Annotated in this window: 62 protein-coding genes (1 of these 62 cut by a window edge); 36 read left to right on the top strand and 26 right to left on the bottom strand. The window is 62.5% G+C overall.

Going from position 1 to position 54,439, the window contains the following annotated elements:
• Positions 1-5 carry the 3' portion of an addiction module antidote protein gene (locus tag YA0848_RS20010; RefSeq protein WP_034098477.1) on the top strand. Its footprint begins 385 nt before the window's first position, so the window shows 5 of its 390 coding nt (coding positions 386-390); its start codon lies off the left edge, out of view; its stop codon occupies positions 3-5.
• Positions 6-111: 106 nt separating this feature from the next.
• Here the strand turns inward: YA0848_RS20010 and YA0848_RS20005 are convergent, their stop codons facing one another.
• Genes YA0848_RS20005 through YA0848_RS19995 form a run of 3 tightly spaced genes read right to left on the bottom strand, consistent with a single transcriptional unit; the run spans position 112 to position 1,668 of the window.
• Positions 112-339 (bottom strand): cytochrome C oxidase subunit IV family protein, encoded by a 228-nt coding sequence (locus tag YA0848_RS20005; RefSeq protein WP_034098479.1) that lies wholly within the window; start codon positions 337-339, stop codon positions 112-114.
• A complete protein-coding gene (locus YA0848_RS20000; RefSeq protein ID WP_034098480.1) occupies positions 336-908 on the bottom strand; it encodes a cytochrome c oxidase subunit 3 in 573 nt (190 codons plus the stop codon). The genes YA0848_RS20005 and YA0848_RS20000 overlap by 4 nt, the downstream gene beginning before the upstream one ends.
• Positions 892-1,668: a CbbQ/NirQ/NorQ/GpvN family protein gene (locus YA0848_RS19995; RefSeq protein ID WP_034098482.1), complete on the bottom strand. Its 777-nt coding sequence runs from the start codon at positions 1,666-1,668 to the stop codon at positions 892-894. The genes YA0848_RS20000 and YA0848_RS19995 overlap by 17 nt, the downstream gene beginning before the upstream one ends.
• A 327-nt stretch (positions 1,669-1,995) precedes the next feature.
• On the opposite strand from YA0848_RS19995, the gene nirS reads away from it, so the two are divergent.
• Genes nirS through YA0848_RS19940 form a run of 11 tightly spaced genes read left to right on the top strand, consistent with a single transcriptional unit; the run spans position 1,996 to position 10,767 of the window.
• Positions 1,996-3,537: a nitrite reductase gene (nirS, locus tag YA0848_RS19990; RefSeq protein WP_232925149.1), complete on the top strand. Its 1,542-nt coding sequence runs from the start codon at positions 1,996-1,998 to the stop codon at positions 3,535-3,537.
• Between the two features lie 24 nt (positions 3,538-3,561).
• Positions 3,562-3,876: a c-type cytochrome gene (locus tag YA0848_RS19985; protein ID WP_034098486.1), complete on the top strand. Its 315-nt coding sequence runs from the start codon at positions 3,562-3,564 to the stop codon at positions 3,874-3,876.
• A 16-nt stretch (positions 3,877-3,892) separates the two neighbouring features.
• On the top strand, positions 3,893-4,210 hold the full coding sequence (locus YA0848_RS19980; RefSeq protein WP_034114060.1) for a c-type cytochrome: 318 nt from the start codon (positions 3,893-3,895) through the stop codon (positions 4,208-4,210).
• Positions 4,207-5,376 (top strand): cytochrome D1 domain-containing protein, encoded by a 1,170-nt coding sequence (locus YA0848_RS19975; protein ID WP_169903152.1) that lies wholly within the window; start codon positions 4,207-4,209, stop codon positions 5,374-5,376. The genes YA0848_RS19980 and YA0848_RS19975 overlap by 4 nt, the downstream gene beginning before the upstream one ends.
• 1 nt (position 5,377) lies before the next feature.
• Positions 5,378-5,836, top strand: coding sequence for an Lrp/AsnC family transcriptional regulator (locus YA0848_RS19970; protein ID WP_034098492.1), 459 nt, complete (start codon positions 5,378-5,380; stop codon positions 5,834-5,836).
• Positions 5,837-5,859: 23 nt separating this feature from the next.
• Entirely contained in the window at positions 5,860-6,348 is a 489-nt protein-coding gene (gene ahbB, locus YA0848_RS19965; RefSeq protein ID WP_034099829.1) for a siroheme decarboxylase subunit beta, read from the top strand.
• The gene (locus YA0848_RS19960; protein WP_034098493.1) at positions 6,341-6,784 is read left to right on the top strand and encodes an Lrp/AsnC family transcriptional regulator; all 444 of its coding nucleotides are present in this window, start codon (positions 6,341-6,343) and stop codon (positions 6,782-6,784) included. The genes ahbB (YA0848_RS19965) and YA0848_RS19960 overlap by 8 nt, the downstream gene beginning before the upstream one ends.
• Entirely contained in the window at positions 6,759-7,259 is a 501-nt protein-coding gene (ahbB, locus tag YA0848_RS19955; RefSeq protein WP_034098495.1) for a siroheme decarboxylase subunit beta, read from the top strand. Before YA0848_RS19960 ends, ahbB (YA0848_RS19955) begins: the two co-directional genes overlap by 26 nt.
• Before the next feature lie 13 nt (positions 7,260-7,272).
• Entirely contained in the window at positions 7,273-8,451 is a 1,179-nt protein-coding gene (gene nirJ / locus YA0848_RS19950) for a heme d1 biosynthesis radical SAM protein NirJ (RefSeq protein ID WP_169903153.1), read from the top strand.
• Positions 8,452-8,494: 43 nt separating this feature from the next.
• On the top strand, positions 8,495-9,316 hold the full coding sequence (gene cobA, locus YA0848_RS19945; protein ID WP_169903154.1) for a uroporphyrinogen-III C-methyltransferase: 822 nt from the start codon (positions 8,495-8,497) through the stop codon (positions 9,314-9,316).
• Positions 9,313-10,767, top strand: a complete 1,455-nt coding sequence (locus tag YA0848_RS19940; RefSeq protein ID WP_169903155.1) for a nitrite reductase — start codon at positions 9,313-9,315, stop codon at positions 10,765-10,767. Before cobA ends, YA0848_RS19940 begins: the two co-directional genes overlap by 4 nt.
• Here YA0848_RS19940 and YA0848_RS19935 read toward each other — a convergent pair.
• The 4 genes from YA0848_RS19935 to YA0848_RS19920 form a co-directional block, all read right to left on the bottom strand.
• On the bottom strand, positions 10,764-12,020 hold the full coding sequence (locus tag YA0848_RS19935) for a coproporphyrinogen III oxidase (protein WP_169903156.1): 1,257 nt from the start codon (positions 12,018-12,020) through the stop codon (positions 10,764-10,766). The genes YA0848_RS19940 and YA0848_RS19935 overlap by 4 nt on opposite strands.
• A gap of 77 nt (positions 12,021-12,097) precedes the next feature.
• Positions 12,098-12,541 (bottom strand): membrane protein, encoded by a 444-nt coding sequence (locus YA0848_RS19930; protein WP_034098503.1) that lies wholly within the window; start codon positions 12,539-12,541, stop codon positions 12,098-12,100.
• Positions 12,542-12,608: 67 nt separating this feature from the next.
• Positions 12,609-13,130, bottom strand: coding sequence for a putative natural product biosynthesis protein (locus YA0848_RS19925; RefSeq protein ID WP_034098505.1), 522 nt, complete (start codon positions 13,128-13,130; stop codon positions 12,609-12,611).
• Between the two features lie 61 nt (positions 13,131-13,191).
• Positions 13,192-13,575 carry a DUF2946 domain-containing protein gene (locus YA0848_RS19920; protein ID WP_169903157.1) on the bottom strand — a complete coding sequence of 128 codons (384 nt, stop codon included), beginning with the start codon at positions 13,573-13,575 and terminating at the stop codon, positions 13,192-13,194.
• A 195-nt stretch (positions 13,576-13,770) separates the two neighbouring features.
• Here YA0848_RS19920 and YA0848_RS19915 point away from each other — a divergent pair, with 195 nt between their 5' ends.
• Entirely contained in the window at positions 13,771-14,376 is a 606-nt protein-coding gene (locus YA0848_RS19915; protein WP_034098508.1) for an SCO family protein, read from the top strand.
• Entirely contained in the window at positions 14,376-14,843 is a 468-nt protein-coding gene (locus YA0848_RS19910) for a copper chaperone PCu(A)C (RefSeq protein ID WP_034098510.1), read from the top strand. The genes YA0848_RS19915 and YA0848_RS19910 overlap by 1 nt, the downstream gene beginning before the upstream one ends.
• Before the next feature lie 42 nt (positions 14,844-14,885).
• Here the strand turns inward: YA0848_RS19910 and YA0848_RS19905 are convergent, their stop codons facing one another.
• Positions 14,886-15,215, bottom strand: coding sequence for a DHCW motif cupin fold protein (locus YA0848_RS19905; protein ID WP_034098512.1), 330 nt, complete (start codon positions 15,213-15,215; stop codon positions 14,886-14,888).
• Positions 15,216-15,442: 227 nt separating this feature from the next.
• Complete coding sequence (locus tag YA0848_RS19900; RefSeq protein WP_169903158.1) at positions 15,443-15,877, bottom strand: GNAT family N-acetyltransferase; 435 nt, start codon at positions 15,875-15,877, stop codon at positions 15,443-15,445.
• A 143-nt stretch (positions 15,878-16,020) separates the two neighbouring features.
• Here YA0848_RS19900 and YA0848_RS19895 point away from each other — a divergent pair, with 143 nt between their 5' ends.
• Both YA0848_RS19895 and YA0848_RS19890 read left to right on the top strand, forming a co-directional pair.
• Positions 16,021-16,512 carry a GNAT family N-acetyltransferase gene (locus tag YA0848_RS19895; RefSeq protein ID WP_034098519.1) on the top strand — a complete coding sequence of 164 codons (492 nt, stop codon included), beginning with the start codon at positions 16,021-16,023 and terminating at the stop codon, positions 16,510-16,512.
• 17 nt (positions 16,513-16,529) lie between these two features.
• Complete coding sequence (locus tag YA0848_RS19890; protein WP_169868714.1) at positions 16,530-16,955, top strand: GNAT family N-acetyltransferase; 426 nt, start codon at positions 16,530-16,532, stop codon at positions 16,953-16,955.
• 14 nt (positions 16,956-16,969) lie between these two features.
• Here YA0848_RS19890 and YA0848_RS19885 read toward each other — a convergent pair whose 3' ends face one another.
• Positions 16,970-18,175 (bottom strand): TPM domain-containing protein, encoded by a 1,206-nt coding sequence (locus YA0848_RS19885; protein WP_169903159.1) that lies wholly within the window; start codon positions 18,173-18,175, stop codon positions 16,970-16,972.
• A 127-nt stretch (positions 18,176-18,302) separates the two neighbouring features.
• Here YA0848_RS19885 and YA0848_RS19880 point away from each other — a divergent pair, with 127 nt between their 5' ends.
• Together YA0848_RS19880 and YA0848_RS19875 are read left to right on the top strand one after the other, a co-directional pair.
• Positions 18,303-19,118, top strand: a complete 816-nt coding sequence (locus YA0848_RS19880) for an alpha/beta fold hydrolase (RefSeq protein ID WP_047881837.1) — start codon at positions 18,303-18,305, stop codon at positions 19,116-19,118.
• Positions 19,108-20,250 carry a PAS domain-containing sensor histidine kinase gene (locus YA0848_RS19875; RefSeq protein ID WP_169903160.1) on the top strand — a complete coding sequence of 381 codons (1,143 nt, stop codon included), beginning with the start codon at positions 19,108-19,110 and terminating at the stop codon, positions 20,248-20,250. The genes YA0848_RS19880 and YA0848_RS19875 overlap by 11 nt, the downstream gene beginning before the upstream one ends.
• On the opposite strand, the gene dapF is transcribed toward YA0848_RS19875, so the two are convergent.
• Positions 20,238-21,041: a diaminopimelate epimerase gene (dapF, locus tag YA0848_RS19870; protein ID WP_169903161.1), complete on the bottom strand. Its 804-nt coding sequence runs from the start codon at positions 21,039-21,041 to the stop codon at positions 20,238-20,240. The genes YA0848_RS19875 and dapF overlap by 13 nt on opposite strands.
• Before the next feature lie 78 nt (positions 21,042-21,119).
• Between dapF and YA0848_RS19865 the strand changes: the two genes are divergently transcribed.
• Complete coding sequence (locus YA0848_RS19865) at positions 21,120-21,620, top strand: AAA family ATPase (protein WP_034098528.1); 501 nt, start codon at positions 21,120-21,122, stop codon at positions 21,618-21,620.
• Between the two features lie 166 nt (positions 21,621-21,786).
• On the opposite strand, the gene YA0848_RS19860 is transcribed toward YA0848_RS19865, so the two are convergent.
• Positions 21,787-23,388: a L,D-transpeptidase family protein gene (locus YA0848_RS19860; protein WP_034098530.1), complete on the bottom strand. Its 1,602-nt coding sequence runs from the start codon at positions 23,386-23,388 to the stop codon at positions 21,787-21,789.
• A 38-nt stretch (positions 23,389-23,426) separates the two neighbouring features.
• Here YA0848_RS19860 and YA0848_RS19855 point away from each other — a divergent pair, with 38 nt between their 5' ends.
• The gene (locus YA0848_RS19855; protein ID WP_034098532.1) at positions 23,427-24,140 is read left to right on the top strand and encodes a murein L,D-transpeptidase catalytic domain family protein; all 714 of its coding nucleotides are present in this window, start codon (positions 23,427-23,429) and stop codon (positions 24,138-24,140) included.
• A 30-nt stretch (positions 24,141-24,170) separates the two neighbouring features.
• Entirely contained in the window at positions 24,171-24,917 is a 747-nt protein-coding gene (locus tag YA0848_RS19850; protein ID WP_034098534.1) for a creatininase family protein, read from the top strand.
• A 48-nt stretch (positions 24,918-24,965) separates the two neighbouring features.
• On the opposite strand, the gene YA0848_RS19845 is transcribed toward YA0848_RS19850, so the two are convergent.
• On the bottom strand, positions 24,966-25,307 hold the full coding sequence (locus tag YA0848_RS19845) for a hypothetical protein (protein WP_034098536.1): 342 nt from the start codon (positions 25,305-25,307) through the stop codon (positions 24,966-24,968).
• Positions 25,308-25,341: 34 nt separating this feature from the next.
• A complete protein-coding gene (locus YA0848_RS19840; protein WP_040268640.1) occupies positions 25,342-25,986 on the bottom strand; it encodes a hypothetical protein in 645 nt (214 codons plus the stop codon).
• A gap of 130 nt (positions 25,987-26,116) precedes the next feature.
• Between YA0848_RS19840 and YA0848_RS19835 the strand changes: the two genes are divergently transcribed.
• Entirely contained in the window at positions 26,117-26,389 is a 273-nt protein-coding gene (locus tag YA0848_RS19835; protein WP_034098540.1) for a hypothetical protein, read from the top strand.
• On the opposite strand, the gene yfcF is transcribed toward YA0848_RS19835, so the two are convergent.
• Positions 26,364-26,996: a glutathione transferase gene (gene yfcF, locus YA0848_RS19830; RefSeq protein ID WP_034114094.1), complete on the bottom strand. Its 633-nt coding sequence runs from the start codon at positions 26,994-26,996 to the stop codon at positions 26,364-26,366. The two genes, YA0848_RS19835 and yfcF, sit on opposite strands and share 26 nt — an antisense overlap.
• Positions 26,997-27,091: 95 nt before the next feature.
• Positions 27,092-27,652 carry a DUF924 family protein gene (locus tag YA0848_RS19825; RefSeq protein ID WP_052202222.1) on the bottom strand — a complete coding sequence of 187 codons (561 nt, stop codon included), beginning with the start codon at positions 27,650-27,652 and terminating at the stop codon, positions 27,092-27,094.
• Between the two features lie 118 nt (positions 27,653-27,770).
• On the opposite strand from YA0848_RS19825, the gene YA0848_RS19820 reads away from it, so the two are divergent.
• Entirely contained in the window at positions 27,771-28,925 is a 1,155-nt protein-coding gene (locus tag YA0848_RS19820; RefSeq protein ID WP_169903162.1) for a DUF1624 domain-containing protein, read from the top strand.
• 55 nt (positions 28,926-28,980) lie between these two features.
• Here YA0848_RS19820 and metE read toward each other — a convergent pair whose 3' ends face one another.
• Together metE and YA0848_RS19810 are read right to left on the bottom strand one after the other, a co-directional pair.
• On the bottom strand, positions 28,981-31,269 hold the full coding sequence (gene metE / locus YA0848_RS19815; protein ID WP_034114098.1) for a 5-methyltetrahydropteroyltriglutamate--homocysteine S-methyltransferase: 2,289 nt from the start codon (positions 31,267-31,269) through the stop codon (positions 28,981-28,983).
• A 117-nt stretch (positions 31,270-31,386) separates the two neighbouring features.
• Positions 31,387-32,052, bottom strand: a complete 666-nt coding sequence (locus YA0848_RS19810) for a DUF2268 domain-containing putative Zn-dependent protease (RefSeq protein WP_034114100.1) — start codon at positions 32,050-32,052, stop codon at positions 31,387-31,389.
• Positions 32,053-32,236: 184 nt separating this feature from the next.
• On the opposite strand from YA0848_RS19810, the gene YA0848_RS19805 reads away from it, so the two are divergent.
• The gene (locus YA0848_RS19805) at positions 32,237-33,334 is read left to right on the top strand and encodes a carboxynorspermidine decarboxylase (RefSeq protein ID WP_034098549.1); all 1,098 of its coding nucleotides are present in this window, start codon (positions 32,237-32,239) and stop codon (positions 33,332-33,334) included.
• A 28-nt stretch (positions 33,335-33,362) separates the two neighbouring features.
• A complete protein-coding gene (locus YA0848_RS19800; protein WP_034098551.1) occupies positions 33,363-34,607 on the top strand; it encodes a saccharopine dehydrogenase family protein in 1,245 nt (414 codons plus the stop codon).
• 231 nt (positions 34,608-34,838) lie between these two features.
• Here YA0848_RS19800 and YA0848_RS19795 read toward each other — a convergent pair whose 3' ends face one another.
• Entirely contained in the window at positions 34,839-35,618 is a 780-nt protein-coding gene (locus tag YA0848_RS19795; protein ID WP_034098552.1) for an IclR family transcriptional regulator, read from the bottom strand.
• Positions 35,619-35,832: 214 nt separating this feature from the next.
• Between YA0848_RS19795 and YA0848_RS19790 the strand changes: the two genes are divergently transcribed.
• The 5 genes from YA0848_RS19790 (at position 35,833) to mddA (ending at position 40,195) form a co-directional block, all read left to right on the top strand.
• Positions 35,833-36,615 carry an ABC transporter substrate-binding protein gene (locus YA0848_RS19790; protein WP_167417446.1) on the top strand — a complete coding sequence of 261 codons (783 nt, stop codon included), beginning with the start codon at positions 35,833-35,835 and terminating at the stop codon, positions 36,613-36,615.
• On the top strand, positions 36,612-37,280 hold the full coding sequence (locus tag YA0848_RS19785) for an amino acid ABC transporter permease (protein WP_169903163.1): 669 nt from the start codon (positions 36,612-36,614) through the stop codon (positions 37,278-37,280). The genes YA0848_RS19790 and YA0848_RS19785 overlap by 4 nt, the downstream gene beginning before the upstream one ends.
• Positions 37,277-38,029 (top strand): amino acid ABC transporter ATP-binding protein, encoded by a 753-nt coding sequence (locus tag YA0848_RS19780; protein WP_040268652.1) that lies wholly within the window; start codon positions 37,277-37,279, stop codon positions 38,027-38,029. Before YA0848_RS19785 ends, YA0848_RS19780 begins: the two co-directional genes overlap by 4 nt.
• Positions 38,026-39,294 (top strand): NAD(P)/FAD-dependent oxidoreductase, encoded by a 1,269-nt coding sequence (locus tag YA0848_RS19775; protein ID WP_169903164.1) that lies wholly within the window; start codon positions 38,026-38,028, stop codon positions 39,292-39,294. The genes YA0848_RS19780 and YA0848_RS19775 overlap by 4 nt, the downstream gene beginning before the upstream one ends.
• A gap of 133 nt (positions 39,295-39,427) precedes the next feature.
• On the top strand, positions 39,428-40,195 hold the full coding sequence (mddA, locus tag YA0848_RS19770) for a methanethiol S-methyltransferase (RefSeq protein WP_169903165.1): 768 nt from the start codon (positions 39,428-39,430) through the stop codon (positions 40,193-40,195).
• Position 40,196: 1 nt separating this feature from the next.
• Here mddA and glsB read toward each other — a convergent pair whose 3' ends face one another.
• Both glsB and YA0848_RS19760 read right to left on the bottom strand, forming a co-directional pair.
• A complete protein-coding gene (gene glsB, locus YA0848_RS19765; RefSeq protein ID WP_034098563.1) occupies positions 40,197-41,105 on the bottom strand; it encodes a glutaminase B in 909 nt (302 codons plus the stop codon).
• 55 nt (positions 41,106-41,160) lie between these two features.
• Positions 41,161-41,505 (bottom strand): hypothetical protein, encoded by a 345-nt coding sequence (locus YA0848_RS19760; RefSeq protein ID WP_034098564.1) that lies wholly within the window; start codon positions 41,503-41,505, stop codon positions 41,161-41,163.
• A gap of 229 nt (positions 41,506-41,734) precedes the next feature.
• Between YA0848_RS19760 and YA0848_RS19755 the strand changes: the two genes are divergently transcribed.
• Both YA0848_RS19755 and YA0848_RS19750 read left to right on the top strand, forming a co-directional pair.
• Positions 41,735-42,145: a hypothetical protein gene (locus tag YA0848_RS19755; RefSeq protein WP_080758750.1), complete on the top strand. Its 411-nt coding sequence runs from the start codon at positions 41,735-41,737 to the stop codon at positions 42,143-42,145.
• Positions 42,146-42,255: 110 nt separating this feature from the next.
• Positions 42,256-42,804, top strand: a complete 549-nt coding sequence (locus YA0848_RS19750; protein WP_034114110.1) for a hypothetical protein — start codon at positions 42,256-42,258, stop codon at positions 42,802-42,804.
• A gap of 27 nt (positions 42,805-42,831) precedes the next feature.
• On the opposite strand, the gene YA0848_RS19745 is transcribed toward YA0848_RS19750, so the two are convergent.
• Positions 42,832-44,019, bottom strand: coding sequence for a sugar transporter (locus tag YA0848_RS19745; protein WP_034098566.1), 1,188 nt, complete (start codon positions 44,017-44,019; stop codon positions 42,832-42,834).
• Positions 44,020-44,198: 179 nt separating this feature from the next.
• Entirely contained in the window at positions 44,199-45,197 is a 999-nt protein-coding gene (locus tag YA0848_RS19740; protein WP_034114125.1) for a bile acid:sodium symporter family protein, read from the bottom strand.
• 85 nt (positions 45,198-45,282) lie between these two features.
• Between YA0848_RS19740 and YA0848_RS19735 the strand changes: the two genes are divergently transcribed.
• Positions 45,283-46,071, top strand: coding sequence for an AraC family transcriptional regulator (locus YA0848_RS19735; protein ID WP_169903166.1), 789 nt, complete (start codon positions 45,283-45,285; stop codon positions 46,069-46,071).
• 8 nt (positions 46,072-46,079) lie between these two features.
• Here YA0848_RS19735 and YA0848_RS19730 read toward each other — a convergent pair whose 3' ends face one another.
• Positions 46,080-46,280 carry a hypothetical protein gene (locus tag YA0848_RS19730; RefSeq protein ID WP_169903167.1) on the bottom strand — a complete coding sequence of 67 codons (201 nt, stop codon included), beginning with the start codon at positions 46,278-46,280 and terminating at the stop codon, positions 46,080-46,082.
• A 117-nt stretch (positions 46,281-46,397) separates the two neighbouring features.
• Between YA0848_RS19730 and YA0848_RS19725 the strand changes: the two genes are divergently transcribed.
• The 3 genes from YA0848_RS19725 (at position 46,398) to potE (ending at position 51,500) form a co-directional block, all read left to right on the top strand.
• Positions 46,398-46,826, top strand: coding sequence for a hypothetical protein (locus YA0848_RS19725; RefSeq protein WP_034098569.1), 429 nt, complete (start codon positions 46,398-46,400; stop codon positions 46,824-46,826).
• Between the two features lie 61 nt (positions 46,827-46,887).
• Entirely contained in the window at positions 46,888-50,121 is a 3,234-nt protein-coding gene (locus tag YA0848_RS19720) for an AAA domain-containing protein (RefSeq protein WP_169903168.1), read from the top strand.
• A 53-nt stretch (positions 50,122-50,174) separates the two neighbouring features.
• Positions 50,175-51,500 carry a putrescine-ornithine antiporter gene (gene potE / locus YA0848_RS19715; RefSeq protein ID WP_034098572.1) on the top strand — a complete coding sequence of 442 codons (1,326 nt, stop codon included), beginning with the start codon at positions 50,175-50,177 and terminating at the stop codon, positions 51,498-51,500.
• A gap of 8 nt (positions 51,501-51,508) precedes the next feature.
• Here potE and YA0848_RS19710 read toward each other — a convergent pair whose 3' ends face one another.
• Entirely contained in the window at positions 51,509-52,453 is a 945-nt protein-coding gene (locus YA0848_RS19710; RefSeq protein WP_034114131.1) for a methyltransferase, read from the bottom strand.
• An 11-nt stretch (positions 52,454-52,464) separates the two neighbouring features.
• The gene (locus tag YA0848_RS19705) at positions 52,465-53,844 is read right to left on the bottom strand and encodes an iron-containing redox enzyme family protein (protein ID WP_034114133.1); all 1,380 of its coding nucleotides are present in this window, start codon (positions 53,842-53,844) and stop codon (positions 52,465-52,467) included.
• Positions 53,845-54,439: the final 595 nt, after the last annotated feature.

Raw genomic sequence — 54,439 nt, 5'->3', positions numbered from 1 at the left:
TCTGAGCGAACGACCGTCCTCAGTGGGAGGCTCGCCTCCCAGCGCCCCAGGCCACGAGGCGCGCGGTTCAGGCATTGGTGTCCTGCCAGGTCCTTAAGGGTGATCGAATTCTCAAGCACTCAACCCCACAATCCCCGCCAACACCACCAGCCCCCACCCCAGCATCGCCACCCTCCACTTCCAGGGCCCGTGCCGCAACTCCATAAACCCATCCACAATCACCCAGCCCTTGACCATCGCCAGCAACACCACTACCCCCGCCGCGCCACTCCACACGGTGCCGAGGCTCAGTACCATCAGGCCCGCCCAACACAGCCACAACCTCACTGAGCTGTTCATCGGATCACATATACCAGGGCAAACAACACCACCCACACCAGGTCGACCATGTGCCAATACAACACGCCGGACTCCAGTCCACTCAAGCGCGGTGCCAGGTACTGCCGTTGCCAGCAGCGCCACCCGAGCCAAGCGAGAATCACCAGGCCCAGCAGCACATGCAAAAAGTGAAAGCCGGTGACGATCCAGTACAAGGTGAAGAATGTGCTGCGCTCAAGCCCCAGCCCTGCGTCGATCAGATGGCGGTATTCGGTGAGTTTGATCCACACATACACCAGCGCCACCAGCCATGCGCCGAGCAGCAAGACACTACCGCGCCGCGCGCGACCCAGGCGCACCTGCTGCACGGCCAATGCGGCCAACGCACCCGCGCTCAACAGGCTGTAGGTCATTGCCAGGCCGGTCGAGGTATCCAGTTGCGCGCGCCCTAGGGCGAACACCTCGGGCTGGAGCCGCTGGGTCACGGCAAACGCCAGGATCAATATCGCGAACACGGTCAGTTCAGCGAGGATGAACAACCACATCGCCACGTCCCCCGGCAGGCGCCGGGGCTCAGGCAAAGTGCACATCCACCACGTCCATCAGCGCCGCGATGGTTTGCGGGTCGTCGCTCAGGGCCTGGGCCAGGCAGGCCATGCACGCTTCGCGCGGCGGCATGCCGGCGGCGATCAGGCGCGCGGTAAAAATCAGCAGGCGGGTGGAGGCCACTTCCTCCAGGTCGTGCTGATCGAGGCGCCGCAAGGCTTGGCCAAGGCGCACCACCTGGCTGGCCAGGGCGTTATCCACCTGCGCTTCGCGCGCGACGATACGCGCTTCGTCCGCCGCCGCCGGGTAGTCGAAACGCAGCGCCACGAAACGCTGGCGAGTGCTGGGTTTCATGCCCTTGAGCAGGTTCTGGTAACCGGGGTTATATGACACCACCAGCATGAATGACGGCGGCGCCTTGACCACTTCGCCGGTGCGTTCCAGGTACAGCTCGCGACGGTCGTCGGCCACCGGGTGCAGGACCACGGCGGTGTCCTGGCGCGCTTCGACCACTTCATCGAGGTAGCAGATGCCGCCCTCGCGCACAGCGCGGGTCAGCGGGCCGTCCTGCCACCAGGTGCCTTGGCTGCCGATCAGATGGCGACCGACCAGGTCGGCGGCGCTCAGATCGTCGTGGCAGGCCACGGTGTACAGGGGCAGGTTCAGGCGATGCGCCATGTGCTGCACGAAGCGGGTCTTGCCGCAGCCGGTGGGGCCCTTGATCAGCACCGGCATGCGGTGCTGCCAGGCGTGTTCGAACAGACGCTGTTCGTTGTCGAGAGGCTGATAGAAAGGCGCGTTCATCGTGTATATCCGAGGCGGGTTCGAGGGCCACGCTAAGGGCGCCTGCGACAACCTGGCAAGCGCTAACCCAGGCAAACTTGATCGCCGTCAAGCGAGCTTTGCGAGGCCACGCCATAGTCTGGCCCGGCACTAAGAACCTGCGCCCCGCACCGTGTTGCGAGGCACCGCAAAGGTCTCGCCTGAGGAGTAAATGGAATGCTGACTCGCCGCACGAACCCCTTCACCTTAAGCCTCGCCAGCCTCGGCTGCGCACTGGCCCTGACCCTGCCCCTGAGCGCCCACGGCAACGCCCAGCCCGCCGTGGTCAAGACCGCCGGCGCGCCGGACATGAGCCAGGCTGATTTCGACGCGTCCAAACAGATCTATTTCGAACGCTGCGCCGGCTGCCACGGCGTGCTGCGCAAGGGAGCCACCGGCAAGCCCCTGACGCCGGATATCACCCAGGCTCGCGGCCAGGCCTACCTGGAAGCGCTCATCACCTACGGCTCGCCCGCCGGCATGCCGAACTGGGGTACCTCCAATGCGCTGACCAAAGCGCAGATCAGCAGCATGGCCACCTTTATCCAGCACACCGCGCCGACGCCGCCGGAATGGGGCATGGCCGAGACGCTCAAGACCTGGAAAGTGCTGGTCAAGCCCGAAGACCGCCCGAAAAAACAGCTCAATCACCTCAACCTGCAAAACCTGTTTTCGGTGACCTTGCGCGACGACGGCAAGATCGCCCTGGTGGACGGCGACACCAAGCAGATCGTCAAGCTGATCGACACCGGTTATGCCGTGCATATTTCGCGGATCTCCGCCTCGGGTCGCTACCTGCTGGTGATCGGCCGTGACGCCAAGATCGACATGATCGACCTGTGGCCCGCCGAGCCCACCAAAGTCGCCGAAATCAAGGTGGGCATCGAAGCGCGGTCGGTGGAGACCTCGAAGTTCAAGGGCTACGAAGACAAGTACACGATTGCCGGGGCCTACTGGCCGCCGCAGTTCACCCTGATGGACGGCGAGACCCTGGAACCCAAGCAGATCGTCTCCACTCGCGGCATGACCGTCGACAAGCAGGAGTACCACCCAGAACCCCGTGTGGCGGCGATCATCGCGTCCCACGAGTGGCCGGAGTTCATCGTCAACGTCAAGGAAACCGGCAAGGTCATGCTGGTCAACTACCAGGACATCAAGAACCTCACCATCACCACCATCGACGCCGCGCCGTTCCTGCACGACGGCGGCTGGGACAGCACCCACCGCTACTTCCTCACAGCGGCCAACAACTCGAACAAGGTGGCGGTGATCGACTCCAAGGCGCGCACCCTGGCCGCGCTGGTGGACGTGGGCAAGACCCCGCACCCCGGGCGTGGCGCCAACTTTATCCACCCCACCTACGGGCCGGTGTGGGCCACCAGCCACTTGGGCGACGGCGGAATTTCGGTGATCGGCACCGACCCGATCAAGCACCCGCAATACGCCTGGAAACAGGTGGAAACCCTCAAGGGCCAGGGCGGCGGTTCGCTGTTTATCAAGACCCACCCCAACTCCCATCACCTGTACGTGGACACCACCCTCAACCCCGACGCCAAGCTCAGCCAGTCGGTGGCGGTGTTCGATATCAACCAGCTCGACAAGGGCTACACCGTGCTGCCGATCGCCGAATACTCGGGGATCAAGCAAGGCGCTATGCGCGTGGTGCAACCGGAATACAACAAGGCCGGCGACGAGGTGTGGTTCTCGGTGTGGAACGGCCAGACCGAAGAATCGGCGCTGGTGGTGATCGATGACAAAACCCTGAAGCTCAAGCAGGTGATCAAGGACAAACGCCTGATCACCCCGACCGGCAAATTCAACGTTTACAACACCCAACACGACATTTATTGAGCCCCATCAACACGAGGTCCGCCCATGAAAAATATGCTCCTCGCACTGCTGGCTTGCAGCGCTGCGTTCAGCCTGCAACCGGCCCTGGCTCAAGACGGCCAAGCCCTGTTCAACAGTAAACCCTGTGTCGGCTGCCACACCCTGGACAGCAAGTTGGTAGGCCCGGCCATGAAGGAAGTCGCCGCCAAGAACACCGGCGTGAAAGACGCCGCCGCGACCCTGGCCAGTCATATCAAGAACGGCACCCAGGGTAACTGGGGGCCGATCCCTATGCCGCCGAACCAGGTCACCGATGAAGAAGCCAAGGTGTTGGCCGATTGGGTCCTGAGCTTGAAATAACCACAAGGAGCACGCCATGAAAGCATCGATGTTCGGTTCGGCCATGGCGCTGCTCATGCTGGTCCCCGCGTGGGCGACGGCGACACCCGACGCCGCCCGCCTCGAACACCTGCTGACCCAGGACTGCGGCGCCTGCCATGGCCTGCACCTGACCGGCGGCCTCGGCCCGCCCCTCACGCCCCAGGCCCTGGCCGGCCAACCCCGCGCCAGCCTGATCGCCACCATCACTTACGGTCGCCCAGCCCGCGCCATGCCCGGCTGGGGCCCACTGCTCAGCGCCGGCGATATTGCCTGGCTGGCCGACCGCCTGCTGCAAGGACGCCCCACCCCATGATGCGACCCGCCGTGTTCTCCCTGTGCCTGCTGCTCGGCGCCTGTGCCCAACCGACGCTGCGCGGCAGCGGTGATCTGGGGTTGGTGATCGAACGGGCCAGCGGCAGTGTGCAGATCGTCGAGAGCAGCGGCATGACCGAGCTGGCGCGCATCGAAGGGCTGGGCGATCTGTCCCACGCCTCGGCGGTGTTTTCCCGCGACCAACGCTATGCCTATGTGTTTGCCCGCGACGGCGGCTTGACCAAGGTCGACTTGCTGACCCAGCGCATCGCTAAACGCATCATCCAGGGCGGCAACAGTATTGGCGGCGCGATCAGCCAGGATGGCCGCCTGATTGCCGTGTCCAACTACCAGCCGGGCGGGGTCAAGGTGTTCGATGCCGTCAACTTGGAACTGGTCGCCGACATTCCCGCCACGCCCCTGGCCAACGGCAAACGCTCGCGGGTGGTGGGCCTAGTGGACGCGCCGGGGCAGCGTTTCGTGTTCAGCCTGTTCGACACCGGCGAGATCTGGAGCGCGGACTTCAGCCACGGCAACACCCCAACCCTCACCCGTTTCACCGACATCGGCGAGCAGCCCTATGACGCACTGATCACCGCCGACGGTCGCTACTACATGGCCGGTCTGTTCGGCGAGGACGGCATGGCCCAGCTCGACCTGTGGCACCCGGAGCGCGGTGTGCAACGGGTACTCAAGGACTACGGACGCGGCCAGGCCAAGTTGCCGGTGTACAAAATGCCGCACCTGGAAGGCTGGGCCGTAGCCGACAACCAAGCGTTCGTGCCCGCCGTGGGCCGACACCAGGTGTTGGTGATGGACGCGCGCAGTTGGCAGCAGAGCGCCGCGATCGCCGTGGCCGGCCAACCGATCTTCGTCACCGCACGGCCGGATGGGCGCCAGCTGTGGGTCAATTTCGCCTACCCGGACAACGACCGCGTGCAGGTGATCGACAGCGAAACCCACCAAGTGGTCGCCGACCTGCGCCCCGGCCCCGGTGTGCTGCACATGGAGTTCACCGGGCGCGGCGAACAGCTGTGGCTGTCGGTGCGCGACGGCGAGCAGGTGCAGGTCTGGGACCCGTATCGAATGACCTTGCTCAAGACCTTGCCGGCCTTGAGCCCCAGCGGAATTTTCTTCAGCACTCGTGCACAAAAAATGGGGTATTGAGATGGACCTTGATCGACTCAGCCAGCACTTGATCGAACGCTACCAGCACGGCATGCCGCTGTGCGCCGAACCGTACCGGGAAATGGCCCAGGTCTTGAAGTGCAGCGAGGCCGAACTGATGACCTGCCTGCAACGCCTGGAGCTGGCCGGCGCCCTCTCGCGCGTCGGCCCGGTGTTCGAACATACCCGCGCCGGTGCCAGCACCCTGGCCGCCTTGGCAGTCCCGGCCGAACGCCTGGAACAGGTGGCGGCGCGGGTCAGCCAATACCCGGAAGTCAATCACAACTACGCCCGCGAGCATCACTACAACCTGTGGTTTGTGGTGACCGGCCCGCACCGTCAACATCTACAGCAGATCCTCGATGAGCTGGAACAAGACACCGGCCTGACACCGCTGGATCTGCCGATGCTCAGCGCCTACCGCATCGACCTCGGGTTCTCCCTGGGAGGGCATCCGTGATCGCGCCGCTGACCCAGGAGCAGATGCTCGACCTGCGCCAGTGCCTGGAGCGCGGTTTGCCACGGGTCTCGCGGCCTTACGACGCGCTGGCGGAGCAGATCGGTGCCCATCACGACCAGGTGTTGCAGCAAATGCAGCACTGGCATGAACAAGGCTTGTTCCGGCGCGTCGGACTGGTACTCAACCATCGCGCCCTGGGTTTTGTGGCCAACGCCATGCTGGTGCTGGATGTGCCGGATGCCTTGGTGGATAACGTCGGCCAGCGCCTGGGCCGCGCGCCGGGGGTGAACCTGTGTTACCAGCGTCCGCGACGCCTGCCGCAGTGGCGCTACAACCTGTTTTGCATGGTCCACGGCCGCGAGCGCGCGGTGGTCGAGGCGCACATCGAGACGCTATTGGCCGAGCACCTGCTCAACGACCTTCCCCACCAGGTGCTGTTCAGTACCCACGCGTTCAAACAATGCGGCGGACGTTTTGCGCCGCCACCGTCGCAGGTGTGGGCCCATGGATGAACGGGATCGCCAATTGATCAATCGCCTGCAACACGGCCTGCCCCTGGTACGTCAGCCCTGGCAGTCAGTGGCGCAGGAACTCGGCTGCGCCCCCGGTGAGGTACTCGACCGCCTGCACGCGTTGCTTGAAGACGGCGTGCTCACCCGGTTCGGCCCGATGTTTGATATCGAGCGCGTCGGCGGGGCATTCACCTTGGCCGCGCTGGCAGTGCCCGAGGCGCGCTTCGATGCCGTCGCCGAGCAGCTCAACGCCCTGCCCCAGGTGGCCCACAACTACCGCCGCGAACATGCCTGGAACATGTGGTTCGTGCTGGCCTGCGCCAGCCCTGAGGAACTCGACGCCACCCTGTCGCGCATCGAAACCCTGACCGGGTTGACGGTGCTCAACCTGCCCAAGGAGCACACCTACCATGTCGGTCTGCATTTCCCGGTCTGACAGCCCCCTGGCCCTGCGCCTGATCGCCCTCACCCAAGACGGCCTGCCGCTGCTGGAAGACCCGTGGGCGTGGCTGGCCGAGCAGTTGGGAATCAGCGTCGAGTCGACCCTCGACCTGCTCAAGCGCCTGCAAACCGAGGGCGTGATTCGGCGTATCGCGGCGGTGCCCAACCATTACCGCCTGGGCTATCGGCATAACGGCATGACTGTGTGGGACGTGGCCGACGAGCAACTGCCGCGCCTGGGCGAACTGATAGGCGCGCAGCCGTTCGTGAGCCACTGCTACCGCCGCCCCCGGCGCGTGGGCTGGCCCTACAACTTGTTCGCCATGGTGCATGGGCGCAGTCGTGAAGAAATCGACAGCTACCGCGAGCACCTGCGTTTTTTGCTTGCCGATGCCTGCCGCGCCGACGAGATGCTGGTGAGCAGTCGCATCCTGAAAAAAACCGGCCTGCGCTTGCCGCCGGCGCACTGAAAAGGAATAGCCCATGCTGCGAATCAGTCAGTACTTGCGCACCCTGGCCGGCCAATGCCCGGCGCCGCGCGTCTCGGCCCCCGGCAGCAAGCGGCCGCCAGTGGTGATCTGGAACCTGCTGCGCCGGTGCAACCTGACCTGCAAGCATTGCTATGCCACCAGCGCCGACAGTGTGTTCCGCGATGAGCTGGACACCGCCACCGCGCTGCGGGTGATCGATGACCTGCACGAAGCCGGCGTGCGCGTACTGATCCTTTCCGGCGGCGAGCCGCTGCTGCGCGCAGATATATTCCAGCTGAGCGCCTACGCTCGCGACAAAGGCTTTTTCGTGGCGTTGTCCACCAACGGCACGCTGATTGATGAGCGCAATATCCAGCAGATTGCCGACGCGCATTTCGACTACGTGGGCATCAGTATCGATGGCCTGGAGGCGACCCACGATGCCTTTCGCCAGTCACACGGCAGCTTCCAGCGCTCGTTGCATGGCATACGTCTGTGCCGCGAAGCAGGCATCCGCGTGGGCCTGCGGACCACCCTGACCCAGGACAACCACGCGCAGCTGCCGCAATTGCTCGCGCTGATGCGCGCTTACGACGTGCAGAAGTTCTACCTGTCGCACCTCAACTACAGCGGGCGCGGCAAGCGCAGCCGCCAACTGGACGCGCACCGGCAGATCAGCCGCGACGCCATGGCGCTGATTTTCCAGCAAGCCTGGGAGGACATCGAAAACGGCGTGGCCAGCGATTTTGTCAGCGGCAACAACGACGCCGACGCGGTGCTATTGCTGCAATGGGTACATCGCCATCTGCCCGAGCATTACCCGCAGCTGGAGCACCTGTTGCACGGTTGGGGCGGCAATGCGTCGGGCAGCGGCATCGCCAATATCGACAACACCGGCGAGGTGCATCCGGACACCTACTGGTGGCAGCACTCGGTGGGCAATGTGCGCAACACCACATTCCGCCAGCTCTGGCTCGACCAACCCGACCCCTTGCTGCAGCGCCTGCGCGAATACCCGCGCCGCATCGGCGGGCGCTGCGCCGAGTGTCGCTGGCTGCCGATCTGCAACGGCAACACCCGTACCCGCGCCTGGGCCGATGGCGACCTGTGGGGCCCGGACCCGGGTTGCTACCTGAGCGACGATGAAATTGCCACGCGCTCGCCCAACCTGATTCCGTGCTCCACCCGGTGACACAACCGGGGCAGCGCTCCTGATGATCGACCAAGGATGTCCCATGCACACCACTGCCCTCCCCCCCAGCCTGCACAGCCCGTTGCATCCCGGTGAAGTCGCGCTGGTGGGCGCCGGACCCGGCGACCCACGCCTGCTTACCTTGCGCGCCTGGAGCCTGCTGATGCAGGCCGATGCCGTGGTGTTCGACCGGCTGATCAGCGCCGAACTGCTCACGCTGATCCCGCTCACCTGCGCCCGCCATTACGTGGGCAAGGCCAGCGGCCATCACAGCCTGCCCCAGGATCAACTCAACGAACTGCTGGCGGAACTGGCCGGCGAAGGCCAGCGCGTGGTGCGCCTCAAGGGCGGCGACCCGTTTATTTTCGGGCGCGGCGCCGAGGAGCTCGAATACCTGCTGGCGCGGGATATTCCGTGCCAAGTGGTGCCAGGGATCACCGCCGCGTCCGGGTGCAGCGCCTACGCCGGAATCCCGTTGACCCATCGCGATCTGGTCAACTCGTGCCGTTTCGTCACCGGGCACCTGCAGCGCGACGGTGCGCTGAAATTACCCTGGGCCAGCCTCGCCGAGCCGAGCCAGACCCTGGTGTTCTATATGGGCCTGTCGAACCTGGCGCTGATCGCCGAACACCTGGTGGCTGCCGGTTTGTCGGCGGATACCCCGGCGGCGCTGATCAGCAACGGTGCGCGCGCCGATCAACAGGTGGCCCGTGGCACCTTGCGCCAGTTGCCGACCCTGGCCGCCGACTGCGAACCCGGCGTGCCAACCCTGACGGTGATCGGCCAGGTCGTGGACCTGTTCGCCGGCGCCGCCCTGCACTTCCCGGCCAGCCTGGCAGCGCCGCGCGCAGCGGTGGCGGTATGAAACGCCTGCTGCTAGTGCCGCTGTTGTGGGCCAACGTCGCCCACGGTACGCCGGCCGAGGATTACCGCCAGTACTGTGAGCAGTGCCACGGCCTCAACCGCATCGGCGCCACCGGCCCGGCGTTGTTGCCCGAAAGCCTGGGGCGGATCAAGCCTGACGAGGCGCGCCAGGTGATCCGCGACGGCCGCCCCGCCAGCCAAATGGCCGGATTCGCCGCGCAATTGGACAGCGCGCGCATCGACGGCCTGGTGGATTTTCTGCAACAGCCGCCGGCATCGCCACCGACCTGGGATGCCCAGGCGATCCGCGCCAGCCACACCGTACTGGCGAACCTGAACCAACTGCCGACCACCCCGCAGCACCACGCCGACCCGCTCAACCTGTTTGTGGTGGTGGAATCGGGGGATCACCACATGGACATTCTCGACGGTGACACTTTCAACGTGCTGGACCGCTTCCCCACCCACTTCGCGGTACACGGCGGGCCGAAGTTTTCCCCGGATGGGCGCTTTGTGTACTTCGCCTCCCGGGACGGCTGGATCAGCCAATACGACCTGCATAACCTCAGGCTGATCGCCGAAACCCGCGTTGGCCTCAACACTCGCAACCTGGCGGTGAGCAAAGACGGGCGCTGGGTGCTGGCGGGCAACTACCTGCCGGGCAATCTGGTGTTGCTGGATGCGCGCGATCTGTCGCTGGTCAAGATTCTGGACACTGGTTCGCGGGTCAGCGCCGTGTACACCGCACCGCCGCGCAACAGCTTTATCGTCGCGCTCAAGGATCTGAACGAGGTGTGGGAACTGGCGTATGCCGACGCGCAACCGCGCTTCGAGCCCCGGCGCATCCAGGCCCAGGACGTGCTCGATGACTTTTCGTTTTCTCCCGATTACCGACAGTTGGTCGCCACCTCGCGCAAGGCCGGGGGCGGCCAGGTAATCGACCTGGACAGCGGCGCGGTGGTCACCGATATCCCGCTGGCGGGCATGCCGCACCTGGGCTCGGGCACCTATTGGCAACGCGATGGGCACTGGGTGTTCGCCACACCGAATATCAGCAAAGGGCAAATCTCGGTGATCGACCTGAACACCTGGGCGCTGATCAAACAGATTCCCACCCTGGGGCCAGGCTTCTTTATGCGCAGCCATGTGAACTCACGCTATGTATGGAGCGACGTGTTCTTCGGCCCGGACAACGACGCCATCCACCTGATCGACAAACAGACCCTGGAAATCGCCCACACCTTGCGCCCGGTGCCGGGCAAGACCGCCGCCCATGTGGAATTCACCCGCGACGGGCGCTACGTGTTACTGAGCATCTGGGCCACGGACGGCGCGTTGATCGTCTACGACAGCCAAACCCTCAAGGAGGTCAAGCGCCTGCCCATGAACAAGCCGTCGGGCAAATACAACGTGGGCAATAAAATCGAGTTCGCCGAAGGCACCTCCCACTAGGCCTGTTCGAACAACCCACACAGCTCATCCACCTGCCGGCGCCCGTCCGGCAGCACACACAGAAACTGCGCCGACAATTCGATCAGGCCGTCCCGCGCCCATTGCTCCAATAGCGGCCAGAGCGTGGCGAAATACTGGGAAAACACCAACCCGTAACGCCGCTCAATCGCCTGGATATCCAGTTCCAGGTCGCAGGCCAAGCGCTCCACCACGTATTCGCGCAACCCGTCGCCGACCTGGCGTTGCCAGCCCTGGCAGGTGGGGAGCTGGCCATTGTGCAGGGCTCGGGCGTAGGCCGGTTCGGTGCTGCCGTTTTGCGCGCACAAGCCGTCGATCTGGCTGATGGCGCCCAGGCCCAGGCCGATATGGTCGCAATAGCCGTGCAGAGTGAAGCCTTCGCTGGTGCGGCTCAGGCGGCCGCGCTCCTGGGCCTGGATCAGGTCGTCGTCGCCACGGGCAAACAGGCCCAGGCCGATGTAGTGGTAACCCGCCGCGCCGAGGCGCTCGAAGCACAACTGGCGCATTTCGGCTTTATCCGCCGCGCTGCATTGCGCCTGGGCAGGCTGGGCCAGATAACGGCTGGGCGGCCGGGCGTAGTCAAACACCTGCAGGCGGTCCGGCTCCAGGGCGATCAGGCTGGCCAGCTTGGTATCGAAGCTGGCGAGGGTCTGCCAGGCGCTGCCGTAGCCGAGATCGACGCTGACCGAACGGAAATCGAAAGTGCGCGCCGCATCGATCAAGGACTGGATCGGCGCAGGGTCGCGGTACCAGGCCAGGGCGTGCACCCCTTCGGCACGCGCGTCGGGCACGCCGATACAGACGTGGTTGAAGCCCAGGTCGCGCAGCAGACCCATGCCGGCCCAATCGGTGTGGTACGGGTCGAGGTCGATGCCGTAGTCACCACGGCCAGGGGCAAGAAAATGAAAGCGCTCGCGCATGTTCGCCATCAGCGTTTGTACCGCGCCGATGCTCGCAGCGCCGCGCCACTGGAAGTACTCCAGCGGCTGGCGAGCGCCCAAGTGGCAGCCGACCAGCTGGATCTCTTGGGCCAGGCTGCGTGGGTACTCGTCACTCGGTGGGTTGGCCGGCCAATGCAAGGTCACGGCCAGCGGGCGTTGCCGTTGGCGGCTGGTGCGCAGGGCGCGCAACATATCCAGAGAGCCTATGCCGGGGTGGAAACGGCGGATATCGGCCTGGCCATTCAGGTCCAGCACGCCTGGACCGTGACGAGCGAGGGGGATGACAGTGTGCATGGCAGGCTCCGGATCAAGGGGCGGTGAGCCATTGTCCGGCGGCGGGCCTCGACGCACCTTGATGTGCATCAAGGGCCCTACCAGCTGAGGTAGAACATGCTCTTGGCCAACAGCACGATGGCGACCATATGCGCAAACAGACTCAGGTGTACCCCGCGCAGGTAGCGCTCGCTGGCGCGGCCACGGCGCATAAGCAGTAAGGTCGTCACAAAATGCAGCAGCACACTGGCGGCCAGTAGCAGTTTGAGCGAAAGCAACATGCCAAAGGACGACGCCGTAGGCGCGGCCAGCACCGGCAGGTAGCGCAGCCAGACCATCCCGAGACCGGCACCGAACAGCACCAACAGCACCCACGGCATCAGCGCCCGGGCGCGGCGGCCGATGCCTTGTTCCACCAACACCCGCGCCCGGGCGGGCAATTGCGCCTGTACCTTGGCCAGGATCAGCACTTCGAAAAACACCGTGCCGATAAAGATCAGCGCCGCGAACAGGTGGGCCAACAGAAACAGCAGATAGAGCATGATGGCCTCACAGGTCGCGCCGGGATTGCAGTGTGGCGCGCGCGGCGGCGGGCCACCTTGATGCCGATCAAGTCAGCACCTGCCAGCCGCAGCACTCACCGCGCCGGCTCAGCGGGCTCCAGGCGAAATCCCAGCCGGACGCTGGCAATGGCGGTTGCTCAACGGTGGCGGGCGGCGTGACTTTCCAATCGAATACCCGCAGCGCGCGCCACGCCAGCACGATGCCCTCGGCCTGGCTGTGGTCGGTATTGATCCAACTCGCCGCAGCGGCGGCCATGAACGCTTCGATGGGTTCCTCATTGATGCGCGTGCGGTAGGCCGAGCCGAGCAACCAACGGCACACGTTCAGGTGGTAGGTCCAATCCGCGGCCGGCTGGTTGCGGTAGGCCCAGGTCATAAAGCTGCGAAACAGGTTCAGGCCTTCGGGCGGGTCGAGCTTGAGCAGCGCCGGGCAGATGTCGAACAGGCTGTGCCAATAAGGCAACAGACGCGCGTCCAGGTGGACGAAACAGCGGGCATTACTGGGGTATTGCGCAGGCGCCGGTGCTGCACGCAGGCGCAGGGCGCCGGCTGGCGATGGATGATTCATGAACGCACTCACACTCGTGACGATAGAACGCCCCCTGGTCACAAGGGGCCCAAGGCACACGTCAGCAGGCGGGAGAAGCGCGGGGGTTGGCCGAGGGCCAGGCGTAGCGCGGCGGCGCTTTGTTGCGCTGGGCATGGGCTGTGCGCGGAGTTTGACCCAGGCCGAGCAGCCAGGCCAAGCCGATCAAGAACACCAGGGCGACGGTCAAGGCGGCGCACACCGGGCAGGCAAAGTAGTTCGAAATGTTGCTGGAAGCCGCGTCGCCCGACCCTTTATCGGAAAGTGGCGCCGGTTTGCCGTCCACCGAACAGAACGCCCCGCCGATTCCATTGAGCTGCTGGCCGAGCATCTGGCCATGGCTCAAACCGCACACGAACAGGTTCATCAGCACGCAGCAGTACAGGATCCAGGCGATCAGCGAACGGTCGGGCAGGCTCAATTTCATGGCCGCGACTCTACCATCCCAGCCGCCAACGGATGAAGCGCGACGCGCCCCTGTGGCAGAACGTCGCAGATTACGCAGGCCGGCGTGGGTTGGTAGACTTGCCGCCCTCCTCGTTTCTTACTTCAAATGCCTGCTTTTTCACGGCTTGATGGGTAGATCCAGCGCAATGCAGGCGTTTCACAGGATGCACAGTTGATGAGTACGTTATTTACCCGCCGCAAGGTCCTGACCGGTATGGGCTTGTTGGGCCTGGGCCTGCTGGCCGGTTGTGACAATAGCCCCAAACTGAACTTCAAGTACGGCAAGGACTTGAGCGACAAGATCATGGGTCGCACGTTCAAGCTCAAGAACACCGAGGGCGAGACGGTCACCCTCAGTTCCTATCGCGGCCTGATGCCGGTAGTGTTCTTCGGCTTTACCCAATGCCCGGCGGTGTGCCCCACCACCCTCGCCCGCGCGGCGCAGGCCAAGAAGCTGATGGGCCGCGACGGCGAGATCATGCAGGTGATCTTTATCACCCTGGACCCAGAGCGCGACACGCCGGAGATACTCGACAAGTACGTCAAGGCCTTCGACCCCAGTTTCGAAGCGCTGTACGGCACCCCGGAAGAAATCGCCGTGGCCGCCAAGGAATTCGGCATCTTTTATGAAAAGATCCCTGCCGGCGACACCTACACCCTGTCCCATACCGCCACCAGTTTTGTCTTCGACACCCGTGGCAACCTGCGCCTGGGGCTCCAGGCATCCCTTACCGCTCAAGAGTGCGCAGAAGACCTGCTCACCGTCATGGAGGTCTGCTAATGACTGCCGTTCAACACCTCAAGCGCCTCACCCTCGGCCTGACCCTGCTGGGCCTCGCCGCCCACGCCAGCGCCCAGGTGCAGGTCAGCGACGCCTGGGTCCGCGCGACCGTCCCGGGCCAACCCGCCAGCGGCGCATTCATGACCGTCACCGCCGACGTCGACAGCAAGCTGCTGCGCGTGGCCTCGCCGGTGGCCAAGGACGTGCAGATCCATGAAATGAGCATGCAAGACGACGTGATGCGCATGGGCCCGGTGGACTCGGTGGCCCTGCCTGCCGGCAAAGCCGTCACCCTCGACCCCAATGGCTACCATGTGATGCTGATGGGCCTGACCGGCCAGATCAAAGAAGGCGATCCGGTGCCGCTGACCCTGACCGTGGAAAACGCCAAGGGCGAGCAGCAAGCCGTTGAAGTCAAAGCCATCGCTCGTGGCGTGGACGGCACGGCCCCTAGCCATAAGCACTAATTGCACCCGTTCGGTTCGGGTTGGCTCACCTCAACCCGCCCATCAATCCACGATAAACAGCTTCGCACCGTCCAGCGTCGATGAACGGTGCGCTTCCATCTCATTGCCCACCTGATAACTCATCCCGGCCGTCAACGTAAACCGACGCCCATCCGCCAGCTCGGTGTGCAACTCGCCCTCCAGACACAGCAGCACATGCCCGCGGGTGCACCAATGATCCGCCAGGTACCCGGCGCTGTACTCCACCATACGCACGCGAGTCGTACCAAAGTGCCCGGTGCGCCAGGTAGCGCTGCCGGTCACACCGGGGTAGATGACCGGTTCAACAGTGGACCAATCGGTGGTGCAAAACGGGACGGCGGTAAGATCCATGGGGGACTCGGTCGTGGGTTAGGGTAGCTTGAAGGCTAACTGGCTGATTGGGGGGCGGGTAGACACAGATGGAGGGGGCTTGTGGCATACAGATGGTTGTGGGGACAGCCGAGGTCAGCAAAACTGCGAAGGCGGTGGTATTGCGACATCTTCAGCGCTTGATCCACCGCTATCGCGGCCTCGCTAAAGCTGGTGCGCTCCCACAGGGACTTTTTGTATTCCTTGCTTCATGGGTTCTCGTGCCCCGTTGGGATAAATGAATACCGGTCGATATCCGTCCGTAACTGCCAACCCCGACCTCGCCAAAACCCGGCGGCCCCCGTGTTGCTCTTGAACACATCGAGGTGGCATTTGTGGATGCCCAGGTGTTCCAGCTCATTGAGACAGCGCTGCACCAAGGCTTGCGCGATACCCTGGCGGCGAGAATCCGGCAGCACCAACAGGTGTTGCAGGTAACCGCGCCGTCCATCATGGCCGCACATGACGCAGCCGATCAATCGCCCCTCGCTTTCAGCCACGAAACTGAGCCCCGGATTGCGCGCCAGGTAGCGCTCGGTGGCGTCACGAGCGTCCGCGTCGCGCAGGGAAATACCGGGGGTGCTTTGCATCAAAGCGAGGACGGCGTCGTAGTCGGTCGGGGTCATGGTGCGAAGAGTCGGCATGGCACAAGCCTTGTGTGAACGGGCGTTATAGGGCGTGGGACGCAGCTTAAGCCCTTTTGACCGGCGTTTGGCCCATCGTCTCAGCGAAGCCGCTGTAGCAGCGCTATGATGTGGCCTTTCGCTCAATGTCCCAGGAAACACCGATGCCTGCCCTAACCCTGCGCAACGCCCTCCCCACTGATGCCGCTCGCTGCTATGCAATCGAAATCGCCGCCTACGAAGGCGACGAAGCCGCGACGCTGGAAAAGATCGCCACGCGCATTGCGCAGTACCCCCAGGGTTTTCTGATCCTGGAGGCGGATGGCGAGGTGGTGGGGTTTATCAACAGCGGCTGCGCCCATCAGGTGGTGATGTCGGACGAGGCGTTCAAGGAGTTGGTGGGCCATGCGCCCGAGGCGCCGAATGTGGTGATCATGTCGGTGGTGGTCGACCCGGCACATCAGGGCCACGGCTATTCCAACGTGCTGATGACCGAGTTCGTGCAACGCATGCGCGTCATGGGCAAACAGACGATTCATCTGATGTGCAAAGAGCAGCATGTGCCGCTGTATACGCGCATGGGCTACACCTATGTACGCCCATCGCCTTCGGATCACGGCGGGATGGCGTGGCATGAGATGGTGATGGCGCTGTAATCCAGGGAGGATCGATGATGACCGCACCGCGCATTGAAATCAGCGACCAACCCAACCCCGAAGCCGAGCGCATTCTGGGTGGCGGTCTGGCCGCGTTCAACGAGGCCGTCACCGGTTACAACGACCGCGTGCCGCTCACGCTGTTGATCAAAGATCCGGACACCCAGCAAATCCTTGGCGGCATCAGCGGTAAAACCACCCTCGGCATGGCGTTCCTCGATCTGTTCCACCTGCCCGACTCACTGCGCGGTGCCGGGTTGGGCCGGCAGTTGCTGCACGCTTTCGAGGATGAAGCCCGGCGCCGAGGCTGCCGGCAGGCGGTGCTGTATACCCTCAGTTTCCAGGCGCCGGGGTTCTACGAAAAACACGGGTGGGTGCGGTTTGGCGAGATCCCGTGCGACCCCGTCGGCAGTAGCCGGGTGTTCTTGTCCAAGACCCTGTGAACGCTGGCGTGACTTCACCAACTCCCTGACGCCCCGCCACCGCCGCTGGAACCGCCGCCACCGGATGAACTGCTGCTGGAACTGGAACTGGAACTGGAACTGGAACTGCTGGAGTTTGACCCGCCACCCGACCCGGTCCCCGCGCTGCTTTGGATAAACACAAACAGCGCCAGAAACGATGCGATCGGCACCGCGATCAGCCAGCCCTGGGCGCCGTGCCCCAGCAGCAGCCCCGCCGCTGCGTAGATCGCCGCCACCGCAAGCAATCGCAGCAGGAACCCGCGCGGGCTGTTCTTCCAGGACGCCTTGATCAGCAGAAACAGCAGGACGTACAACCCTAGGACCACCAGGCCACCCAGCGGCCACGCCAGCCAGTGGACATAGCTGACCTCCACAAACCGATTGGCTATCACCACCCCGAGGATATAGGTCAATAGCCCTATCACGCCGTAGAAGGCCGCGCGCGCCAGCCACAATGCGCCGAATGTCGCGCCGCCGATCAACAGGGTCAGCGGCACTACCAGCAGGTACATTAGCCATTCGCGGCCACCGGCAAAGATCGCCAAACCGACGGTAATCAGCAGTGTGGCGATCAGCGCAGCGCGCCAATCCAGCTTGCGCGCCGCGAGCAGCACACCACCGATGGCGCCGAGGATAAATGCCAGCAACACCGCGATAGCGCCGGGCGCAATGGCGGTATCGGCGACCGCGGGCAGATCGCCGCCATCCACTAATGTGGTCAGGTCATCGACCGCTTGTTGTATCCCGCCTGCATAGTCGCCCTGGCGAAAAGCCGGGGTGATATGTTCCGCGATGATGCGGTGCGCCAGCAGGTCGGTGACCGTGCCTTCAAGGCCGTAGCCTACTTCGATGCGTACCTTGCGATCGTCCTTGGCCACCAGCAACAGGATGCCGTCGTTAACGTCCTTGCGCCCCAGTTTCCAGGCGCGGAACAGTTGATTGGTATAGTCCTCAAGGTCCGCGCCGCCTAGGGTGGGCACCAACAGCACGGCGACTTGCGCGCCTTTGCGCTGTTCCAAGTCAGCCAATTGTTGCTTGAGACCGGCGGTAGTAGTGGCGTCCAAGGTATCGGTCAGGTCGATCACCCGCTGGTCCAAGGCGACGCCGATGGGAGAAGTCTCGGCGCGAACGGTCAGCAACAGGCTGGCACACACAAGCACCAGCAGACTCAAAAGTGTTTGCCGCAACCGACGCATCATATTTGTTACCTGAGGTTTCTTCCTGAAGGCGCCGACTTTACCCCATCGGCGCTATAACGCGTGACCCAAAGCGCTTGACTATCTAAACTGGCCGCCAATAGCGATACGCCATAATCTTGAGATGCCCATGGATCTACGTCACCGCAACAACGTCAACGTCATGGGCAACGGGACCTCGACCCTGGTGTTCTCCCACGGTTTCGGCTGCAACCAGGCCATGTGGAACGACTTGGCGCCACCGTTTCTAGAGCACTTTCGCGTAGTGCTCTATGACTTGGTGGGCGCGGGCCTGTCGGACCTGAGCGCGTTCGACAAGACCAAGTACGGCACGCTGGACGGCTACGCCCACGACTTGAACGAGATTATCGCCGCCTATGCCCAAGGCCCGGTGATTCTGGTTGGGCACTCGGTCAGTGCGATGATCGGCACCCTCGCCGACCGCCTGGCGCCAGGGCGTATCGCGGCCCATGTGATGATCGGCCCGTCGCCGCGCTATATCGATACGGACGGTTACGTGGGCGGTTTCAAGCGCAGCGATATCGATGAGCTGCTCGACACCCTCGACAGTAACTACCTGGGCTGGTCCAGCGCCATGGCCCCGGTGATCATGGGCGCGCCGGGGCAACCGGCACTCAGCGACACCCTGGCCGACAGCTTTTGCCGCACCGAGCCGGATATCGCCAAGCACTTCGCACGGGTGACGTTTACCTCGGACAACCGCCAGGACGTGATCGGCCTGACCACCCCGGTGTTGATCCTGCAATCGAGCGACGACCTGATCGCCCCGGTGGCAGTGGGCAAGTACCTGCACAGCGTGATGCCCAACAGCACGTACTGCCTGGTGGACAACGTCGGCCACTGCCCGCATATGAGCGCCCCCCAAGCGTGCGCGGCGGCCATGCAGGGTTTCCTGGCGCCGTGGACGGCCACCCGTGCCGGCTGAATTATTCGACAGCGCCGCGTGTGCCCTGGCCGTTACCGGCGAAGACGGCACGATCCTCAAGGCCAATGCGCGGTTCGGCGATTGGCTGGGGTTCAGTATTGCCGAGCTGTGCACGCGCAGGTTCCAGGACCTGCTGACCATGGGTGGGCGAATTTTCCACCAGACCCATCTGGCCCCTATGCTGCGCATGCACGGCAGCGTCACCGAAGTGAAACTGGACATCCTGCACCGCGATGGCCACAAGGTGACTGTGCTGCTCAACGGCAATAAACGCCAGCAGGCCGATGAGGTGGTCTACGACCTGGCGCTGTTCGGCACCACCGACCGCGACAAATACGAACGCGAACTGCTGAACGCCCGCAACCTGGCCGAAGCGCTGCTGCAGGAAAAAACCTCCACCGAGCTGGCCTTGCAGAATGCCCAGGCGGAGCTGAAGCAGGCCTACGCTATCTCCCAGCGACGTGCGGTGTTCGCCGAACAGATGATGGCGATCGTCAGCCACGACCTGAAAAACCCGCTGACCGCCATTCGCATGGCCTCGGACTTTCTCAGCCGCAACGAGCGCACCGCCAAGGAGCGCCAACTGTTGGGGCATATCGGCCAATCCTCGGAACGCGCCCAGCGCATGATCGCCGACCTGCTGGATTTCACCCAGGCGCGGGTCGGCCAAGGCATCGTGATCAAAGCCGCACCACTGGACCTGCACAACGTGATTCATCGCGCGGTGGATGAACTGCGTGTGGCCTTCCCCAAGGCCACCCTGGTGCATTGCACCGAAGGCGCTGGCGAGACGTGCCTGGACGCCGACCGCGTGCAGCAGATCATCGGCAACCTGGTGGCCAACAGCGTGGCCTATGGCGATCTACAGCAGCCCATCACCATCACCTCGCGCCTGGACAATGGTGCAGGCGCGGTATCCGTGCATAACCACGGCGCGCCGATCCCTCAAGCCTTGCTGGCCGGGCTGTTCGAACCCATGACCCGCGGCACCGACCAAGGCAGCGATGTGCGCAGCGTAGGCTTGGGTTTGTACATCGTGCGCGAATTGGCCAAGGTGCATGGCGGCGATGTGACGGTAAATTCCTGCGCGACCGCCGGCACTGAGTTTACGGTGACGTTTCAGAACACGTAGGCGTTGCCCTGCATGACCGGCTCGACACTGCCGGTCAAAACCACTGAGCCTCGCCCGTCCCAATCGACGCTGACCGTGCCGCCATCGCATTGCACCTGCACTCTGCTGTCCAGCAAACCACGGCGGATACCATTGACCACTGCCGCACAACAACACGTTCCCGAGCCCAACGGCACGCCGCCGCCGCGCTCCCAGATACGCAGGCGGATGTGGCCACGGTTGAGCACCTGGACGAAATGTACGTTGGTTCCCGCCGGGAATAATGGATGCTGCTCCAGCTCCGGGCCCGTAACGGCCGGGTCGACGGCGAGGATATCCGCCACGAAAAACGTGCAATGCGGGTTGCCCATGCTGCACGCCGCCGGGCGCCCTTCGAGCGGTAAGTCAAGGGTGTCCAGGGCTTCGGCCAACGGTACCGCTGCCCACTCCAGCGATGGCGGCCCCATGCTTACCGACACCCGCCGCCCTGCCTCACGGGTGCAAGTGAGCAAGCCGCGATCGGTCCGCAGCACAATCGAGTCACTCCCGGCTTCATGCATCAAACGGTCGGCCACCCCTCGCGTCGCACTGCCGCAGGCTTGCAAGGCCGTGCCATTGGCATTCCAGAATTTGACGCGTGCGGCGGCGTCATCGCAGTCCAGCACCACGGCCAGTTGATTGAAGCCGATGCCGGTATGACGATTGCCCAGACGCCGAGCGATCTGAGCGGTAATGGGGTCGTCCAGACCCCGACGGTCGATGATGATGAAGTCATCACCCAGGGCGTGCATTTTCACGAAAGGTAGAGTCACGGGCTGTCCTGAGGTCGACCGCAGAGGGAACCTGAGGATACCCTGAAGCCGCACCCTGGCCTATCGAAGGACCGAACCATGCTTATTGTCTTCAGCGGATTGCCCGGCACCGGCAAGACCACCCTGGCCTATGAACTGGCGCGGCGGCTCAGCGCGGTTTACCTGCGGATCGATGTGATCGAGCAGGCCATTCGCGATGCCGGGGTGCTGGCGGGCGATGTGGGCAGCAGCGGTTACGGTGTGGCCAATGCCGTGGCGTTGAGCAATCTGCGCTTGGGCCATTGTGTGATCGCAGACGGTGTCAACCCCGTGCGGGAAAGCCGCGCCGCTTGGCAAACGGTGGCCCTGGCGGCGGGCGTGGAGTTAGTGGACGTAGAGGTGATTTGCTCTGACCGACAAGAACATCAACGCCGGGTTGAATGCCGTACGGGGGATATCCCCGGCCTGACGCCACCCACCTGGCGGTCGGTGATGGCCCATGAGTACGAAGCCTGGGCGCAGGCGCCATTGAGCGTCGACACGGCGAACCTATCGGCAGCCGAGGCGGTTGAAAGGCTGCTCGCTCATCTGGGGCGATAAGTGGAATCGCGCTGGTGTTTTTGGGGCTGCTGCGCCACCCAGCGCGGGGCAAGTCCGCTCACCCCATAAAGCCACCCTAAGCACGCTTTTGCCGTGAGCTTTTAGGTGGTGAGCGGGCTTGTGGAATCGTCGCACCGCCCGCGCTAGGGCGCGAAGCAGCCCTGTATCAGAGCACGCTGCCCATCGCCTTCATCAGCACCGGGTCGCGCCCGTAGATATCCGGCGCGTACACCAGCCCGCCTTGACGATCCACTTCCACGGTCCAGTAACTCAACAGCACCGGCACGGGAGTGGCCAGGCGGAATTCGTGGGTCACGCCGGTGGCCAGCAGTTCGTCGGTGCGAGCGCGCTCGGCAGGACTGACCAGCAGGTCGCGCAGCAGCAACGGTTGTTCAACCCGCACGCAGCCGGAGCTGAACGCGCGCGGGCCCTTGGTGAACAGCGGCTGGCTGGGGGTGTCGTGCAGGTACACCGAGTAGGGATTGGGAAAGCGCATCACGATTTTGCCCAGCGGATTGCGCGGGCCGGCTTCCTGGCGCAGCAAGATATTGCCGGGGCGCGCCCAGTCGATTTGTTCAGGCGCCAGCGGGTGGCCTTCGGCATCGAGCACTTGCAGGTTCTGCTGGCGCAGGTATTCGGGGTTGAGGCGAATGGCCGGGAGCTTGTCCTCGCGCATGATGGTGGGCGGGATGGTCCACGTGGGGTTGAGGGTCAGGCGGGTGATGCGCGACTTGAGCAACGGTGTCTGGCGTTCGGCGCGCCCCACTTGCAGACGGGTTTGCCATACGGGAATGCCGCTCTGGTACACGCTCAGTTGCGCGGCGGCGACGTTGACCAGCACGCCTTCGGGTTCCAGGTCCTGGGCCAGCCAGCGGAAGCGTTCGAGGTTGATGCGCAACTGCTCGCGCCGTACCGCCGGGCTGATATTGAGTTCGGCCACCGTGCCGGCGCCGATCACGCCATCGGCCTGCAATGAATGGCTGAGCTGAAAGGCTTTGACCGCGTCTACCAGTTCCGCGCGGTACTGCTTGCCGCCTCCCTTGGGTTCAGCGGCCAGGTAGCCGCCACTAAAGAGACGCCGTGCCAGCTCCGGTACTCGCGCGTCTTCCATGCCAGGGCGCAACAACGGGCCGCTGCCCACCGGGTCCCAATGGGGCAAGGGTTGCTGACGCACGCTGGCGTAGGCATTGCGCAGGCTGCGGTAGAGGTCGGCGCTGGGGCGCGCCTGGTCGAAGGCTTGCGCCATGTCGTGCAGGCCCAATGCAGCGAAGGCCAACACCTCGGCATTCGGATCGCCGCTCGGCGGCTGCGCGTGCCACAGCGGCTCGAAGCGCGATTGCTGCAAGCGCCCGTAGTGCAAATCCTGCAGGGCTTGCAGATAGTGGCGGCTGCTGTCGATATCGCTGCACAGCACGTTGGCCGTGGCATCTACGGTTGGCAGGCTATAGTGGGAAGGGTCCAGGCCGTCATCGGCGAGCAATTGCAGTTGGGCATGCAAGGCTTGGCGACGGGCTTCGTCGGACCACAACGCGACATCGCCCTGCTGCTGATAAAAGGCTTGCAGACGCAGTTGCGCGGCGGCGTCGATCTGCGGCGCCAGGCCAGGGCAGACACTGGGCAACTGCGCCAGCGCCTGTTGCACGGGGGCCAGGTCGATCGGCGCCGGCGTGGTCACCGGCAAGGGTTCAACGGGCAGCGCTTCGGCCGTGGCGACCAGTGGTGCAACGAGCAAGCAAATGCTCAAGTAACATGCGTGTTTTTTGAACAATGCCTTAGCTCCAATCCACAGTGGGGGAAGTACTGTAGATGCTGACTTTTATGTGCCGCCTCGGCCTGATCACCGCAAGCCTGGCTGTGTTGAGTACATCTGTGCTCGCCGCCGACGGCAACGTTCCTTCCTTGTATAGCAGCCTGGCGCGCTCGGCTCCAGAACTCAATCCCACTGTGCTCAAAAGCGCCCTGAACGCCGTGCAATGTGCGGTCAATAATGGCGAAGAACGTTCCGAGCGCCTGGCTGTGATCGATTATTCCCAACCTTCGACCGCCCGTCGCCTGTGGATCTTCGACCTGCGCAAGAAAACCCTGCTGCTGCGCGACTTGGTGGCCCACGGCGCCAAGTCCGGGGAAAACTTCGCTACGCAGTTCTCCAACCTTGAAGGCAGCCATCAATCCAGCCTGGGCCTGTTCCGCACCCAGGAGAGTTACCTGGGCACCCACGGCTATTCGCTGCGCATGGATGGCCTGGAGCCAGGCTTCAATGACTCAGCCCGCGACCGCGCCATTGTGATTCATGCCGCCGACTACGTCAGCCCGCTGTGGAGCAAGCGCGAAGGCCGTATCGGTCGCAGCCAGGGTTGCCCGGCCGTCCGCCCGCAAGTGGCGCGTCAAGTGGTGGACAAGCTCAAGGACGGGCAGTTCATGTTTTCGTGGTATCCCGACCAGCGCTGGTTGAAGTCCTCGACCTACCTCAATTGCAAACCCCAGCAGGTGGCCAGTAGTCGTACAATCCGTGGCGGTTAGCCTGTCCCCACCGATTAAAGAGAGCACTCAATGCTTCTACATAAGTCCACCTGGATCGAGATCGAGCAGTTTCTACAGCGCAGCCGCACGGTGGTGGTGCCCATCGGTTCCAACGAGCAACACGGCCCCACCGGCCTGCTGGGCACCGACTGGATGTGCCCGGAAATTATCGCCCATGAGGCGCAACGGCACGCCGATCTGCTGATAGGCCCCACGTTCAATATCGGTATGGCCCAGCACCACCTGGGGTTTCCCGGCACCATCTCGCTGCGCCCTTCCACTTTTATCGCTGCGATTGGCGACTGGGTGCGTTCGCTGGCCGGGCATGGTTTCGAGAAGATCCTGTTCTTGAACGGCCATGGCGGCAATATCGCCACCATCGAGGCAGCCTTTTCCGAGCTGTACGCTGAAGCCAGCTTTGCGCGGCGCCCGGCCGGGTTCGCGCTGAAACTGGTGAACTGGTGGGATCTGGAGGGCGTCAATGAGCTGGCCCAGCGTCAGTTCCCGGTCGGCCATGGCAGCCACGCCACACCGTCGGAAATTGCGGTGACGCAATGGGCCTATCCGGACGCAATCAAGACGGCCGACTACTCGCCACAAATTGCCAACACCGGGCCAATCCGCGAAGCCCTGGACTTCCGCGCGCGCTTCCCCGATGGCCGCATGGGCTCGGACCCGGCACTGGCGACGGTGGAAAAAGGTGGGGAGTTGGTGGCGTTGGCTGCTCAGGGGCTGATCAAAACGGTGGGCCACTTCGCTGACGAAGCCAAACCGTAAATCACCCTTGGTGAGAGGGGCCAAGCCCCTCTCATCGCCGTCATCGGGTTATTGGCATTCCTTGGCCGCTATCTCCAGCCGCGACGGGGTAATGGTCGATGCCAGCGGCTTGCGCTCATACAAAAACACCTTGGCGCCCTCCCCGGCTTTGTAGGCTTCCAGCACGTCGTCGGCAGCAATCTTGCTGGTCAACACCACTTTGACGTGACGGGAATTTTGCGTGACCGTGGAGGAGATGCCGTGTTTTTCCAGCTTGGGCAGCACGCACTGCACATAGCTTTCAGGCGCCTTGGTGGTCTGCAAGGTCAAGCTCGGGGTGTTGGGTGCGGAAACGCATCCGGCCAGTAACACAGAAGCGAAGGCCGTGGCCGGTACGAAAAAAGAGCGCATGAAAAAATCCTGACGATAACAATAAAAGTTCATATCAACCCGCACGAATCAGGGCCTTGAGCGACGCATCGAACTGCTTCAGGGCATCGAGCTGCACATCGCGCTGCTGTTCGATCTGCGCGGCAATCTCCGGTGCAGCCTTGTCACGCACCCACACCGACGGCACTTGCCGCTGCACCGAGCCTTCGGCTTTGGCGATGTATTGCAGGTTGGCGTCATAGAACCGCGCCACAAACCGCGCTTGGACCTGGTCATTGCGCGGTGTGAGCAACTGATTATGGGTGTCGAGCATCACCACCACATCGGGATGGGCTTGTACCAAGGCGTCCAGAGTGTCGTAAACGGTGACCGAGACAAAACTGCCCTGCAGCGAATGCATCAACCAGTCCATGGCCAGCTCCGGGTCGGAACTGTTAACGAACGCCGCACGGATGCGTGAGTCGAGGGCATCCTTGGCGCCATTCAAGGCCATGTCGTGGTAGCGTTCAAGGTAGCTGAGGTTGTCGCGGGTGTAGTCGCTTAGCAAAACACCCACCGACTGCGTAGGCTGCAGAGAGTCTACGCTAGCGACGATCGGTAGCAAATGGCCTGTACGCAGATCGCCTGCGATTGCCGCGTTGTTGAGCAAGGCAGTGCCGAGCATCAGCAACATTGAACACAGTTGAATTAAAGTCCTCATCGCGCATTTCCCTGAACGGCGTGTCGATGGGGCAATTTTGCGCTTATGCGGCAAAAACAGAACTTGCGTTACGTGATGGTGACTATTATCTGAACCGATAGTGCACCGATAAAACTATAAGGACTATTCCATGAAGCCCCACCAGAAAACCTTCGACCGCATCCGCGAAGCCGTCCTGCCGGAGTTTCGCGACCGGGTCGCCGATTACCTGGCCGAGTACGAGCAGGTGCTGCAGGATAAGACGGTGGACGCCGACCGGTTCCAGGCCAGCGCCCACCAACTGCGCGGTTATCTGCGCGGTTTGAACACCACGCGGGTGCTGGGCATGGCCGATTGGGAAGACCTCGACCGGCGTGCCGCGCAATTGACCGAACCGGCTACAGCGCCGGACGTTGCTGATTGACCCACGCCTGTACCGATGGGCGTTGCCATTGGCGCTGCGCATAGGCCACCAGCTCGGCAGGCATCGGGTCACCGTTGAGGATCAAGCGGTTGAGCATCACTGCCAGGTCTACATCGGCAATCGACCACTGGCCGAATAGATAATCCGGATTACCCGCCAGCAGCGCCTGGGCCGCCGCGATCAGTTTGACCGCGGCCGCTTCGGCCACCGGCGACAACGGCGGCATCTTCTGCCCGCAAAACACCACCAGCGTCGAGCGCTCCTGGCGAATCGGCAGTAAATCGCTGCGCAACCATGCCTGCACTTGGCGCGCCTTGGCCCGCTGCTTTGGGTCAGTCGGGTACACCGGCGTATGCGGGTAGACCTGATCCAGATACTCCGTGATCGCGGAAGACTCCGATAATGCAAAGTCACCCTCAACCAGGGTCGGCACCCGTTGGCTCAGCGACAATCGGGTGTAATCGGCTGCCTGGTTCTGCGCAGCGTCCAGGTCCACGGGAATGGTGTCGAAAGCCAGGCCTTTTTCCCGCAGGGTGACGAATACCGACATGGCATACGGACTGGTGTAGAGCGAATCGACGTATAGACGCAGCGGTTCGTGGTGCATGGCGATCTCCTTGAAATAAAGCCCTACGCTACGAGATCGGCGACGATAAAGACAATGCGGGCTTTTTATGGGGGCATTCCCGACAGGAATAGCATTTAGCCGGCAAAGCCTCCTGCGTCCAGGAACGTCTGTTCCTCTGCGGTAGTGACTCGCGCCAGCACGGCATTGCGATGGGGGAAACGCCCAAAGCGCTCGATGATGCGCGCGTGTTCCTTGGCCCAGTGATAGGTGCTCGCGTCCAGGTGCTGATTGAGGTCCATGGATCGTTGCTGGTCGGCAGGGTCTTCGGAGTGTTCAAACGGCAAGTAGCAGAATGCCCGCAGGGCCGGCTCGACCTGCTGATCCAGGCCGGCGTCGAGCAGACGCTCTGCATATAGACGTGCCAGCGGGTCGGTGGCGAACATATGCGCCGTGCCGCGAAAGGCATTGCGCGGGAATTGATCGAGCAGAATCAGCAAGGCCAGCGCACCTTCCGCTGAATCGAGCCAGCCCTCCAGCTCGCGACGGGCGGCTTGCAGATGGGTCGCGTAGAACCTGTCGCGGAATGTGGCATCGAAGGTGTCGTTCTTGGCGAACCAGCGTTTGGGGCCCGCGGTTTTCCAAAAATCAACAACGCTGTGGGGAGTATGGCTGGCTGTAGCGTCATGCAGGGTCACTGTGGCGGCCTCCAATGAGGGTTGAGCGAATACCGCAGAAGGTATCAGAAGCAGGACGCTGCGCACCTGAATGTTATAGGATAACACTCCATCTATCTCTACCCTGCGACCCTCGCCCATGACCGACGCTCCTCCCCTGCGCCAACGCCTGCTCTCCATCGACGCCCTGCGCGGCTTGGTGATTCTTTTTATGTTGCTCGACCATGTACGCGAGACCTTCTTACTGCACCGCCAGGTCGGCGACCCCATGAACATCGACAGCACTGAGCCGGCGCTGTTTATCAGCCGTACCCTCGCCCACCTGTGCGCGCCGGTGTTTGTGTTGCTGACCGGGCTGTCGGCGTGGTTGTACGGTCAGAAGTACCAGGGACGGCGCGACGTGTCCGCGTTTCTGTTCAAGCGCGGGCTGTTTCTGGTGGCGTTGGAATTCACCTTGGTCAACTTCGCCTGGACCTTCCAACTGCCGCCCAGCGTGATCTACCTGCAGGTGATCTGGGCCATCGGCGTAAGCATGCTCGCCCTGGCCGCGCTGGTGTGGTTGCCGCGCCCATTGTTGATTGTGTTCGCGCTGCTGCTTATCGCCGGGCACAACCTGCTCGATGGTGTGCACTTCGCGCCAGGGTCGGCGCTGCAAACCCTATGGTCGATGCTGCATGAGCGCAGTTGGATCGATGTCAGCGACAACCTGCGCCTGCGCGTCACCTACCCGGTGTTGCCGTGGATCGGTGTGATTGCCCTGGGTTACGGCCTAGGACCGTGGTTTGCCAATGCCACGCCGCCCGGCACCCGTCAGCGTTATCTGCTACTGGCGGGCGTGAGCGCGCTGGTGGGGTTTGTGGTGTTGCGCACCATTAACGGCTACGGCGAAAAGCCGTGGCAGGCGTATGACGCAGGCGTGCAAACGATGATGAGTTTTTTCAATGTGACCAAGTATCCGCCTTCACTGTTGTTTCTGGCGTTGACCCTGGGCATGGGTCTGCTGCTGTTACTGGCATTTGAACGCGCCGGGCCTCGACGCTGGATCGGGGTGTTGGCGGTGATGGGTTCGGTGCCGATGTTCTTTTACCTGCTGCATCTTTATGTGCTGAAGGTGCTGTATATCGCCTGTGTTGCGCTGTTCGGCCTCAACCATGGCAACTACTTCGGCTTCGACTCTGTGGGTGCAGTGTGGCTGCTGGCGTTGATGTTGCCCCTGGCGCTCTACCCGCCCGTGCGCTGGTTCGCCAGGCTCAAGGATCGCCGCCGCGACCTGGCCTGGCTTAAGTACCTTTGAGCTTAAGTACCTTTGATCTGACACAAATCTGGGCGGGGGCAAGCCCCCTCCCCATTCAAGCCAACTCGGCACGCAATTGGCGGGCGGCGGCGACCATATGAATCAACGCCGCCTCCGTCTCCGCCCAACCCCGCGTTTTCAAGCCGCAATCGGGGTTGACCCACAGCCGCTCGGCGGGGATGCGCCGGGCCGCCTTGCGCAACAGGTTGGCCATCTCCGAAGCATCCGGCACGCGGGGCGAGTGGATGTCATACACGCCCGGGCCAATCTCGTTGGGATAATCGAAGGCTTCGAAGGCCTCCAGTAATTCCATGTCCGAACGTGAGGTTTCGATGGTAATCACATCGGCATCCATGGCCGCGATGGACTCGATCACGTCGTTGAACTCGCTGTAGCACATGTGCGTGTGGATCTGGGTTTCATCGCGCACGCCAGCGGCACATAGGCGGAACGCTTCGGTGGCCCAGTCCAGGTAGGACTGCCACTGCGCCTGACGCAACGGCAAGCCTTCGCGGAACGCCGCTTCGTCAATCTGCACGATGCGGATGCCCGCGGCTTCCAGGTCCAGCACTTCATCGCCAATCGCCAGGGCCAGTTGCCGAGCCTGCGCTTCGCGGCTCACGTCTTCGCGCGGGAATGACCACATCAGCATGGTCACCGGGCCGGTCAACATGCCTTTCATTACCTTGCGGGTCAGGCCCTGGGCGTAGCGGATCCACTCGACGGTCATGGCGTGCGGACGGCTCAGATCGCCGACAATCACCGCCGGTTTCACGCAACGCGAACCATAGCTCTGCACCCAGCCAAAACGGGTGAACGCATAGCCATCCAGCTGCTCGGCAAAATACTCAACCATGTCGTTACGTTCGGCTTCGCCGTGTACCAGCACGTCCAGCCCGAGGTGTTCCTGCACCTCGACGGCGTGACGAATCTCACTGTGCATGGCTTCGACGTATTCGGCCTCACTCAACTTGCCTTGCTTGTAGGACTGACGCGCCAGGCGGATCGACGCAGTCTGCGGGAATGAACCGATGGTGGTCGTGGGAAACAGCGGTAGATTCAGGCCGGCGCGCTGTTGCTCGATACGCTGGGCAAACGGCGACTGGCGCTGGCTGTCCCTGGCGGTGATGGCCGCCACGCGCGCCTGCACCGCCGGTTTATGGATACGTGGCGATGCCGCGCGAGCGGCCTGCACGGCGCGGCTTTCAGCGAGCGCGGCGCGTACGTTGGCGGCGTCGGGTTGGTCGACTGCCTGGGCCAGCACGGCCACTTCGGCGCATTTCTGTACCGCAAACGCCAGCCAACTCTTCAGCTCGGCATCGAGTTGGTCTTCACGGTCAAGGTCCACCGGGCTGTGCAGCAACGAGCACGACGGCGCCACCCATAACCGATCGCCAAGGCGTTCGTGGGCGTGCTGCAACGTTGCCAGGGTTTTTTCCAAGTCGCAGCGCCAGACGTTGCGGCCGTTGACCACGCCAAGGGACAACACTTTGTAAGCCGGCAAACGGTCGAGGATGGTCGGGTATTGCTCCGGCGCACGCACCAGGTCGATGTGCAGGCCGTCCACCGGCAGGTTGGCGGCCAGGCCGAGGTTTTCTTCCAGGCCACCGAAGTAGGTGGCGAGCAGTTTTTTCAGCGGGTCGCGCTGGATTTGGTTGTAAGCGCGTTCGAAAGCGTTTTTCCACGCCTGCGGTAGGTCGAGCACCAGGATCGGTTCGTCGATCTGTACCCACTCCACCCCCAACTCGGCCAGGCGCTGGAAGATCTGGCCGTACAGCGGCAACAGGCGGTCAAGTAAATCGAGCTTGTCGAATTCGCCGCCCTTGGCTTTGCCCAGCCACAGGTAAGTCAGCGGACCAATGATCACTGGCTTAACGCTGTGGCCCAGCTCGCGGGCTTCCTTGACCTCATCGAACAACTGATCCCAGCCAAGGTGGAAGTGCTGGTCGGCGCTGAACTCAGGCACCAGGTAGTGGTAGTTGGTGTCGAACCACTTGGTCATTTCCTGGGCGTGGGCACCGCCGCAGCAACTGTCGCTGACACCCCGGGCCATGGCGAACAGGGTATGCAGCGTGGCCTGGCCATCGGCTGGGCGAAAGCGCTCGGGGATCACGCCGAACATCAGCGAGTGGGTCAGCACCTGGTCGTACCAGGCAAAATCGCCGGCCGGCAACAGCTCGATGCCCGCCTGTTTCTGCACATCCCAATGGGCCTTGCGCAGGTCGCGGCCAACGGCAAGCAGGCCGGCCTCGTCGAGTTCGCCCTTCCAGAATGCTTCCTGGGCTTTTTTCAATTCACGATCGCGTCCAATGCGTGGAAACCCGAGGGAATGTGCGACTGCCATGACGTGCAACTCCAATGCCGTAAGTAATGGCAGGCATTGTCGGCAGACACTGATCGTGAAACAAACTCATTTTATTCTAGATGATCACGAATATAGCTCATGATCAGATATTGGCCATTAGCAACGCAGCAAGCCTTCCTTAAGCCCTACCGCCATCACCTCTTGCGCCGAAACATTAAGCCACGCCTCCACGCCTGGCTCGCCAACCGAGGCCAGCCAACGCCCGACCATCTGATACCCCAACGCATACCCCAACCACCGAGGCTTGTCGCCAGTGCCGAAAAACCAGGCGCTATGGTCGTAATACCGCGCCTCAAGTTCACCCATGGGCACAGGCGCGGTTTGCAGCGCTTCAAGGCTGAACGCCCGCTCCCAGGGTTCCGCTGCACTGCCGAGCAGATGCGCCACGAACTGTCCCGCCAGCCCTTCGCTGACCAGCGCTTCTCCCAATGTCCAGCCGTAGCCGGGACCGGCCATGCGCAGGCAGTGATGCACCTCGTGCACAATGTGACGTTGCAGCGCGCCGTTGTGGAGGCTGTCGGCAAAGTGCGGGTTGTCGGGGTCCAGGGTCATGGAGAACATCGTGCTGCGGTAGGCCCGTCCGACCAGACCCAGTTCGGTAAGGGTTTCGCCGGGCAGACGCTGGATCAGTACGTCGAGTCGCGGCGGCGGCATCCAGCCGGCAATCGCGCGGTAAGCACTTTCGAATGCCGCGCTCACCTCGCGGCGACACTCGGCCAAGGGGCCCGAGGCCTCCAGCCAGTGCAATGTCCATGCATCCATTCTCACCTCTCGTCGTCCTGCATCGGTTCCATCATCGAAGGGGGCCATCATACTGACGGCCTGTCATATTGGCAGGCCAGATTAAACGGGGCCGGCAAAATCCGCCCACTAACCTTTCGATCTGTTCCAAGTGCGGGCACAATGCGTGTCCTTTTTTGGCAGGCACCGCCGCAGGCTCTGAAAAATGATCAAAACGCCGTACTACCTCATCGATAAACAGAAGCTTCTGGTCAACATGCAGAAGATCGCCTACGTGCGCGAGCAGTCCGGCGCCAAGGCGCTGTTGGCGCTCAAGTGCTTTGCGACCTGGTCGGTGTTCGACCTGATGCAGCAATACATGGACGGCACCACGTCGTCGTCGCTGTATGAGTTGAAGCTCGGCCGCCAGAAGTTCGAAGGTGAGGCGCACGCCTACAGCGTGGCCTGGGCCGACGATGAAATCGAAGAGATGCTGGAGAACTGCGACAAGATCATCTTCAACTCCATCAGCCAGTTGCAGCGTTTTGCCGAACGTTCCGAAGGCAAGACCCGCGGCCTGCGAGTCAACCCGCAGGTGAGCAGCTCCGACTACCTGCTGGCCGACCCGGCGCGTCCGTTCAGCCGCCTGGGCGAATGGGACCCGGTGAAGATCGAAGGCGTGATCGAGCAGATCAGCGGCTTCATGTTCCACAACAACTGTGAGAACGGCGATTTCAGCCTGTTCGACAAGATGCTCGGCACTATCGAAGAACGCTTCGGCGCGCTGCTGCACAAGGTCAAGTGGGTCAGCCTCGGCGGCGGCATCCACTTCACCGGCGAAGGCTATGCGCTGGACGCATTCTGCGCACGCTTGAAGGCGTTCTCCGAGAAGTACGGCGTGCAGGTCTACCTGGAACCGGGTGAAGCGGCGATCACCAACAGTGCGTCCCTGGAAGTCACCGTGCTCGACACCCTCTACAACGGCAAACACCTCGCCGTCGTGGACAGCTCCATCGAAGCCCACCTGCTGGACCTGCTGATCTACCGTCTGAACGCCAAGCTGGCGCCAAGCGAAGGCGAACACACCTACATGGTGTGCGGCAAATCCTGCCTGGCCGGGGATATCTTCGGCGAATATCAATTCGATCGTCCGCTGGCCATCGGCGATCGGCTGTCGTTCATCGACACCGCGGGCTACACCATGGTCAAGAAAAACTGGTTCAACGGCCTGAAAATGCCGTCCATCGTAGTGAAACAACTCGACGGTACAGTCGAGGTGGTTCGTGAATTTGGTTACGACGACTACCTGTCCAGCCTTTCGTAAGCTGGCGGATAAAGGAGAGATAAAGCAATTGAAAAAGAACGTTCTTATCATTGGTGCAGGAGGTGTCGCCAAGGTGGTGGCCCACAAGTGCGCGCAGCACAACGACGAACTCGGTCGTATTGCTATCGCGTCGCGCAACATCTCCAAATGCCAGGCCATCATCGACAGCGTCAAGGCCAAGGGTAGCCTCAAGGTTCCCGCCGATATCCAAGCCTTCGCGCTGAACGCCCTGGACGTGGAAGCGACCAAGGCCCTGATCCGCGAGACCGAATCGCAGATCGTCATCAACGTCGGTTCCGCGTTCCTCAACATGTCGGTCCTGCGTGCCTGCATCGACACGGGCGTAGCGTACCTCGACACCGCCATCCACGAAGAGCCGGGCAAGGTCTGCGAGACCCCGCCGTGGTACGGCAACTACGAATGGAACCACCTGCAAGAGTGCCAACAGAAGAACATCACCGCCATTCTCGGCGTGGGCTTCGACCCGGGTGTCGTCAACGCGTATGCCGCGCTGGCGCAGCAACAGCATTTCGACCGCATTGATTCGATCGACATCCTTGACGTCAATGCCGGCTCCCATGGCAAGTACTTCGCCACCAATTTCGACCCGGAAATCAACTTCCGCGAATTCACCGGACAGGTGTGGAGCTGGCAGAACAGCCAGTGGACCAGCAACACCATGTTCGAAGTCAAACGCACCGACGACCTGCCTGTGGTCGGTTCGCAGAATCTGTACCTGACCGGCCACGATGAAGTGCACTCGCTGTCGAAGAACCTCGACGTGCCCAACGTGCGTTTCTGGATGAGCTTCGGCGAGCACTACATCAACGTGTTCACCGTGCTGAACAACCTCGGCCTGCTCTCCGAAAAACCGGTCACCACCGCCGAAGGCCTGGAAGTGGTGCCGTTGAAGGTGGTCAAGGCCGTGCTGCCCGACCCGTCTTCGCTCGCCCCTGGCTACACCGGCAAGACCTGCATCGGCGACCTGGTCAAAGGCACCAAGGACGGCCAGCCGCGTGAGGTCTTCATCTACAACGTCGCCGACCACGAAGAAGCCTTCGCCGAAACCGACAGCCAGGGCATCTCCTACACCGCCGGGGTACCACCGGTAGCCGCCGCGCTGCTGGTAGCCCGTGGCGAATGGGACGTGCAACGCATGGCCAACGTCGAGGAACTGCCGGCCGAACCGTTCCTGAAGGCGCTGGATGTGATGGGCTTGCCGACTCGGATCAAAGACGAGCACGGTGATCGGGCCTGGGATGCAATGGCCTGATAGGCGATAGCGGACCGAACGCAATGTGGGAGGGGGCTTGCCCCCGATAGCGGTGGGATCAGCAAAGATGGGTTGGCTGACACACTGCCATCGGGGGCAAGCCCCCTCCCACCTTTGATAATCATTGCCTGGGCTGGATCATACGGCGTACTCAGCAAGGACGGAAAATCACTCACTGAGTCTTAACTGACAGGCTTTAGGGCACGCCCCCTCCCGCATCTGCATTGCCGGTTATTCCAGGTTCCGCGCCGAATTACTCAATGCTCGCGAACACTGCAACAGCGCGGGCGCCAACTGCCGCTCCGCATCCGCCCTGCTCCATCGACTGGTCGGCGCCACCACATGCACCGCTGCTACCGGGCGGCCATTGGCACCCAACACGGGCGCGCCGATGGTCATGTCGCCGAGGAACAACTCCTGGGTATTCACCGCGTACCCCTGCTCCCTCACCTGTTCCAGCGATGCCATGATCGCGGCCACATCCGTCAACGTATGGCTGGTGTGTGCAATACGCTGGCTATGCTCGATCAGGCCCAACGCCTCCTGCGCCGGCAGCGCGCTCAAATACGCCCTCCCCGACGCCGTGCAATACATCGGCACCCGCGAGCCGATCGGCATATGCACCGGCACAAAGCCTGAGCTGACGAAGCGTGCGATGTAGGTCATGTCGTAGCCTGCCGGTTCGGTCAAGCAGGAGGTTTCGCCGGTCAGCCGCGTCAACTCGGAGAGAAACGGGTTGGCCACCTCAATCAATGAATGCGCATCCAGGTAACTGAAGCCCAGTTCCAATACCCGTGGGGTGAGTTGGTAATGCCGGGTGCGGGAGTGTTTCCGAAGGTAACCCAAGCTTTCGAGGGTAAACACCATGCGTTGGGCCGAGCTTTTGGTCATCCCGGCCGCCTCGGCCACCTCTGCGAGGCTCATGCTGCGGCGCTGGGCGCTGAATGCCTTAAGCACCGACAGGCCTTTTTCCAGGGATTGGTTGTGCAAGCTGTTGCGTTCTTCGGACATGGCGAACTCACGGTCAGGTCAATCAGGCGTGGGGCTATTTCTACCTGAAAATACGAAAACAGACCATTGAATATCGCATATCGATACGGCTGGTTCATTTTGTCGATTTTATACAGCGCTATGCGATTTTTTAGTATCGAAATGGCACAGAGCTTGCGGTTTCATCGGCAGCCGCTTGCGCTACTGACTTTCCGTTTTCCTTCTGGAGTACCCGATGAACAGTCTTTCGCCCTTGTTCCGCCGTCTCGCCTTTGGTCTTTGCGTCGCACTGTGCGTCACCACGACGCACGCAGAAAGTGCATCCACGTACAAAGTCGGTGCGACCGCCAGTGGTTCGCCGTTCACCTTCCTCGACATCAAGAGCAACAGCATCCAGGGGGTGATGGTCGACGTGGCCGAGGCTGTCGGCAAGGCCGGCGGCTTTACCAGCCAGATCGAGCAGACCAACTTCGCTGCGCTGATCCCCTCCCTTACCGCCGGCAAGCTCGACTTCATTTCCGCCGGCATGCTCAAGACCGCAGAGCGCAGCAAGGTGGTGGATTTCAGCGCACCGGTGTACGCCTACGGTGAGGGCCTGATCGTCAACGCCGACGACAACACCGCGTACCCGGACCTGCAGCCGTTGAAAGACCAAGTGGTCGGCGTGCAAGCCGGCACGGTGTTCTATGACCAATTGAACAAGCTCGGGATCTTCAAGGAGATCCGCACCTATGACTCTATCGGCGAGATGGTCCGCGACCTGTCCCTTGGCCGCATCAAGGCTGCGGTGGGCGATCAACCGGTGGTGGCCTATCAGATCCGTCAGAAGCTGTTCAAAGGTGTGAAACTGGCTCCCGACTATCAGCCTACGAACGTCGGCGAAGTGTGCCTGGTGGTACGCAAAGGCGATGCACAAACCCTTGAACGTTTGAACAGCGCCATCGCCAGCATCCGGGCGGACGGCACCCTGGACAGCATCCTCAAGAAGTGGGGGCTCGACACCCAGGTGCGCCCATGAACCCGGCCGAATTCCTGCAAAACGCCCAAGACTTCTTGCCGATTTTGCTGCAAGGCGCCTGGGTGACGATCCAGATCACCGTGCTGTCGTTCCTGCTCAGCAGTGCCATCGGCCTGGTGCTGGCGTTGCTCAAGCTGTCGCCGATCCGTGCGCTGTCATGGACGGCGAGCACCATCATCAACGTGATCCGGGGCCTGCCGATCATCGTGCAGTTGTTCTACATCTACTTCGTGCTGCCGGACATGGGCGTGCACCTGACGGCGTTCTACGCCGGCGTGATCGGCATGGGCATCGCCTACTCGGCGTACCAAGCGGAGAACTTCCGCACCGGCATCATCGCCGTCGAACAGGGCCAGCGTGAAGCCGCCGAAGCCCTGGGCATGCGTTCAGCACTGATGATGCGCCGGGTGATCCTACCCCAGGCGTTTCGCATCGCACTGCCGCCTTATGGCAACACCCTGGTGATGATGCTCAAGGACTCGTCGCTGGTGTCCACCATCACCGTGGCCGAAATGACCCGCCAGGGTCAGCTGATCGCCTCGTCCACGTTCCAGAACATGACCGTCTACACCCTGGTCGCCCTGCTCTACCTGCTGATGAGCCTGCCGCTGGTGTACGGCCTGCGCCGTATGGAACAGCACTTGAGCCGGAGGAAAAAAGCATGATCGAGATTCGCCAACTGCAAAAACATTACGGCAGCCATCGCGTGTTGCACGGCGTCGACCTGGATGTGGCCAAGGGCGAAGTGGTCTGCTTGATCGGCCCATCGGGCTCGGGCAAATCCACCCTGCTGCGCTGCATCAACGCGCTGGAAGCCTACGATGGCGGCGTGATCACGGTATTCGGCGAAACCGTGCAACGGGGCAGCAAAACCGTGCACGCCTTGCGTAGCCGCATGGGCATGGTGTTCCAGCGCTTCAACCTGTTCCCCCACCGCACAGTGCTGGAAAACGTTATGGAAGGCCCGCTGTATGTAAAGGGCGAACCGCCGCAGCAAGTGCGCGAAGAAGCACTGGTATTACTGGAAAAAGTCGGCCTGAGCGCCAAGGCCGACGCTTACCCGGAAGAGCTTTCCGGCGGCCAGCAGCAACGCGTCGCCATCGCCCGCGCTCTGGCGATGAAACCCGACGCGATGCTGTTCGACGAACCCACCTCGGCCCTCGATCCGGAGCTGGTCGGCGACGTGCTCGCGGTAATGCGCACCCTCGCCGACGAAGGCATGACCATGATCGTGGTCACCCACGAGATGGGTTTTGCCCGCGAAGTGGCCGACCGCGTGTGCTTTCTGCATGGCGGTTACATCGTTGAAAGCGGCCCGGCCGAAGAGGTGTTGGGCAATCCGCAACACGCACGCACCCAGGACTTCCTGCGCCGCGTGCTGCACCCCACCGGTAACACGCGGAGCCTGTCATGAAGTCATTGTGGTCGGCGACGGCACCGTCGGTTGTGCCGACGCCTGCGTTGAGCGAATCGGTGAAGGTGGATGTGGCGATTGTCGGTGCCGGCTACACCGGCCTGTCGACGGCCCTGCATTTGGCCGAGCGCGGGGTCAGCGTGTGTGTGCTGGAGGCTCACGAGCCGGGCTGGGGCGCTTCGGGGCGCAATGGTGGGCAGGTCAACCCGACGCTCAAATACGACCCGGAGCAATTGGTACAGATGTACGGGCCGGAACGGGCCGAGCCATTGATTTCGACGGTGTCGAATTCGGCGGACCTGGTATTCAATTTGATCAAGCGCCATAGCATCGATTGCGCACCGGTGCGTAAAGGCTGGATGCAAGTGTCGTACACCGATAAAGGCGTGGCCGGCCTGCACGCGCGAGCAGATCAGTGGGCCCGCCGGGGCGTGCCGGTGCAACCGCTGGATGCCGCGGCGGTGACCGCGCGCATGGGCAGTCAGGCCTTCGTCGGCGGCTGGTTGGATGGCCGCGCCGGGGCGATTCAGCCGTTGGCATACGCCCGTGGCTTGGTGGGCGCGGCATTGGCGGCCGGGGCACGGATTCACGGCCAAAGTTCGGTGACCGGGTTACAGCGCAGCGGCGCAGGTTGGCTACTAAATACCGCTGGCGGTGCCCATGTGACCGCCGATCAAGTGGTACTCGCGACCAATGGCTACAGCGGCAACCTGTGGCCGGGCATGGCCCAGAGCATTCTGGCGGCGAACAGCTTCATCGTCGCCACCAAGCCCCTCAGCGGTCGCACGGCCGATTCCATTTTGCCGGGGCAGGAAACCGTCTCCACCGCGCAACGCCTGCTGCTGTATTGGCGCAAAGACAGCCATGGGCGCTTGTTGATGGGCGGGCGCGGGTTGTTCAACGACCCCACCTCGCCCACGGATTTCGCGCACCTGGAACGCTCCCTGGCGCTGCTGTTTCCGCAATTGGGTCCGCTGGAGTTCGAGTACCGCTGGGCTGGTCGGATCGCAATCACGCGGGATTTTATGCCCCACGTACATGAACCGGCACCCGGGCTGACCTTGGCGCTGGGTTGCAATGGACGCGGTATCGCCTTGTGTACCAGCCTGGGCCAGCAACTGGCCGGGCGATTGTGTGACCGCCAGGCGCAGTTCGCCTACCCGGTGACGCCGCTGCAACGCTTGCCGATGCATGGGCTGCAACGCTTCTACATCGGTGCGGGGGTGGCGTGGTACAGCTTGTTGGATCGGCTCAATATCAGCTGAATCCGATTTCCAAACGCATTGAGAACGGTCATTTCTCATAGGTCGCTCGGTCTGCAAAACCCGCTAGGCTTAAGCCTGGACTGGCTGAATGGCGGGTTTTGCGGTCCATCAATCCTGTGGGAAAAACACGCTCATGAACGTCAACAACAAACCCATCGCCGGGGTCATCGGTCTGGTGTACAGCGCGTGCTGCTACGGGGTGTTCCTGTTCACCTGTTTGTATCTGATCGGCTTCGTTGGCAGCCTGGCCGTGCCCAAAAACATCAACGACGGCGTGTATATGGCGTGGCCGGCCGCTCTGTCGATCAATAGCGCGCTGATCCTGCTATTCGGTATCCAGCACTCGGTCATGGCGCGCAAACGCTTCAAGCGGTGGCTGACGGCAATCGTCCCGGCGCCGATTGAACGCTCGACCTATGTATTGCTCAGCAGCCTGGTGCTCGCAATGGTGTTCTGGCTGTGGCAACCGATGAGGTTCAACCTATGGCAGGTTGAAGCGACATGGGCCCAGGCCCTGCTGGTTGGCCTGTTCTGGCTGGGTTGGGGCATTGCGCTGGTGTCGACTTTTCTGATCAATCACTTCGAGCTATTCGGGCTCAAGCAGCCCCTCGACCATTGGCGCGCCGTCCCACCACAAACGCCCACCTTCAGCACGCCGCTGTTCTACAAACGGGTACGTCATCCCTTGTACCTGGGCTTTCTGATCGCCTTCTGGGCGACGCCACACATGACCGCCGGGCATCTATTGTTTGCGCTGGGGATGACGGTGTATCTCTTCATTGGCGCCCGCTTTGAAGAGAGGGATCTGGTGGCGACGTTCGGTGAACGTTATCGCCGCTACCAGAAGGAGGTAGGCATGATTTTGCCGTGGACGGCGACGCGTAAAAAAGACCCTGGATGACTTAAAACACCGACCACCCAATCCGCTCACTCAACAACTCCAACGCCTTGATCCCCGCCAGCGAATTCCCCGCTGCGTTCAACTCCGGCGACCACACGCACACCGTGAACTGCCCCGGCACCACCGCGACGATCCCGCCGCCCACACCGCTCTTGCCCGGCAAGCCCACGCGATAGGCAAAGTTGCCCGCTTCGTCATACAGCCCGCTGGTGGCCATGATCGAGTTGACTTGCTTGGTCTGGCGCGCGCTGAGGACCTGTTCGCCGCTGTGGGCGCTGACGCCTTCGTTGGCCAGGAAGCTGAACGCCTTGGCCAGGTCCAGGCAGCTCATTTGCAGCGCGCAATAGTTGAAATAGCTGTGCAGCACCGCGTCCACGTCGTTGTGGAAGTTGCCGAAGGATTTCATCAGATACGCCATGGCTGCGTTGCGCGCGCCATGCTGGGCTTCGGAGTCGGCGACCACGCTATTGACCAGGATCTGCGGGTTGCCGGACAGGCGCCGCACGAAATCGCGCATCGATAGGATTGGCACGGCGAAGCGAGATTGGTTGATGTCGCAGATCACCAACGCGCCGGCATTGATGAATGGGTTGCGCGGGCGGCCGCGTTCGAATTCCAGCTGCACCAGGGAGTTGAACGGCTGCCCCGACGGCTCGTGACCGAGGCGTTCCCAGATGCTCTCGCCGCCGTGTTCGATGGCCTGCACCAGGCTGAACACCTTGGAAATACTCTGCACCGAGAACAGCGTATCGGCGTCGCCGGCGCAGTAAGCCGAGCCGTCGTTGCCGTACACCGCGATACCGAGTTGGTCGGCCGGCACGTCGGCCAGCGCGGGGATATAGTCGGCGACTTTGCCGAGGCCGATCAAAGGGCGCACTTCGTCGAGAATCGACTCCAGCAGCGCCTGCATGTCTTGTCCTGTCATCGTGGATTGAATCAGTGGTAAACGGGGCGCGCAGGATACTTCAGTGGGCGCGAAAGCCCCACACAATCTCTACCACTCGCTCGGCCACGACCAGATACACCAGGATCAACAGCACTTGCAGCGCCAGGTGATAGCGCAACTTAGCGAGGCGGCGGATGCCATCGCTGACGTTCAATAGCATCAGCATGCTCGACAACACAATCAGCCCCCACCCCGCTACGTTAGCGGCGAACACTCCGATAAACAGCGGCTGCTGCCCGAGCAACGTATTGGTGCCAGCGGCGAACAGCAGCGCGCACACCAGCAGATTTTTCACGTTATCGAAAATCTGCGCACTCAAGTCGTTTTCCAGCAGGGCCACATATCGCTTCCAGAACGTACGCATCAGTCATCACCGGGCAGGGGTCGGTCGTCAATCAAAGTAGTTCAAATGCCCAGGTGCTGCACCGTCCCATGAACTTAGATAGGCGCCAGGTTGACCCTCGCGCAACCTTCCACATAGGTGCGTTCCAAGGCTATCGCCAGCAGAACGACCGCAGCCAACAATGATGGCTCATAGCCATGTTTTGAGATAGGATCAGCGCCCTTGACCTCAACAAGGACGATGAACACATATGTCAGGCGAAGTAGGTTTTTCAGAGTGGCACCCGTGGTCCGACCGTGGCGAACTGCCTGGTAAACACTTGCCCGGGGTGTATTTCATCGCGCGCAGCAAACACAAACCAGATACTCACCGAAATTGCGATGCGACTATCTATATCGGTGAGACCACCGGTCAGAGCCTGGCTGATCGGCTGCGTCAATTCAATGTATCGGCTTTCAGCGAACGGGCCGGACACTCGGGAGGGAACACCTTCAGGCTGACGCTGCTTGAAACAACGCCCGCCGAACATATCTGGGTGTCTACTTGCCCGGTGAGTATGGGCATGCCTTACACCACCGCCTACATCAAGCATTTGGAGCGCAAGCTGCTCTGGGAATATGTATGCACATGGGGAAGGTACCCGGCGTGCAATCACAGCTGATTGCACATTCCGCACACATCATTGACCAGGCAAGCACTTAAGACATGACCCCATTGTTTTCGAAAACCACACCTTCAGAAGCCACACTGATCGCTGCTCGGATTGCTCCCGTGTTTGACGCGGTGCTGAACGAGTACGACTTCCTCAAGTATCCGGCAGCCCATTACCAAGCATTCAAGACCTCTTACTCAGCGCGAACGGCCCAGAACCCACAGATTGCAGATTCGCTGCTGTGGAAGTGGGGCCATTGGGGCAAACCGAACTACCCACAACGCCATCGCAACCTGATTGCAGAGGTAGAGGGGCTCTGGCCACGGTTCATCGGTTCCGGTTGCGCTCAAGCGCCAGACCAAACCTTCCAGTGGTGGCAGGCGCAGTTCAAACGACAAACGACCTACATCACGTCGGCCTACATTACGCACCTTGTACATCACAGCGCGCCCCTGCCCATTATCGACCAGCACAACTTTCGCGCGATGAACGCCCTGTTCGAGACAGTGCGCCCGTCCCAGAAACGCAAGAAACGGCCATCCAGCTGGAATGACATTCAAGTGCTCAAAGACTTTATGTCGCAGGTCCTGCTAGCCATGCCTCAGCGCAGCTTTTCTGAACTGGACCGATTCCTGATGATGTATGGACGCAACCACGTCCCTCGCTGACAAAACCCGGAGTAGCCAATTGGTTGGCTACTCCCGCGGCACCACCCCCGTCCCAAACCGCCGAATCGCCAGGCAATAGCCCACCAACGCCAGCGCCGCCAGCAATCCGCCCGCAGCGCCGATCCAGGCGAAGCCGAAATGGCTGCCGACCCAACTGCCCATCAGGGCGCCGCCGCCGATGCCGATGTTGTAGATACCGGAGAACATCGCCATGGCCACATCCGTGGCGTCGGGTGCCAGCACCAGCACCTTGGACTGCATGGCCAGGCCGAAGCCCATGATCGCCATGCCCCAGAACACGCTCAAGCCCACCAGGTAGGATTCGGCGCCACTCAACGGCAGCAACAGCGCCAGGCAGGCCGCCAGCAGGAACACCGTCCCGACCACGAACAGGTGCGGGTTGAAGCGATGTACCAGGCTGAACAACAGCGAGCCGATGATGCCGGCGCCGCCGAACACCAACAGGATCAGGGTCACGGCGCCGCCGCCCAGGCCCGCCACCCCTTCGACGAACGGTTCGATGTAGCTGTAGGCGGTGAATTGCGCGGTGACGGTCATTGCCGTAAGCACGTACAACGCCACCAGCGCCGGGCGCTTGAACAGCAGTGGCAGGCTGCGCAGGGAGCCGGAGTTCTGGCTCGGCAACAGCGGCAAGGTGCGCGCCAACCAGAACACCAGGCCCGCCGCAAAGGCAGCGATCACCAGGAACGTGGTGCGCCAGCCCATGGCTTCGCCGAGCAGGCGCCCCAGGGGAATGCCCAGCACCATCGCCAGGGATGTGCCGGTGGCCAACAGGCCCAGGGCTTGCACTTGCTTGCCCTGCGGCGCCAGGCGCACGGCCAGGGACGCGGTGATCGACCAGAACAGCGCATGAGACAAGGCGATGCCGATACGACTGACCATCAATAGGCCGAAGCTGGTGGCGACACTGGACAGAATATGGCTGGCGATAAACAACCCAAACAGCACGATCAGCAACTTGCGCCGCTCAATGTTGCGGGTCAGCAGCATCACCGGCAGCGAGGTCAGCGAGACGATCCACGCATAAATCGTGAGCATCAGACCAACGTTAGCGATGGGCATGTCGAAGCTGGCGCCAATCGCACTGAGCAGCCCGACGGGTACGAATTCGGTGGTGTTGAACACAAAAGCGGCCAACGCCAGGGCGATGACCGGTTGCCAGTTGGGCTGGGGAGTTGCGTTTGAAAGGCTCATTGACGGGCGCGGTACTCTGACGGTGATCGAGCGGCCACCCAGGACAAGCGCCGCCGCCGAGCATTCTATCGGTTTCTGGGTCGGGTGTTGATGCTCTTGAGCAGCGCAGCATCAGAACGTGGTGACAGCGAGCATATAAACTCCCGATTTGACCTGACCCGAGGCAGCGCAGCAGAACATCAAGGATCCACCTGCGCCATCAACTCCGCAACACTCTCCGCACGCTTGGCATAACGCTGTGCCAGCGCCGCACACACCATCAGTTGGATCTGGTGAAACAGCATCAACGGTAGAATCAATACGCCCATGCTCGCCCCGGCAAACAGCACCTGGGCCATCGGCACGCCGGTCGCCAGGCTTTTTTTCGAGCCGCAGAACAGGATGGTGATGCGATCCTCCTGATTGAACCCAAACGCCTTGCCAAGCACGGTTGAGGCCACCAACACCAGCGCCAGCAGCACGCAGCAGGCCACCACCAGCCCGCCCAGCTCCCACAATGGGATCTGGTGCCAAATGCCTTCGTTGACTGCCTCGCTGAACGCGCCGTACACCACCAGCAGGATCGAGCCCTGGTCGACGAACTTCAGCCACGCCTTGTTGCGCCCTACCCACTCGCCGATCCAGCGCCGCGCGATCTGCCCGGCGATAAACGGCAGCAGCAACTGCACGCTGATTTTCACGATAGCGTCGACGGTGGAGCCGCCGTCGCCATGGACATTGAGTAATAAGGTCACCAGTAACGGTGTGAGGAAGATCCCAAACAGGCTCGACGCCGCCGCGCTGCAGATCGCCGCCGGGATATTGCCGCGCGCCAGGGAGGTGAAAGCAATCGCCGACTGCACCGTGGCCGGCAACGCGCAGAGGTAGAGCATGCCCATGTACAGGTCTTTGCCGATCAACGGCGACAGCACCGGTTTAAGTGCCAGGCCCAGCAATGGGAACAGCACAAAGGTCAGACTGAACACCAGCAGGTGCAGGCGCCAATGGCCGGCGCCGGCCACGATGGCCTGGCGCGAGAGCTTGGCGCCGTGCAGGAAAAACAGCAGCGCGATAGCCAGGTTGGTGACCCAACCGAATGCCACGGCGGTCTGGCCGCTGGCGGGCAGCAAGGAAGCGAGAATCACCGTCGCGATCAACGTGAGGGTGAAGTTGTCGGGTAGAAAGCGAGGCCGAGTCATAGTGAAGTCATCCAGGGGTTGCCAAGAGCGTCATGGCGACTCTAACGTAACGCTTTATTACCGACTAACGCCAACGAGCCAGTAAATGCCGCCTAAAGGACATGCCAATACTGTGCGCCGCAGCATTCCCGGGCTGTCCAGCCTGCCACGGCCGGTATACGGGCGCACTGAATCGCTGCCCAATCGCGCACTGACCCGCCGCCACAGTCACCCGTGGGTGCAATTGTCCTACGCGATTTCCGGGGTGTTGGAGATCCAGACCAGTGCCGGCCGCTTCGTCGCACCGCCGCAACGAGCCGTATGGATTCCGGCGGGCATGCCGCACCGGGTGTACAGCACGCCTCACACCGAGATGCGCAGCCTGTACCTCGATTGCAGCGTCACCCAATGGGCGGCCGGGCACTGTCACGTACTGGAGGTGAGCAACCTGCTGCGCGAGCTGATCCGCAGCTTCAGCGAACTGCCGGTGGAATACGCCGAGGACGGGCCCGACGGGCGGCTGGCCCAGGTGATCCTCGACCAACTCGCCGCCGCGCCGCAGGTCGACCTGATGCTGCCGCTGCCGGTGGACCTGCGCCTGCGCCAGATCTACCGCAGCCTCAACCTGCACCCGGAGCAGCAAACCACCTTGGGGCAATGGAGCGACAAACTGGGGGTCAGCGAAAAAACCCTCAGCCGCCTGTTCCTGCACGACACCGGCCTGACCTTCCGCGCCTGGCGCCAACGCCTGCGCCTGCTCAGCGCCCTGCCCGCCCTAGAACATGGCGAACGGGTCACGGACGTGGCGCTGGCCAGCGGGTATGAGTCGACGTCGGCGTTCATCAATGCGTTTCGCCAGCAGTTCGATGCCACGCCGGGGGAGTTTTTCCGCTGAGCCCCGCGTCAGGATGAAATATCAAATACAGCAGCCAGGCGCTTGCGGCCTCTCGGAGTGACCGTTAACGCGCGGGTATCGAGCGTGCGCATCAGCCAGCGCTCACGCAGCATATGCGTCAGCAACTGCGAGCCCAACGCACCGCCCAGGTGCGAGCAACGCTGGCAGGGCGACGGTGGCCGCGACAGCGGTCGTTCAGTTGCTGGCAATTCTGTCGTTCTATCGCAACTCATCCACCCGCAAGCGCAAGTAGTGCCCAAACCCGCCCTCGACTGTTATTGTGCGGCGCTTTGAAAAGCTGCCATGCCACTGCGAGGAAACGGACGTTGAACACTGACGAAAAAATGACCGGGGACCTGTTCGAGGTCGATAAGCGCCTGTCACTCAAACCGGTGGTGGACTTCAACACTTACCTGCGCAGCGCGTTCGGCGACGGCCCTTGCACCTGCATCCGCTGCACCGCCAGCGGCGGCGACGAAAGCGGTTACGCGTTCCAGCACACCTTCAGCTTCGACGGCAAACCCACCCATCGCCGCTTTGCATCCACGGCAGGCAGCGATGTGTTGCAGGCGTTGAAAAAGGCCTGGTTGTCGTATACCAAGGCAGAGCTGCCGACTACCGGTTTGCTGGCCCTGGATACCGTAAAGGAATTTGTCGAGCCGCAACTGCACAAGCGCCTGGCGCCACTGTTTTTGGCCAGCGGCCTGGTCAACGAGGTCGACGGTCACTTGAACCTGTTGCCCCAACTGGCTTAAAGCCCCCGCAATACGCGCCGAACCGGGATGAACCGGCGTTTTACGCAAAGGATTGAGATTGATGACCCGAGAAAGCATCACCCGCTACTGGCACGCCGTGGAGCTGCTGCAACCGCAATCGGCCCCCAAAATCGAAAAGCGCGACAGTCTGTTTGCGTCGTTCCTGCATGACTGCAATGCGGCGCGGCCGGTGATGCCATGGGCTGCCAGCAGCCCGGCGCACGGCCAGCCAAAGCCTAAAGACCGGGTCTGGAGCCACACCCTCTTCGCCCACCTGTACGACAGCCGCCGCGTGGCCGAAAGCCTTAAGCAACTCTACGGTGCCGACCAAGGCTATAAAGAGCCGCCGAAAACCCGTGAATCCGCGCTTTTCGCGCTGAAGTTCACCGAGCAGGGGCTGATGGTGCAAGACAGCCTGGTGCTCTCCAGCGAAGCCTGGTTCCTCGGCCGCGCCCTGGCAAACAGGGATTGGACCCGCGGCTTCGACGAGGAACAAAACTATCTGCGCGAGGACATCAAGCCGCTGATGGGCGGCCCAGTCGATGCAGCGATGTTGGTCGAGCTGACCGAGAAGATTCGAAACTTCCTCGGCCTGGACGACTACTTCAGCGCCCCCGAGCGCTACACCCACCGCTGGCGCTCCACGCCCATCAAGATCAAGAACCCCGCCCAGGAGGACGACCCGCTCAACAGCTTTCTGCTCGCGGACCTGGCCGACGTGGCGGACAGCCTGCGCAATGGCATCACCAGCGCACCGCTGGCGCAGTACCTGGCGCGACATGCCCCGGCACAGCGCTTGCACATCGACGATGACGATGCCTCCCTGGCGTTAATCGAGCGTCTGGCGCCCAAACAGTACCCGTTGGGCTGCTGGCCGGCCGAGCATCACCTGGGGCTGGTGCATTCCCAGCAATTGGCGGTGAATACCCTGCTGCATACGTTGAGCGATGGCGAAGGTGTGCTGGGCATCAACGGCCCGCCCGGCACCGGCAAAACCACCCTGTTGCGTGATCTGCTGGCCGCCGTGGTCACCCAGCGCGCCGATGCCCTGGCCGCTCTGCCCCGCGCGTCTGCCGCCTTTGTCGACGGCACGCCCGAACGGGTGAGTGACGGCACGGACTTCCAAACGGTGCATGCGCTCAACCCGGCATTGTTCGGCTTTGAGATGGTGATCGCGTCGTCCAATAACGGCGCCGTCGAAAACGTCACCTTGGAGTTGCCGCAGCGCGACAAAATCGACCCCAGTTGGCTGCCGGACGCTGACTATTTCGGCGAACTGGGTGAACTGGTCAGCGGCAAACCCGCCTGGGGCCTGATCTCCGCCGCGCTGGGCAGCAAAGCGCGGCGCCGCACCTTTATCAGCCGCTACTTCTACGGCCAGCCACCCCGCAAACCCAAGGCCAGCGACCTCGAAGAACAGGCGCACGACTGGCTGTCGGCCTTGGAGGCCGAGGAGCTGGACGACGACCAGGAAGAAGAAGACGAGCCCGGCGAAGACAGCCCAGAACAGGCGCGCCGTGGCTTCCTCGGCTGGCTCGGAACCCAGGCCGACATCAGCCGCACCTCCGCGCAACGCCTGAGCACCTGGCAGCAGGCAGTGGCGGATTATCAGGCGGCCAAGGCTCACGCCGAACACTTGAGCGCCGACGCCCAGCGCATCAACGACCATTTGCAGGCTGTCAGCGCGTTGCGCGCGCAAATCGCTGAGCAAGAGGACGCACTCAAGCGCTTGACCCACACGATCAAAGAGACCGATGCGCGTATCGCACAACTCGACGAGCGCGAGTTCAAGCCCGCCCACGACGCTCTGCAACACAGCCTGAACGAGGTGCAGCGGCACCTGGCTGGCAAGCCTGGGTTCTTTGCCAACCTCCTGAGCCTGTGGGGCACGCAGCGGCGTTGGAATGAAGTACAAGGTGTTATCCGCAGCCGGCACGCCCTGGCCGAAGAAAGCTTCGAACAAGTCAAACGCAGCGCCGCGCGTCTGACCGGCGAAAGCAAGGCGCTCAATCACCTGAGCGCGGAACACCAGCAGGCTCTTGGCGGTTTGCGCGAGCGTCAGCGCCAGCAGATCGAGCAAATCACCGCCCTGGCCAAGGCGTGCAAGGCAGAGCACCTGCTGGCCTGGCTGCGCCACGGCATTATCGGACGCGGCGAGGCCATTGAGCTGATTGAACCGTGGTCGATCAGAGGCTGGCGCCAGGCCCGCGCCCGAGTGTTTATCCAGGCCCTGAAGCTGCACCAATGCTTCTTCGAACTGGAAGCCAAGCGCGTTCGCGCCAATCTGTATTTCATTAACCGTGTGTTGCAGGGCGCGCGCTTCCAGGGCGTCTCGCGCGCGGCGATCCGTTCGAGCTGGGCGTCGTTATTTATGCTCGTGCCGGTGTTGAGCAGCACCTTTGCCTCGTTCGCGCGCTCGTTCGGCTCCCTGGGGGTCGGTGAAATCGGCTGGCTGCTGGTGGACGAAGCCGGGCAGGCCACCCCGCAAGCGGCGGTCGGTGCCCTATGGCGCGCGCGCCGTGCCGTGCTGGTGGGCGATCCGCTGCAACTCAAGCCCATCGTCACCGTGTCGGAAGCGGTGCTGGAACATATGCGCACCCGCTACGGCGTCGACGAATACTGGCTGCCGACGCGCCAGTCCGCGCAAACCCTGGCCGACGAAGCCACCCGCTGGGGCCGGATGATGGGCCCGCCGCAGGCCAAGCGCTGGGTCGGCTTGCCGCTGGTGGTGCATCGTCGCTGCGACCGTCCGATGTACGCGCTGGCGAACCGCATCGCCTACGACGGCGCCATGGTCTTCGGCACCGTGCCGCCCTCCCCGGCCAAAGAAACACCGGCCAGCCTGGCCACCGGCTGGGTCCAAGCTCATGGCCCTTCGTCCGGCAACTGGGTCGCGGCCGAAGGCGATACCCTGATGCGCCTGTTGGCGATGCTGCGCCAGGACGGTGTGAAAATCGCCGACATTGCCGTGGTCACTCCCTTCCAGGCGGTGCGCGATCGCCTTAAAGAGCTGCTGCCGCGCAAAATGCTCTACGGCACCATTCACACCATGCAGGGCAAGGAGGCGCCCGTGGTGATCATGGTGTTGGGCGGCAGCAGCGAAAACGCCGGTGCGCGGGACTGGGTGGTCAGCGAGCCGAACCTGCTGAACGTGGCCGCCACCCGGGCCAAGCGCCGCTTGTACGTGATCGGCGACCGCAACGACTGGCAAAAGCGTGCATTGTTCTGCGATGTGATGACGTTGCTGCCGCACCAGGCGCTGGCCCCTGGTCGCCCGAGCGAGACAAACGCCTGAATCCGCGCTATTGCTGACGGTCATACCGGCCCACAGGCTCAACGGAGTACTCGATGACCACGCCAAGCAAAAAGATGAGCCTGCTGGGCCTCACCACGTTGGTGACGATCAATATGATGGGCTCGGGCATCATCATGTTGCCGGCGAGCATGGCGCAGTTGGGCGCGATTTCATTGCTGTCGTGGCTGATCACGGCGGTGGGCTCGATGGCGATCGCATATGGCTTTGCCCAATGCGGCGTGTTCTGTAGACGCGCCGGGGGGATGTCGGCGTATAGCGAAGAAGCCCACGGCAAGTCGGGGTTCTTCCTGTGTTCGTTTCTGTATTTTCTGTCGCTGATCATCGCCAATGTGGCGATTGCGATTTCGGCGGTGGGCTATCTCTCGGCGTTTATTCCATGGCTGGCCAGTGGCCCGGTACCGCTGTTTATCGGCAGCCTGGCGCTGATCTGGCTGACCACCGCCGCCAATTTCGGCGGCCCACGCCTGACCGGGCGCATAGGCGTGGTGACGGTGTGGGGCGTGATTATCCCGGTGGTGGGGCTGTGTGTGATCGGCTGGTTTTATTTCAAGGTCGAGGTGTTCGTGGCGGCCTGGAACCCGCACCAGCTTCAAGGATGGGACGCGATCAGCGCGAGTATTCCGCTGACACTCTGGGCATTCCTTGGCATGGAGTCGGCGGCCCAGGGGCATGACGCCGTGGAAGACCCACAGCGCACCGTGCCTCTGGCCTGCCTGCTCGGCACCCTCGGCGCGGCGCTGGTGTACGTGCTGTCCACCACTGTGATCCAGGGCATCGTGCCGAACGCCAAACTGGCGAGCGCGTCCGCGCCCTTCGCGGTGGTATATGCACAGATGTTCGCGCCGTGGGTTGGCGACGTGATCATGGCGCTGGCGGTGGTGGCCTGTATCGGCTCATTGCTGGGCTGGCAGTTCACCCTGGCCCAGACGGCCAAGATGTCGGCGGATCAGCGCATGTTTCCGCGTTTTTTCAGTCGGATCACCCAAGCCAACGCGCCACTCCTGGGCCTGTTGGCCTGCGCCGCGCTGCAAAGCCTGATCGCCTTGTCGACCATTTCGCCCACCGCCTCAGCGCAGTTCAGCAAATTGGTCAGCCTGGCGGTGGTGACCAACCTGGTGCCCTACGTCACCGCCCTCACCGGGCTAATGGTGATGATGCACAAGGCCCGCGCCCCGCAAGCGCTGCAAGTACGCAATACGCTGGTGGTGCTGGTGGCTGCGGCGTATTCGCTGTATGCGATCTACGCCTGCGGCGAAGAGGCGGTGTTTGGCGCGATGCTGGTGCTGGCGTTCGGTTACGTGCTGTACGGTTTTCTGGCTAAACGCTTCGTCGGCGCTGGGCGGGCTGAGAGTTGCTAAGCCGGCCCTCAGCGCAAACGGGTCACTGCCAATGCGACCACGGCGATCCGCTCTACGCGCTCATAACCGGGCTTTTCCAACTCTTCGCCGAATACATCCGGGTCTAGTTCGCGGTAGGTCCAGCCGTAGGCATCGCCGCCGAGCAACGGCTTAACCGCCGCGAGGAACGGATCCTCCCCGGCGACAATCGCCGCACCGGTATACAGCACTAATGTACCGCCCACCGCCAGGCGCCCGAGGGACTCGCTGACAATCCGCACCGACAGCTGCTCGCCCAAGGCGCCGCCGCCATGCCGGTAGGCCCGCTGGCGGTCATCGTTCATATAGGGCGGGTTGGCGACGATCAAGTCGAACTCGCCTTCCACGCTGTCCAACACGTTGCTGTGATACGCGCTGATATTGCTCAGGCCGGCCAACTCGGCGTTCACTGCGGTGAGACGCAAGGCGCGCGGGTTGATGTCCACCGCAAGCACTTGGGCGTCATGTCGCGAGCGGGCGATTACCAGCGCACCGACGCCGGCGCCGCAGCCGATGTCCACGGCACGCTTGATCGGCTCGAAGCGCTGTTGCAAGTGGGCGTCGATCAGTTGCGCGAAGCGGTAGCTGTCAGGCCCGAAAAACACCGCATCCGCCTGGGTGGTGGGATACGCCGAGTGGGCAATCAACAGGTCATCCAGGCTCGACCAACGCACGGCGCTGCGCCAAAGCGAATCGTGCTCTTCGACGACATCGGCGTGTTGCAACTCTTCGCGCAAGGCGTCGGGCAACAGGTCGCGGTCAAACGGCATCGACCAGCCGAAGACATCGCGCAGGTTCATGGCCAGCGGCGTCGCCAGGCGTGCGTAGACGCGGTCATGGGTCAAGGGCGTGGGCGTGATAAAGCGGTAGCCGCTCTGTTGCAAACCGCGTCCCAGGTTCAGCAGCGCACGGTCGGCCAGTTGTTGTGCGGACATAAACAGGTTCCTTAGCGCAGGCGCGCGCGCAGTTGGATAAAGCGGCGCGTGGCGTATAGCCCCGCGGGGGTGCAATGGCGACGGGCCGACAACCACGGCAGCAGCGCAGTGAGTTGCTGTTGATCGGTGAGGTTGCACAGCGATTCGACCAGCGCCTGGGTGTCCGGGTCCGTCGGCCGATGCGTGTCGCGGGGCAGCGGTTTGCCACGACCGGGGCGCACCGCAGGCACGCGTTCGGCGCTGATCCAATCACCGGCGATCCAGTCATGCAGCACCTGTTTTTCATAGCCACTGAACACCCCGAACATCGCCGCACCGGCGCCTTCGATCAGTTGCCAGAAGCGGCTCTCGGCCGGGTCCTGGTTGCGTTTGATCCAGCCCTTGTCTTCCAGTGCCTGGAGAAACGCGCCGATCTGCCCGGGCTTGGCGAGCCATTGGTTGACGGTCTTGCCTTCGAAGCGGCAATAGTCCGAATGCATGTGCTGGCCGAAGGTGCGCTTGCGTTCGAGCATGGCCACCAGTTCGTCGTGCAGGTTGAAGCTATTGATCACGGCTGTAGTGCCCGGGCCCAAGTCATTGAGGCGGTAGCCCTCGGCCACACGTCGATAGAAGTCCGCCCTGCCCTCGCCCAACGGCAACAGGTCGATGACCGATTGCGCCGCTTTGCAGGCGTGTCCGGTGCTGGCGTTGTCGATGGTTACGTGGAGCGTGAAGTAATAGGGGTCGACGCCCAGTTCGCTCAGTTCGTACGAAGTGATCAACAGGTGCAGGGGCAACTGCTCATAGCCCAGGTTGTAGCCGATGATTTCCGGCAAGAAGTCCTCGCCGCACAGACCCAGCGCCAGTTGCAGAGCGCCTTGCAGGTAGTGATCGTCGTCCAGGCCGGCTTCGCTGGCGGCATCGTGGTCGCTGAGCAGCTTGCGGTAAATCACCACATGATTCTGCGCGGCGTGGCCGTCGCCCAACTCTTCCAGGTAGGTGGTGAGCAGGCCGTCAAAGCGCGGGTCGTGCCAATGGGGCAGCAGGCCGTACAGCCAGGCGCCGTCGACCTGTTTGGTCGGCGCCACGCGCTGCAGGCAATACAAGGCATGGGCCTTGTTGTGAAAAAATCGACGGGGCCGGCCTTGTTGGCGTTGCTCCAGGTACTCAGCGTAGGCCTGGGCCACTTCGGCGCAGCGCTGCTCCACCCAGGCGGTCAGATGTTCAGGCACTTCGGGCAGGTCGCCGGGTAACTTACGCACCTGGGCCAATTGCGCTTGCACAAAATCCCGTGCGGCTTCTCCGGCGCCCTCGGCTTCGCTGTACAGCTGTTGGTACAGGGCGTGATAACGACCGTGAGCCGAATGGTGCATCGAGGCCGGCTGGCCTGAGAGCGCTGTGAGGAACGTCATGATGGCAGTGTCCGCAAAGTCCTAAACAACCAGGCCTCCCGACAAGGCGGCCCCGTAAGCACGCTGAACGGCGCGTGTCTAGAATGCAGAGCCTCGGGAGGTGCGGAAAATTCAAATCGGATTAAGACGGGGTGGACCAGCGGTCGATTGCTGTGGCGCAGAATCGGCCTGAAAGCCTTGGCAGGGCAAGGCCTGGCAGAGGTTATGGGGTGGAGAGACTTATGTGTTGAACCGGCATGTTTGTGTGGTGAGCGGGCTCGCCCCGCGCTGGGTTGCGAAGCAGCCCCAAACCCAGGCACCTCGGTGTGTCAGCTAAACCACATCGCCTGGGATGGGGCCGCTTCGCAGCCCAGCGCGGGGCAAGCCCGCTCACCACAGAGTTATTCCAGCCTTTGAAACGTGTGTATAGATCTATGGCTATTGGGGCCAGATGCACCGAGTTGCCGGGGGGTGGCCCAGAGGAACTTAACTGTGGGAGGGGCTCACCACAGAGCTATTTCAGCCTTAAAACTTGTGTAGAGATCTATGGCTATTGGGCCAGATGCACCGAGTTGCCGGGTGGTGGCCCAGAGGAGTTTAACTGTGGGAGGGGGCT

It is taken from the genome of Pseudomonas sp. S4_EA_1b, from assembly GCF_016307435.1.
In the GTDB taxonomy this organism is placed as follows: Bacteria; Pseudomonadota; Gammaproteobacteria; order Pseudomonadales; family Pseudomonadaceae; genus Aquipseudomonas; species Aquipseudomonas rhodesiae.
Note: the sequence above shows the minus strand (reverse complement) of the source record. Positions and strands in the feature narration are given on the sequence as shown.

Coding starts and splice junctions, on each gene's coding strand:
- cobA (WP_169903154.1), top strand. CDS start 8,495: ATGCACACCACTGCCCTCCCCCCCAGCCTGCACAGCCCGTTGCATCCC.
- YA0848_RS19705 (WP_034114133.1), bottom strand. CDS start 53,844: ATGACGTTCCTCACAGCGCTCTCAGGCCAGCCGGCCTCGATGCACCAT.
- YA0848_RS19865 (WP_034098528.1), top strand. CDS start 21,120: ATGCTTATTGTCTTCAGCGGATTGCCCGGCACCGGCAAGACCACCCTG.
- YA0848_RS19970 (WP_034098492.1), top strand. CDS start 5,378: ATGGACCTTGATCGACTCAGCCAGCACTTGATCGAACGCTACCAGCAC.
- YA0848_RS19940 (WP_169903155.1), top strand. CDS start 9,313: ATGAAACGCCTGCTGCTAGTGCCGCTGTTGTGGGCCAACGTCGCCCAC.
- YA0848_RS19995 (WP_034098482.1), bottom strand. CDS start 1,668: ATGAACGCGCCTTTCTATCAGCCTCTCGACAACGAACAGCGTCTGTTC.
- YA0848_RS19760 (WP_034098564.1), bottom strand. CDS start 41,505: ATGCGTACGTTCTGGAAGCGATATGTGGCCCTGCTGGAAAACGACTTG.
- YA0848_RS19780 (WP_040268652.1), top strand. CDS start 37,277: ATGATCGAGATTCGCCAACTGCAAAAACATTACGGCAGCCATCGCGTG.
- YA0848_RS19795 (WP_034098552.1), bottom strand. CDS start 35,618: ATGTCCGAAGAACGCAACAGCTTGCACAACCAATCCCTGGAAAAAGGC.
- YA0848_RS19930 (WP_034098503.1), bottom strand. CDS start 12,541: ATGCTCTATCTGCTGTTTCTGTTGGCCCACCTGTTCGCGGCGCTGATC.
- mddA (WP_169903165.1), top strand. CDS start 39,428: ATGAACGTCAACAACAAACCCATCGCCGGGGTCATCGGTCTGGTGTAC.
- YA0848_RS19980 (WP_034114060.1), top strand. CDS start 3,893: ATGAAAGCATCGATGTTCGGTTCGGCCATGGCGCTGCTCATGCTGGTC.
- glsB (WP_034098563.1), bottom strand. CDS start 41,105: ATGCAGGCGCTGCTGGAGTCGATTCTCGACGAAGTGCGCCCTTTGATC.
- YA0848_RS19735 (WP_169903166.1), top strand. CDS start 45,283: ATGCCGCCTAAAGGACATGCCAATACTGTGCGCCGCAGCATTCCCGGG.
- potE (WP_034098572.1), top strand. CDS start 50,175: ATGACCACGCCAAGCAAAAAGATGAGCCTGCTGGGCCTCACCACGTTG.
- YA0848_RS19915 (WP_034098508.1), top strand. CDS start 13,771: ATGAGTACGTTATTTACCCGCCGCAAGGTCCTGACCGGTATGGGCTTG.
- ahbB (WP_034098495.1), top strand. CDS start 6,759: ATGTCGGTCTGCATTTCCCGGTCTGACAGCCCCCTGGCCCTGCGCCTG.
- YA0848_RS20005 (WP_034098479.1), bottom strand. CDS start 339: ATGAACAGCTCAGTGAGGTTGTGGCTGTGTTGGGCGGGCCTGATGGTA.
- YA0848_RS19785 (WP_169903163.1), top strand. CDS start 36,612: ATGAACCCGGCCGAATTCCTGCAAAACGCCCAAGACTTCTTGCCGATT.
- YA0848_RS19925 (WP_034098505.1), bottom strand. CDS start 13,130: ATGAATCATCCATCGCCAGCCGGCGCCCTGCGCCTGCGTGCAGCACCG.
- YA0848_RS19885 (WP_169903159.1), bottom strand. CDS start 18,175: ATGATGCGTCGGTTGCGGCAAACACTTTTGAGTCTGCTGGTGCTTGTG.
- YA0848_RS19710 (WP_034114131.1), bottom strand. CDS start 52,453: ATGTCCGCACAACAACTGGCCGACCGTGCGCTGCTGAACCTGGGACGC.
- YA0848_RS19920 (WP_169903157.1), bottom strand. CDS start 13,575: ATGAAATTGAGCCTGCCCGACCGTTCGCTGATCGCCTGGATCCTGTAC.
- YA0848_RS19890 (WP_169868714.1), top strand. CDS start 16,530: ATGACCGCACCGCGCATTGAAATCAGCGACCAACCCAACCCCGAAGCC.
- yfcF (WP_034114094.1), bottom strand. CDS start 26,996: ATGCACCACGAACCGCTGCGTCTATACGTCGATTCGCTCTACACCAGT.
- YA0848_RS19740 (WP_034114125.1), bottom strand. CDS start 45,197: ATGACTCGGCCTCGCTTTCTACCCGACAACTTCACCCTCACGTTGATC.
- YA0848_RS19755 (WP_080758750.1), top strand. CDS start 41,735: ATGTCAGGCGAAGTAGGTTTTTCAGAGTGGCACCCGTGGTCCGACCGT.
- YA0848_RS19790 (WP_167417446.1), top strand. CDS start 35,833: ATGAACAGTCTTTCGCCCTTGTTCCGCCGTCTCGCCTTTGGTCTTTGC.
- YA0848_RS19905 (WP_034098512.1), bottom strand. CDS start 15,215: ATGGATCTTACCGCCGTCCCGTTTTGCACCACCGATTGGTCCACTGTT.
- nirJ (WP_169903153.1), top strand. CDS start 7,273: ATGCTGCGAATCAGTCAGTACTTGCGCACCCTGGCCGGCCAATGCCCG.
- YA0848_RS19820 (WP_169903162.1), top strand. CDS start 27,771: ATGACCGACGCTCCTCCCCTGCGCCAACGCCTGCTCTCCATCGACGCC.
- YA0848_RS20000 (WP_034098480.1), bottom strand. CDS start 908: ATGTGCACTTTGCCTGAGCCCCGGCGCCTGCCGGGGGACGTGGCGATG.
- YA0848_RS19840 (WP_040268640.1), bottom strand. CDS start 25,986: ATGAGGACTTTAATTCAACTGTGTTCAATGTTGCTGATGCTCGGCACT.
- YA0848_RS19985 (WP_034098486.1), top strand. CDS start 3,562: ATGAAAAATATGCTCCTCGCACTGCTGGCTTGCAGCGCTGCGTTCAGC.
- YA0848_RS19835 (WP_034098540.1), top strand. CDS start 26,117: ATGAAGCCCCACCAGAAAACCTTCGACCGCATCCGCGAAGCCGTCCTG.
- metE (WP_034114098.1), bottom strand. CDS start 31,269: ATGGCAGTCGCACATTCCCTCGGGTTTCCACGCATTGGACGCGATCGT.
- YA0848_RS19810 (WP_034114100.1), bottom strand. CDS start 32,052: ATGGATGCATGGACATTGCACTGGCTGGAGGCCTCGGGCCCCTTGGCC.
- YA0848_RS19975 (WP_169903152.1), top strand. CDS start 4,207: ATGATGCGACCCGCCGTGTTCTCCCTGTGCCTGCTGCTCGGCGCCTGT.
- YA0848_RS19745 (WP_034098566.1), bottom strand. CDS start 44,019: ATGAGCCTTTCAAACGCAACTCCCCAGCCCAACTGGCAACCGGTCATC.
- YA0848_RS19910 (WP_034098510.1), top strand. CDS start 14,376: ATGACTGCCGTTCAACACCTCAAGCGCCTCACCCTCGGCCTGACCCTG.
- YA0848_RS19845 (WP_034098536.1), bottom strand. CDS start 25,307: ATGCGCTCTTTTTTCGTACCGGCCACGGCCTTCGCTTCTGTGTTACTG.
- YA0848_RS19880 (WP_047881837.1), top strand. CDS start 18,303: ATGGATCTACGTCACCGCAACAACGTCAACGTCATGGGCAACGGGACC.
- YA0848_RS19805 (WP_034098549.1), top strand. CDS start 32,237: ATGATCAAAACGCCGTACTACCTCATCGATAAACAGAAGCTTCTGGTC.
- YA0848_RS19900 (WP_169903158.1), bottom strand. CDS start 15,877: ATGCCGACTCTTCGCACCATGACCCCGACCGACTACGACGCCGTCCTC.
- YA0848_RS19895 (WP_034098519.1), top strand. CDS start 16,021: ATGCCTGCCCTAACCCTGCGCAACGCCCTCCCCACTGATGCCGCTCGC.
- YA0848_RS19720 (WP_169903168.1), top strand. CDS start 46,888: ATGACCCGAGAAAGCATCACCCGCTACTGGCACGCCGTGGAGCTGCTG.
- YA0848_RS19850 (WP_034098534.1), top strand. CDS start 24,171: ATGCTTCTACATAAGTCCACCTGGATCGAGATCGAGCAGTTTCTACAG.
- ahbB (WP_034099829.1), top strand. CDS start 5,860: ATGCTCGACCTGCGCCAGTGCCTGGAGCGCGGTTTGCCACGGGTCTCG.
- YA0848_RS19855 (WP_034098532.1), top strand. CDS start 23,427: ATGCTGACTTTTATGTGCCGCCTCGGCCTGATCACCGCAAGCCTGGCT.
- nirS (WP_232925149.1), top strand. CDS start 1,996: ATGAGCCAGGCTGATTTCGACGCGTCCAAACAGATCTATTTCGAACGC.
- YA0848_RS19935 (WP_169903156.1), bottom strand. CDS start 12,020: ATGCACACTGTCATCCCCCTCGCTCGTCACGGTCCAGGCGTGCTGGAC.
- YA0848_RS19960 (WP_034098493.1), top strand. CDS start 6,341: ATGGATGAACGGGATCGCCAATTGATCAATCGCCTGCAACACGGCCTG.
- YA0848_RS19775 (WP_169903164.1), top strand. CDS start 38,026: ATGAAGTCATTGTGGTCGGCGACGGCACCGTCGGTTGTGCCGACGCCT.